The sequence below is a fragment of the Brevibacillus sp. genome, assembly GCF_003521185.1.
Classification (GTDB): domain Bacteria; phylum Bacillota; class Bacilli; order Brevibacillales; family Brevibacillaceae; genus Brevibacillus; species Brevibacillus parabrevis.
Window position 1 is genome coordinate 83,806 of the sequence record NZ_DOTK01000078.1, and the last position, 50,811, is coordinate 134,616.

A 50,811-nucleotide genomic window follows, 5' to 3' on the forward strand; every position below is an offset into this window, starting at 1 on the left:
TGCGAGTAAGAATGTCGCTGACCAATAAGCAGTTATTTTTCCCCAGGGCTGAATTTCTACACTCGCGATTGTTCTGGCACTGATCAGCTGGTCCATCTGTCTCCCCTCTCATCCATATTTCCAATGAGGCTTATTCAGGTTGTGAGCTTTGCAAATGGTTTTTTCTTATTGGACACCTTTTAGTGTCTGTTTTAATAATAAGACACCATTTAGTGTCCTGTCAACAGGAGCTTTTTTTCTGCATAAGTCTGAAAGTCAGTGCGTGGGGAGAATTTGTCCCCTGAACACATGCTAAAAAGCCTCGTCGCGTTAATGCCGAAGCTATCTATGTCCGCTAGCTCAAATCCTCGGGAAAATTGTATACTTGCTACCCAATCTATATACTTGAACGGATGTTAGGATGCTGACAAGGAGATAGGTGCATCTTGCGGGATTGTGGGTCTCCCCAACATAGGGAAATCGACAAATACACGCTCTCCCTTCGGCTGTGACTTATGACTCGCTATACGTTTGCTCTTTCGTCATTTGCTTCCCATATAGCAAATGCGCCATAACCTAAAAACTCGCGCACCTCAAGAAGTTAGCGCCTGTAACGCTCAGATCACTCATGAAAATCGCTCCTGTTCGTCTTTGTGTAAACTTCAGCCATTGGCAAACGCCAACTCAACACAGCTTCGGCAAACGCAAAACATCTGAGAAGATGAACAAGCCAACTGAGCCATCCCCGAAAATGAATGTCGCGTCTTAGCGCACGCGGCAATGCCCCCTTTATTTTTCCTTAGTGTGCGCATCTTCATGCAATGCTGTTCTCTCCCTCGTTAACAAATTGTCTGGTTTGTCGAACATAAACAATGTAAATTCAGACATATGAGTTGTACGATAATATTGCCCGTTGTTCATTTTCTTTCTGATCCGTTGATGAAACGCCGTGTGCGATGAAAGTCGCCCGCACGGTGTAGGCTCGCTATAAAACCAAGATAGATAGAGGAATAAAGCGAGAATAGCGGACCAGTATTAACAGCAAGTATTGCCTCCCCTCTTACCGGAATCGGTGGAAGTACTGTAACTGTCACTGCACTTGATCCAAATTCCAATCCTCTCCCAAATTATGCGTTTGTGATCGATATTCATGTGTTACGCAATAACTCGGCTACGCCTGAAAGCTATGCCATTGCCGGAGTGATCCGGACGTCTACTCAATCAAACGTTCCTCTTCCTCCAACAAATGCTAACGGAATAACTACATTTGACATTATTTTCATGTCCCAAATAGATAGTGGAGACGGAGTGAGCGTTCAGGTCAAGTCCGCTTTTAACCATAGATTCCTGCGGGCTGCCCTTGTTAACACGAGATGAGCTGCATGATTATTCCAAGCACAAATCCGAGTTTCTGTTTTCTGATGCAAAACAACTGACAGGCAGACTTTTATGCAGCGCCCCTGAACTGAACTTGCCATCAATCGCAAGAAAGAGAGTGCTTTTTAAGTGATTTCCTTACCTCGGAACGGAAATCCATTCGATGAAACCACATGTTATCGCTCGTATGAAAGACAGTGCAAAAAAAGTGGATAATCCGCATTCACTGTTGAATCGGATTATCCACCAATTGCTCCCCAAGCTTGGGTCTATTTTTCTATCTTAATCTACCTGTCCGCGATCGCCTCCACGCCATCCGCCTGCTTCATCGCTGTATGCGGCAGAACATCCGTATAACTCAGCGCAACAATACTATTCAAGACGTTGTACAAAAAATGCGGCTTGATTTGCGATTGCAAAAACGCAACCTCCAGATCGACCGCCTTGGCGAGCGACTCCTTCATCGCCAGCAGGCTGCCGATTCTTGCCTTCAGCTCCGCCAGTTCGAATGGCTTCGGCAGGAAGTCGTTCGCCCCCGCCTCGAACGCCGCTACCTTGTCTTGAGGTTGAATCGCAGCCGTCACCATCAGCACGGGAAGCTCCAGCAGCGTGTACGTTTTGCGAATCTCCTGGCACACTTCGTACCCCGACATGCCCGGCATCATCAGGTCGAGAATGACAAGATCTATCTTATGCCGCTGGCTGATTTGTTCCAGCGCCTCATAACCGTTTTTGACGGCAATGACATTATAGCCAAAAGGCTCCAGCGGCGCATCGAACAGATAGGGAATGTTTTGCGCTTCGATTCCTGTGCCTGTGTCCTGAACCGAAATTTCAATCATGCCGTCCGTCTGTCGCCGCTGCCGTTACGGCAATACTGCCGCCCTCGTATGCTTGACCGCGTTGTCGATCAGATTGCCGATGTTTTCAAACCGTAAACCGCTGCCGTATCGCCGACTTTGATCCGCAGACGGTATGTTGCCATGCCCAAAGTATTCATCTGATCCGACCACGAGCCCGGCACTTCGATCCGCCCCGGCAAACGATTGTTTTCATTCGCGGGGGAGGATGTGAAATCTTCATGGAAGAGGAGCTTGTCCGGGTAAAACTCCCATTCTCCGTCCAACGGAACGATGCCTTTGTCTGCAAACCGCCATGCGGTCAAATCCAGCAGCCCGTTCTCCACCCTTGGCGTCTGCTTCCCGTCCAGCGAGAACCAAACGAGAAACATGCCGTATGTTGCGGCCAATATGACCAGCGTGACCAGCGCCGCTGCAATCGTTTTTCTCATCGTCCGCTCATCCCTGGTGTCTCATTTGTTGATACAATCTTACCGTCTCCTCTTCCATCGCGACCCCCAGCTCATCGCGAATGACCCGCTCCAACTGCCAATAAACGCGCAGCGCCTCATTGCGGTTGCCCGCTTCCAGATGCAATTTGATGAGCTCGCGGCCATCCGTCTCCGACTCCGGTGCAATCGCCAAAATGCGCTGCAAGCTGCCCGCCGCGAGTACCGCATTGCCGCCCATTCGAAAGAGCCTGTACATGCGGCGAAGTGCACGGATGTATTGGCTACATTTCTGATTTCCTCGACACAAATGGTCCTACTCCTTGCTTTCGTCGGTTTCGCCTTCGTTCCCTGCAAATCGTTTCCGTCCCAACAAAAGCGGTAAAATGGGGCACGTCTCCTGCTTGGTAAACTCCCTCGCGCCACCCCATTCTTGCCGAGTTGCTTACTCCGCAATCGCTTTCTTATGCCGCATGCACCAAGCCACGACCATCTCGCGTAATTTCTTTTGACGGTAGAGCAGCATTTCTACTACCATTTCTTTTTCGAGTTTTGGCAATACGTTTTCCGGTACTGTCTCCACAATGTCTCGTATCATGTGTTCAGGGATTTTCTCAATTTTATCCACATGCGGCAAAAGCTGGCGAAAGGTGCGAATATAGGCGCGCAAGCCTCTTGGATAGTGGAAATTGTATTTGCTTACATTCAGCCAGTAATCCGCGCTCCAATGGATTTTTCTCCACGTAACTCCCCCTAAAACCGCGCTGCCGTGGTCGATCAAATAAAAATCATAGTGCTTCCCTTTGGGGAAAACAATCAGATTTCCCCCGTGCCGATCAATGTTGCAAATCCATATATCAAAAACAAATGTAAGTAACAGTTGTTCGGGATTGTGCAAATGTTTAACGGGCGAACCGCCTGTTTTTTTGGTTAGCTGGAACCAGTTGAAATGGGCGGCCATCGGCTTAGCAATGGAGACGATCCCTTGCTTTCCCTCAACAACCGTTAGTTCTACAGTCGCTACGTTTAGCTCCAGGAGCTTGGCTAGATGATAAGCAATCAGCTCGTTTGCAATCACATTGCCCCACTTCGCGTTTTTCTTGCAAGGAAATTTGAAGTATCCTCGTTGAATTTTGCCGTTCACAGATCGCCAGACGGACCAGACTGTGCCGAATCTGCGCGAAAATCTGCGGTGAGTCCTCCACTTGTTTGTGCTCATCCCTCCACCCCCTTGTACAATTTATGTAGGACAGGCAAGGCGAGGAACGGCATATATAATGACTGGCCGAACTCATTTATTTGTCAGTTTCTCGGTGTTTCGGATGAACTCTCATTTGTCGAGGAAGTCACGCTCCTGCTGCCTGTGCGCTAGTCTCCCCATCTGCTTCGCTCGTCATTTTAGGACAATCATTCATTATCCGTTTTCTCGTTATGGTATTTGTCACAATCCCAATTCCACAATCCTTGCCGTCCGTTCACCGGCACCGGAGCGATCGGCTTTACGTCAACCATCTGCCAGGCAAACCTTCCGCGAGCAAACCAACCGAAGCTGAGTTCATTGCCTTCTATCGGTATCGCCGCATCATCTGCGTCACGCCAGGCGGCAACTTCGCCTGTTCCAGGATCGATACTGATTTGCAGGCAATCTTCAAGCTTTGCGGTCGCAACCACCGCGCCTGTCGGCAAATTATCTGCCGAGTAGCCATGTTTGGAAAGGACCGACCGTATTGGCTCCCTGTAGCACGCCTCCTTGTCCACCTTTTTGGCCGCGTGAATCGCGAGAGGGCCGCGGTATTTCGTGGCCCACCCCCGGGTTTCAAAGCGTTTCTCGCCAAGAGCGATCAATGTTGCCCAAGGCTGGTGGATCGTGATTGTCTTCATGCCGTTTCCTCCTGTGAAATCCTCGAATCTTTCTACCGAAGTCCCTTCTTAATGTAAGGACAATTTGTCGCGACATTAAGGAGGAGATTATTCATGCTGAAAAAGGGGTATTGTTGCGTTCCATTCAAATTTATTTATCAGTATAAAACAAACAAACCGCCCTGTGGACGGTCTACATTATATGGCACTTTAGCAAATTGAAATTGGATAAATCGACTCACGAAGGATAACAGATCGCTCCAAAGATCGGAATCGAAAATGTGTTTATGCAGCAACGTAGTCTCGTTGAAGGCAAGGCGAATGGCTGTATCAACATACTAGCGATCTAGACTTGTTCGAATGAGATAAGATTAGCCCCCTTTTATGAAAAGAGGGCACTCATCCAGTCACACAAACCTATGCTCCATTCACTGCGACATTGAGATAACCAAGTCTAGCATCCTCTCCGTATCCATGCCACTATCGTTTTACAAGCACCCAGACGATTTCGCAATCTTCGCTCCCGTCGTTGTATGCCCAGTGGGCCTCGCCAGCAGGAATAAGAGACGCATCATTTGCTGACATCCGATATTCACCTTCTTCCGTACCGGCAAGAATCGTTCCTTTTACGACGATTGAATACTCGTCCTGCGCATGACTCCCCGAACCGCTTAAAGGAATACGCGCACCAGGCGGAACGACGACGACACCGAAAGTAGCTTTTCCGTTCTCTACCTGCTCTTCGGTAAACAATATTTTCAGGGTTACACCTGGGCGATCTTCCGGCTGAATCGCATTGGCATTTACAATGAGCATTGCTGTTCCCCCTGTTCAAAAGACTGACGCAGCGGTGTCACCCCTTCTACACGATACGTTGCCTTGTCCAGCTCTACTCCGTACAAGTCTCTTGCTTGTTCTACGGAAATATAGCCATTTTTGGCATCCAGGACGACCTTCTCTATCGGACGTTCCAGCGGATTGCCGTATCCTCCGCCTGTTGCGGTAACAAGGCGCACGACATCTCCTTTATTAAGCGGAAAGCGTGCATATTTGCCAAATGGACCAACCACTTCGCCATTGGCTTTGACGATCTCAAATTCATTGCGGGAGCCGTCATGCCCCCCGTTAAAGCCCCATGGCAAATATTTGTGACGGCCAAAGGTTGCCGTGATCGTCTGACCATCAGACATCGCGCGGTACGAGCGGATAGCTCCTGAACCGCCGCGATATTTACCGGCACCAGCCCCATCCGTACGCAGGCTGTACTCCTCAACCATGATGCCATAACGTGTCTCGGCTACTTCGACCGGCACGTTGTACGTTTCCCCATCGCCGATGCAAAACTGTCCGGCCATCCCGTCCAGTCCGTCTCCTGCGCCCCATCCTCCGACTGAAGGCTCAACCACAAGGAACGGTTCGTTCGTATCCGGATGGATGCCGGATAGCACCACCCCGCACACCGAAAGCAGATGCCCCGCATTCAACCGATGGGGAACGACCGGTGCCAGTGCCTTCCAGACGAGATCCGCTCCATACATCATGGTTTCCCAGTAGGTTGATACGGCTGCCGGGCGTTCCGCTGAGAAAATGGAACGGTCATCGATAAGAATGTGGAGCGGGCGGAAAACGCCATCGTTTACATCCTGAGACGGGTTGGTCACCGCAAGAAAAATGACGCGAACGGCGGAAACCAAGGCGGTATAGGAGCAATTGACTGGACCCAGCACTTGCGGATGACTACCGCGGAAATCGCAAATAAACTCGTCATCGGTAATCGTGACCTTCACCTGTACCTTGAATGGACCGTTTCCAACTCCGTCATCATCAATAAAATCTACGGCTTCATACGTGCCCTTAGGCAGCTTGGCAATTTCTTTTACCGCCAACTGTTCGCCATGTCTTAACAAATGGTCAATGGCATCCTTCACTACCGCTTTTCCATGCTTATCGCACAATTCGCGAAAGCGCTTCTCTCCTGTTCGCAATGCTGCTACCTGCGCCCACATATCACCAAGCGAGAGATCGGGAAAGCGGACATTTGCTGCAATGATATCAACCAACGGCTGATTCAGCTTGCCTGCTTCAAATAGTTTGACGCAAGGAAATTGCAAACCTTCCTGAAAAATCTCCGTGGAGTCGGTCGTCCAGGAACCCGGGTCTTTTCCGCCTACTTCGGTCCAGTGGGCTTTGTTGGCCGAAAAGGCAATCAGCTCGCCCTCGTAAAAGATTGGCAGCACAAGACCTACATCAGACAAGTGGGAACCTCCTCCACCGTAAGGATCATTTATGATGATGATATCCCCCGGCTTTAGCTCCCCATGCTCGGAAAACTTTTTCAAAGTTTCCTTCACCATAAAGGTCAGCATCCCGATAAATCCGGTCACACCGTTGCCTTGCGTCAGAAGTTGACCTTTTGCATCTGTCAAGCCGCTGGCGAAGTCGAGCACCTCGTAAATAATCGGACTCATCGACGTGCGCGCCAATGTATGAAACATTTCTTCCCCAATGGCGATCAGGGAATCTTTCACAATCTCAAGCGTAAACTGGTCATGTTTCAACGTTGTCTCACTCATCTGACTACACCCCCGTAGTAATGATTAGATTGCCATATTCATCAACAATGAGATGCTGTCCAGGATAAATGACCGTTGAAGAAGAAGGTTCCTCGACAATTGCCGGACCCTTCACCGCGCTTCCGGCATTCAGCAGCTCGCGGTCGTAGACTGTCGTGTCAATCCATCCATACTCTTCGAACAGAACCGGACGCACTTCTTTGCGCGCTTCCTCGCTATTGTCCCCTTGTCTTCCCAGACTGGCTATCCGTGGTTTTTGCACCGTGCCGAACGCCGTTAGATGGAGGTTTACAATCTCCGTCGGTGCATGCTCCAGTTTGAACGTGTAATGCTGCTCGTGCAGGTCATGGAAGCGATAAATCACTTCCTCAATCGCTTTTGCATCCATCAGTCCATTTGGCACGGGAACCTTGACAGCATGCTCCTGTCCGACGTAACGGATGTCCGCATAGCGTACGAACAGTACTTGATCCGCTGCAATTCCTTCGCGCTCGTATTGGTCGGTCGCTTCTTTTTCCAGTTGGCTCCATTCGCGATTCAGTTCTTCCTGATTCAGTCCGTTCATTCGGCGAATATACGTCTGGATGTAGTCGTGCCGCAAGTCAGTCATCAGCATGCCCCATGCGGAGAAGACCGAAGCCGCAATCGGGATGATGACTTTTTTCACACCCAATTCCTTGGCCAATGCCAGCGCATGCATCGGTCCTCCCCCTCCGAATGCAACCAGGGAAAACTCCCGCGGGTCGTAACCCTTGCGAATGGAAATGAGCTTCAGCGCATTCAGCATGTTGGAGTTGGCAATGCGGATAATTCCCAGTGCCGCCTCTTCCACGGAGATGCCGAAGTGCTTTGCGATCTTTTCGTCGATCGCTTGCTTGACCGCTTCCATATTTACCTCGTTTTGAAAATTGGCAGGCGATAACCGCCCTGTAACCAAATTGGCATCGGTTGTAGTCGGACTTTCACCGCCACGCCCATAGGCGACCGGCCCTGGCAACGCCCCGGCCGACTGTGGCCCCACCTTTAATGAGCCGGCACCGTCGATCCAGGCAATAGAACCTCCGCCATTCCCGATCTCCACGATATCAACCACTGGTACTTTAATCGGATATCCGGCATTTCGTTCATCTTTCTCAATCCGGTATTCGGTCGTAACCTTTACTTCCCCTTTGTCAATCAGGGAGCATTTGGCCGTCGTCCCTCCGATATCAAAAGCAATGATGTTTTCTTCCCCAAGAATTTGCCCTAAGATGGCTGAGCCAAAAATCCCGGCTACTGGCCCCGACTCGACCATGTTGATCGGCGTTTCTTTTGACTGCTCAAAAGTAGTCGTGCCAGAGTTGGACTGCATGATATATTTGTTGCCGTCAAGCCCGATGTCGTGAAGATGGTTACTCAACTTGTCGATGTAGGACTTGGCAATCGGCTTGACATAAGAGTTCAGCACTGCCGTACTGGTCCGCTCGTACTCGCGCCATTCCTTGGTCACCTCATGCGAAGCCGTCACGGCTACCTCCGGCCAAATTTCCCTGATCGCTTCCACCGCCAGCTTTTCATGAATGGGGTTGGCGTAGGCATGCAGGAATGAGACCGCAATAGCCTCGACTCCCTCCGCTCGCAGTTGCTCGACAGTGGCCTTCACCTCTTCCACCGCCAATTCGGCCATGACTTCCCCCTTATAGTTGATCCGCTCGCTGACCTCCTTCCTCAGAAAGCGCGCAACAAACGGAGTCGGCTTCTGATAACGAACATTGAACAAATCGGGACGGTTGCCTCGGGCAATTTCCAACACATCGCGGAACCCTTTTGTCGTGATTAACCCGGTCTTTACTCCCTTGCGCTCCGTCAATGCGTTGATAATTACCGTCGTTCCGTGGATAAAGGTCGCGATTTCCAAAGGATCAATCCCAGCCTTTTGAATCACTTGGATAACCCCTTGCTCAAAATGGGGCGGTGTTGTATCGCTTTTAGCGGTACCGATTTTACCGTGCTCATCTAGGTACACCAGGTCAGTAAACGTTCCTCCAATATCTGTAGCTACACGCATAGGAACCACCCTTCTAGGAGTAATGGAATGTTACAGCATTAATGCAAAATCTCGCCTTCCGTTTCCTTCAGGAAAAGCGAAGCCACAAATGTAACGACAAGAAAAGCGGAGATAAAGGAAACCGTAGTCAAAAAGCTGCTGTTGATCGCCAGCATGGCTCCGATTACACTTGGTGCAATCGCGTTGGCTACACGCTGGCCGGTCATCCCTACAGAATAGCTGACACCGCGGACCTCTGTCGGATACAGCTCAGCCATCCATGTATCCCATACTCCCCACGCCCCCAAGCTGAAGAACGAAAGGGCAAAATTCCAGATGTACATTTCCTGCAAAGTATTTGCGTTGGCAAATCCAAACCCGCTGATCGCTGCAAAAAAGACGAACAGCGCCATTACTTTTTTGCGCCCATATTTGCCCGTCAAATACGAGGAAACCATGTAACCGGGAAACATGAAGAGGGCGGATATAGCCATAAAGCCCATTCCTTCCGGCGCACTCAATCCTTTTTTCGCCAAAAGTGCCGGCATCCAGGAGGACAGTCCCCAATATCCCCAGGAAAAACTAAAGTTGATGACGAGCTGCAAAATTGTCGAACGCCGGAATTGCCCGCTAAAAATCTCCAGGAAAGAACCTGTTTTCACATTCTCCACAGCAAGCTCGACGCTGTTGATCTCTTTTTGCATCGTGCCTTTGGAAAGTTTGTCAATAACCTCCTTCGCCTCCGAATGGCGCCCTTTTCCGGCCAACCAGTACGGCGACTCAGGTACAAACGCAGCGATTGCCAGAAACCACAAACCGGCAAGCGAACTGACGCCAATAATCCAGCGCCAGCCCAGCTCCATAAAGAGGTAGGTCGTGCCAATGGCAAGCAAATAGCCTACTGGCCATCCAGAAGCCAGATACACCGCAGCCTTCCCACGCACCTTCATGGGGAGCAGCTCCTCGAAGTAGGGGAACGTTGCCACCAAAACCCCAGAGAGCGCCACACCGGACAAGAAGCGGGTCCACCACAGCATTTCGTAGGTGAGTGAGAATGCACTAATAAGCGAAATGATTCCATAGAGGCCAAAACTGATAATCATTGATTGCTTGCGGCCGATTTTATCAACGAGCTTTCCCCATAGCAGGCATCCCGGGATCATCCCGAGATAAATGGAGCCGATAAGCGATCCGATTTGAGTGCCGTCCAGTTGAAACTCGCCGCCAATTGAAGCGCTTGCCAGAATGACAATCATCATTTCCCACGATTCAATCACAAAGGAGAAAAAAAGCACCAATCCCGCTTGCCAATGCTGACTGGTAACCGGCATGTTTTCAAACAGCGCCCCAACGGGTACTGATCGCTTTTGCAGTACCTCCACTCCGCTTTCTGCTCTCATAAATGGCCCCCCTTATCTCTTCTCACAGCCGCTAACTTTGTTTTTAAAACAGCTTCCAGCAGGCCACTTCTTCATCAGGCGGCGACTGGTAGCCATCCAGCTTGCTGTGGCTCCAACCGAATTTTTGGTTGAGCTCTATCAAAAATTCGGCGTATTTAAAAGGTGCAAGGCTTGCGTCAATAACCGGAACCCCCAGCTCCTCCTGAATTTCCCGATAAAAGCCAAATTCAATCGTGCATCCCAGCACAAGCACATTGGCTCCATCCTTCTCGACAGCCTCTCGCGCCGCCTCACGCATCCGCTGCATCGTCACCTGATGATCTTTCTGAAAATCGTGCACGCCCATATCGAGTGACTTGAAAGAAGCCAATTTGTCGGCAAAGCCATATTTATGGACGTTCTCTCTCATCTCCGGTATCCACTTGCGCCGCCCGACAATGATCGAGATACTCTCGCCCAATGTCGACGCAATATGCAAGCTGGCTTCTGCCGGAGCCGTGACGACCATTTTTTTCGAAATCTCTCGGGCCGCCCTCAAGACAGGATCGTAGAAGCAGCCGATAATTGCCGCATCGTAGCCGTCTTCTTCGGCTTTTTTAATCACGCGGAGGATTTCCGGCATCAGCATCACTTCGTAGCAGTTGTACTCCAGATGAGTCGGTCCAGGACCCGGGGTCAAGGAAACCACATCCACAATCGTCCCCGCCTGCTTGATCCTGTCAAACTCGCTCTTGAAAATGGTGTTGAACAAATCAGTAGTGACCGGATTGATCCACAAAATTCTTTTCTCCATGCGAATGCCCCCTCATCGGTTTTGGTTTTTCCCAATCTTGTGTGTCCATCATGCAGCCCACAGCCCCCTATCCTGCATAGCTTTCAATCATACTGCTTGTTTCTGTTCACATTATTTCACACAAAAATAATAATCTTAATATTTAAAACAAACAAAAAACAGCCTGTATCTTTGTCTATCACAGACAAACCGAGCTGCTTCGCGCTTCTATTATGGCAATAGCTTCCTGGCCTTCAGCGCCAGATGGAAATTCAATCTTTCCTCAGGCTTTTTAAAAGGATCAAACCCGAGAATCTCCTTCACTTTTTCAATCCGGTATTTGACCGTATTGGGATGTACGAACAACCGCTTTGCGACATCTGTAAAGATTTCCTTTTCATCCAGATACGCTTCTACCGTCTTTACCAGATCCGTTTGATTTTTGGCATCATATTGATAGAGCTGATCGAGAAGCCCCGCTGTAAACTGGTCTAACAACTTGCCGGATAGTTCCCCCAGAATCCCGAATACCCCCAGCTCATTCACTGCTGTAATACTGCCCGTCCCAAACATTTTGCAGCCGAGCTCAAGGGCTTGCAGCGCTTCCCTGTAGCTTTGGTCCAAGTTCAACGGCGACGGATAAAAACCGCCGATTCCGGCAGATACGCGGGCTTTGCCGCTTCCCGCTTCGATAGCCTCTTTTAACAGGACCGCAAGATTTTTCGCTTCCTGTTGCGAATGTTGCTTGTCAAATTGTCTGTCAAAATGAATGAAAATGACCAACATATCCCCCTTTACCACAAAATTGCATTTGGGAGCATGCTGATTGATCGTTGACCGGACCGCCGCGTGAATGCGGCTTTCCAGTTTCCCCATCTCTTTTTCAAGCCCATCGCTGAAGTCAAAACGCATGACCAGCACCATATGTTTTTTCACCAGGTTAAGTCCGACCGCTCTCGCCCTCTCGTACAAATCCTCTTCTCTAACATATTTCCCTTCGAACATTTCCGTCAAAAAGTCGCTTCGCATGCGTCTTTTCGCCTCGGTAATCGCCCGCTGCTTGGCAATCTCCAGAGCGACCGCAGTAGAAGCGTGCGAGATGGCAATGAAATCAAGCTCTTGTAAGAAAGCCCCCATCTCTAAGGTAAAAATGTATCCCAGAGGATCGCTTATCACTCCGGCAGGCATAACGATCAGCCGTACAGACCGCCCCTCTATCTCAAACAAGCTGGAGTGAAACGCCATCTCCAGCGCAGAATCGTGGGTCCAGTTTCCAGCTTTATCAAACTGAATCCGCTCCGACATTTCTGTCATAAGCAAACACTTTTTTAAAAACGAATGTTCTTCCGCTTCTTTTGACCCTAAAGCCAAAATTTCGAACATATCGTCGGTAATCATGACTGGCTGCTTGATTAATCCGGTCAGCGTCTTGGCAATCGCATTCACATCGCCGCCATGCAGTATGACGCGGGTCATCTCCCGGTTAATCTCTTCCGATTGTTTCAACAACTGTGATTGCCGATTCAGGATCGTCCCTAACACGGCAGAAAAAACCGTAGCATAAGGCATCGCAGGAGGCAACAAAATGACAGGAAGGCCGGAAATATTCGCTGCCTCCACGATCGCCTTCTGCATGATCTTGTCAGCAATCATCGGATGAATCCCCAGAGCTGCTGCCCCGTTTTCAGCAAGCTTTTTAATCGTATTCACTTGCGCCTCCAGATCATCTTTCAAGCTGTGAAAGGTGGTCAGCACAAGCTCGCCTCCCAAAACCAAATGCTCCACTTCGGTTATGGGCATTTCCAAAACATTTACCTGATTGATGATCCTGTCCAAACCATCGAAACCGGCGATAACACGTAAACTTTGCAGCGCGTCCAACCGCAGCATCTCCTGCACCGTAATCCCCATTTTCGATCCTCCTCTCGGCCTAACCTTCCTAGAAGTAGATAAGACACGTTTCCTGATTCGTTGATTAGACGAGCTTTACAAGATCATACTGGTTCGTAAGAGAGAGTTGCGGATATTATTGTTTTTTCTAGCTCGTTCATTTTTGTTTGGCTTCGTTCATGTATTTGTAAGTCTGGTCGGGAAAGTCTTAATTGCGAATAGTCGCATTTATTATACCATTTTGTATTTGGATTGACTTTTGGTAGTGGTAGTGGCAGTGCCTTGGGCAGTCTGGGCATTTCGCTTGGGTTTCTGGATGAATATCCGAATACTACACTGGAAAACATCCGTACGATGATTAACTCGAGTTATGGAATGGCTTCTGTCCTTCTACGACCAACGAGGGCAACACAGCAGGGAGAACCGTACTCGCCTTTTTTGCAAATTGAACCTGCAATGGCTTATCAATACGGTTTACCATTGCTACTTGTGATTGAGGACGGGTTTCCGGCAGGCGGCATTTGGGGAGGGGCTGGTCAGCTCGCTCCATTTACTCCCATCGTTTGGTTGTTTCTGGTTCTGTATTGGTAGATGATTTTTTTAAAAGTCCCCAGTGGAAATCCGCTCTGAAAAACTGGGCCGGACAAGTTAGAAGCGGGTACTTTATACAGACAGGACCCGCATTTCAGTATCGCTGTGATGACTGAAAATTGAGTCAGTTCATGCATAACGAGACTTCGCTGTCAACGCAAAAAAGCCACCTCTGCAGGTGGCTTTTTTTATGTAGGTGGAGGCGGGTCGTGGCAGTTCAAATCCACAATTGGTCGTTCCGAAATAATCAGTATATACAAGAGGGTTGCATCATGAGCTCTTTATTTATTTCCTACACCAAGTTTTAAGATGTAAAATCTTTTCTTTACAATTATGCATGAACGCTACAATCCAATTTGATCGAAAAAATCACCTACGCCAATGCCTAGCGCAGTACAGATTTTATGCAACGATGTAACAGTTGCTGCCTTTTCTCCCCGCTCAATCTGCCCTATAAAGTTTGGATGCAGTGATGCCTCTTCAGCTAGTTGCGCTTGAGTTAGTCCGTTCCTATCTCTTTCCCGTCTGATTCCTTCTCCAACTTTTTTCAGAAGTTTAAGATCGTGGTTGTTCAAAAAAATCCCACCCAAAAAAGTTAATACACACTATAGTGTGTTGAATCCGCGATCACAATCATTTACATTCATGTTGTACCACTTACCATGGCTATCGCCGATCCAGCGATCAGCTTATGAAAAAACAATTGGAGGTTTTATTATGGAGAAAGTAAAGTTTAAGGTTGAGAGTTTACGTCGTATCCCAAATCCATACGGTGTTTACGATGAAGACACGCAAAAGAAGGCACCAGAGATGTACATTACTATTGTTGATGTCCAAAATGTGCCTGATGATATCCCAACTAAGACTAACCCACGTGAGCAGAACATGCGTACGAAAGTCGCTTCACGAATTCGCGAGGGACTTACATCAGATAACTCGGCATTTTACCTGCTTAATCGTGGTATGCTTATCTCAGCAAAAGATGTAAAATTTGACAACATCAATTCAGAAATAACAGTTGTCTTCGAAGATGAGATTGTCCACGGCATTGTTGATGGAGGACACACCTATAGAACTATCATTGATAATCGCGATAGTATGGATAAAAACAACAATCAGTATGTAAAACTTGAAATCCTTACAGGGATTGAAGACATCTTTGAAGACGTTGCTGCTGCTCGAAATACCTCTGTACAGGTTCAAGATAAAGCAATTGCTGAGTTGAAAAACAAGTTTGAAATGATCAAGCAAGCAATAATCAATGAACCTTTCAGCAACAATATCGCTTATAAGGAAAATGAAGATAAGGATATTGATGTTGCAGATATCTTGACCGTTTTATACATGTTTAACATTGAAAAGTACCCTGACCGTGACAAGATGCCTACCACTTCGTTTAGCGGGAAACAAGCCTGCATCAAGGCGTATACTGAAGCTTACGATAAAAACGAAGACAACGACCAAGAAAATAACCCTTACTACAAAATGCGAACCATCATGGTGGATTTGTTTAAGTTATACGATTTAATCGAAACAAGTATGGCAAAAAAGTATCGCCAAGTAAATGCCAGTGGAAAATACGGTAGTGTTAAGGGCGTTGAAACAACCGAGGCAAGTTCTAAGTTCTATGGAAACGATATGGACCATCGCTCTCCAAAGGGGTTCATCTATCCAATTCTCGGTGCTTTCCGTGCACTAGTTGGTGAAAAGAATAACGAATACTATTGGAAAGCTAGTCCGTTCGATTACTTTGATGAAATTGGTAAGGATTTGGTCTTTGAAACCGTTGAACGTAGTCGCACATTAGGTAACAATCCGGGTGCAGTAGGTAAAGATAACGGCCACTGGAAGCAACTGTACCAAAATGTACTGACACAATATCTTTTGAATAAGATTGATTGATCATTGATGAGTGCCCTTTGTGGGTACTCTTTTTTTGTAGGTTTTGCTCTTTTAAGCTTTAAATCTAAAAATCTTAAATTATCACATAATAGAAATTGCTTCATAAAAAAATTGATTAAATACAGTAGGTCTTCCCGATAACCTTTTGAAGTTTTTTTATCCAATGGAAGTGTTATACACTTCTCTTCAAATATTGTACTTTTCGACAAAGTGCTATATTATAGCATATGTGAATTACGTACGTAAACAGGGGTGATTACATGGAAGCAACCTTTAGTTACAGCTTTCCAGCACTAAGAGGAATACAAGCCGGAAAAGAATACTTTGTAGTTATGTGTCCACTTAGACTGATTCCAAAAATTTTCCTTTTTGATGAAGAGGAAATTTCACCAGAACATCGTGCTCAGAGAACTCTTAACAAATCGAGAATTCCTGACATTTCAAATTATATCCTAGATAACCCTAGCGATTATGTGTTCTCGTCCCTTACTGCTTCTGTGGATGGAAGCATGGAATTTAAACCTTATACACAAGAGCCACAGTTCCAAGATATAGGTAGACTCTTTATATCACTTGATGCACGCTTCCTAATTAATGATGGTCAACACAGGAGGGCGGCGATTGAAGAAGCACTAAAGACCTCCCCTGAGTTGGGACAAGAAACGATATCTGTTGTATTCTTTCATGATATTGGGCTTATAAAGAGCCAACAGATGTTCGCTGACCTTAATCGTCACGCAGTTAACACTACATCTTCACTCGGCATTCTTTACGAGCATAGAGATCAACTTGCCAATATTACTAAAGAGGTCATCTCGGCGGTCCCCTTAATGGACCGTTATACCGATAAAGAAAAACAATCACTTTCTAAGTTGTCCTCAAAGATATTCGCCCTAAGTAATATCTTCCAAACAAACTCACGTATTCTTAATAAAAAGAAAGGCGAATTTATATCAAATGCGGAGAAACAGTTTTTAGAAGAATTTTGGGCTGAACTGTGTAACTCCATGGTCGAATGGCAGCAAGTATTAAAAAAACAGCTTTCTCCCGCGGAACTTCGGTCGAATTACATAAACGCTCATGGTGTCTTTTTAGAAGCAATCGGAATTGTAGCCAATTATCTCTATAATAATCACCCAACCGACTGGACTGCATATATTTCAAAGCTCTCCTCTATCGATTGGAGCAGAAGTAATGTTGCCTGGTTGGGACGAGCCTTTGGATCAACAGGAAGAATTAATAAAAATAATGATACCATTCAACTGACCGCAAATTTGATCAAAAATTACCTAGGCCTCCCTCTTGGAGAGCAAGAACTACTAGTTGAAGAAAAACTAAAAGTAAGGTGACGAAGCTATGTTATTTGATCTAATAAACAGTAAAGACAGAATTTCAGATAGGATTAATCAAATTCAAGAAATATACCTGGAAGATGACCGCCCGTGGGTTGTTGGTTTTAGTGGTGGAAAAGATTCTTCCGTTGTGGTTCAGTTAGTGTTTCATGCGCTAGCGACCCTCCCATCGGAAAAACGGCATAAAAAAGTCTTCATCATCTCCTCTGATACGCTAGTGGAGACTCCTCTTATTATCTCGTCCATTAACTCTACCCTTTTAAAAATTCAGCAAAAGGCTGTAGAGTTGAATCTTCCCATTGAAACGCATAAGGTAAAACCGCTCATGGAGAAAACATTCTGGTCTTCTCTCATTGGAAAAGGCTATCCTTCTCCCCGCCAAAAATTCCGTTGGTGCACCGATCGGATGAAAATTGATCCAGCGAACAATTTCATCTTGGATAAGGTTTCTCAATTTGGTGAAGTGATAATGGTTTTGGGCGTTCGCGACTCTGAAAGTGCTACACGCGCACAAGTGATGGAATCCCATACGGTGGATGGGAAAATCTTGATGCGTCATTCGAGTCTATCCAACGCCTATGTGTATGCACCCATTCGTGACTTCACATTGGATGATGTATGGAACTTTTTGTTGAGTAACGATGGAAAAACACCCTGGGATACCGATAATTATGAGCTGCATGCACTTTATCAAAACTCTTCCGGTGGGGAATGCCCCCTCATTGTTGATAAAGAGATCAAAGAAAGTGCAGGTTCTTGCGGAAACAGTCGGTTCGGATGCTGGGTTTGCACCGTTGTGAAAGAAGATAAGGCGCTAAAAGGGTTTATCGAGAGTGGTGAGAGTTGGCTCACTCCCCTTTTAGAGTATAGAAATTGGCTATCTGATGTACGTGATAATCGAGAATATCGGGAAAAACATCGGATGAATGGTAGCATTTATTTCGTTGGCGAAGGAGAAGAAAAAGAGTTAGGCCTTGGCCCGTTTACGTTAGAAGCAAGAAAAGAGATATTAAAAAAACTATTAGAAACACAAAAAAGACTCCACAACCCCTACGATGCTGACTACAAACTGATTCAAGAAGAGGAATTAAAAGTGATTCAAAAATATTGGTTTGAAGACGGCGATTGGGATAATAGTGTTCAACAGATCTATCAAGAGGTTATGGGTGAAGACCTAGACTGGGAATCTGACGATCGGCCATTGTTCGAACGGGAACAACTCACAGATTTAGAATTGCTATGTGAAGCCAACGATGTCCCCTTCGACCTCATCAAAAAACTAATTGGGATCGAAAAAAGCTATGTTGGATATAAAGTTCGACGTGGTTTACTGCAAGATTTCGATAAAACGCTCAATCAAGACAAACTACACTATGGGAAAGTAGAAGGTTTTAAAGATGAAGTTTAACCGTTTGCGTTTAACGAATATCGGAGCATTTTATGGCAACTTTGATTTTGATTTGCGTACCTTTCACACAAATCAAAATGTCGTCTTATTTGGCGGAAAAAATGGCGCTGGGAAAACAACCATTCTTGAAAGTATTCGTCTCGCATTGTTTGGCCCCTTGGCCTATGGATATAAGACAGAAAACGCTCCCTATTTCGAGAAAATCTCATCGAAATTAAATTCATATGCGGTAAAAAACCGCGAAAATAAGTATCAAGTCATTCTTGATCTCGAACTGGTTGAAAATCTTCAACGAAATGTCTACGTCCTTCGGAGAAGCTGGCAACTCGAGCGTGACACCATTAAAGAGGATCTGGAAATTATTTGTAACCAAAGAATCCTCTCCAGTCAAGAAAAGGACATTTTCCAAACCAAATTACGCGAGGAAACCCCTCCTCAATTATTAGAACTTTGTTTGTTTGATGGCGAAAAAGTTGCACAAGCCGTTTCTGATGAAGTGTTGTCCAGTTATCTACAAGAAACGGCAAAAGTGATGTTTAATCTTGATCTCTTTGAAAACTTGGAGACAGATTTAAAAACCTATTTAAAACAAGACGCGATCCAAGAGAACTTGTCTAGCGATCAGCAAAAAATCTTAGAGTTAGAAAACACCCTGCAAACGTTACAGGAACAACGTGCACGGATCATGCAGGAACAAGTGGAAATTGAAACAAAAATCGAGGAAAATCAATCTTCACTCGAAAACAGTGAAAAGCAATTTGAGATTCATGGCGGATTACTTAAAGAGCAGCGAGATTCTTTAATCAATCAAATGAATGATATCGAGCAAGAAAGAAGAGCAATGATGGACAAAAATAGAGAATTGATCTCAACCCTTCTCCCCTTTGCTCTTGTGAAAGATATCCTCCACGATGTAAATCGCCAAATGGAAAATGAAACAAAGCTTGAGATCATTGAAGGTCTTAAACAAATGACTCAAGTAAGCGATTTCGAGCACATCATCCAGAATTTAACCCAGAAAGAGTTCATTCTGGCACAGAAGGAAACGGCTGCAGTATCCGAAGCTCTTTACACAGAGTTCCTCGGATTACTTTCTATGGAGTCGTCTGAACCCATTCATCGAGCTTCTTATCAACAAAAGGCCGAAATTGTATCAATCACCAATCAGATCAATCAGTTTGATCCGGAAGAAATTTCCAACAACATCCAAAAAAATGCGGAATTGATCAAAACGGTACAAGAGATTCGGCAGAAAATTAATGAGAATGATGTGACGAGCGAACTTCGTGACCTTCTGGAAAGTATTAATGAAGCAAAGAATCAAAACATCGCATTGCAACACAGAAAAGAACAATTAAACATAAGCCGCTCCGATCTGGAAGAACAGATTCAAGAGGTTTCGAACACCTATCTTAAGTTAAAAGAGAAATTGGTTCATTCCAGAAAAGCAGAAAATATCTTCGCCATCACCAAACGTGTTCTGGATGTGAGTAAAGAATTTCGTCGCCTTCAGATGCAGAAAAAGTTGCAAGACGTGGAGATTGAGGCAGCACGTATGTTGCAACTCTTGTTCCGCAAAGAACTATTTGTTGTCAGGGTATTTATTCATCCAGAAACGTTTCAGCTAAAGCTATTTAACTCAACCAATGAAGAAATTAACAAAGAGAATCTCTCTGCGGGTGAGAAACAATTACTACTCTTATCGACGATTTGGGCCATGGCCCATTGTTCAAGAAGGCGCCTTCCCTTCGTCTTTGATACGTTACTGGGTCGACTTGACCAAACGCATAAGAAAAGTATCATTGAACATTTGATTCCTCGTTGCGGTGACCAAGTCATTATTCTTGCGACTGACTCGGAAATTGATGAAGAGCATTACAAAATCATTCGACCTGCTGTTGTATCAACCTTTACGATTGAATACAACACCCAAAAATCATCCGTTGATGTGAGCAAACATTTCTTTACTTTCTCGAATGCTTTGGAGGACAATAGCCATGCAATTTCGTCTTAAAACATCGAAAGCAACAGCAGATCGGTTAAAAGATCTACAGAACGCTACAGGTTTAACGCCGAATATCTTGGCTAGGTTTGCCGTCGCATTATCGCTGAAAGAGCCCCAACCCGTTAGTCCTATCGTGAAGGATGTAAGCGGACTCGAATTCAATCGAAATACATTGACAGGAAGTTATGATTTTGTTTTTAAAGCGTTGATCGCCCAACGTGAAAAAAGAGAAATATCAGATGAAGAGTACTTTCCCGTTCTGTTTAATGCACATCTTGAGCGTGGATGTAAGCTACTTGAAAACGAATACCAATATGCTGGCAATAGTACGAAGCTGATTACAAACCTTCTTGACAAAATACCAGGGGGCAGCGAATAAATGATCTATTTTGATAATAGTGCAACCACCCCCGTTCATCCGGAAGTATTCGATGCAATGCTTCCGTTTTTTAAAGAAGAATACGGAAATCCCTCAAGTAAATATTACTCGTTAGCAGAAAATGCAAAAAAAGCGGTAGAAGAAGCGCGCTTTCACATTGCCCAGTTACTTCAATGCGATTCCGATGAGGTCGTTTTCACAAGTGGAGCAACGGAAAGTAACAACATGGTACTGAAAGGTTATCTAGACACGCGTACTAGCGTGCGTCTTATCACCACGAAAACGGAACACCCTTCCGTTCTCGATACGGCTCAATTTCTCGAATCTCATGGTGCCAAAGTCCATTACCTACATGTAGATTCCGATGGCTATTGTGATGTAGAACAGTTAGATCAAATATTACAATCTGATAATCACCTGAAAACATTGGTCAGTGTTGTTTGGGGAAATAACGAGATTGGAACGCTAAACGACCTTACGACCATTAGCCGTATTTGTGCAAGGCAAGGTGTATCTCTTCATACAGATGCTACCCAAGTGGCTGGTAAAGTAGAAATAAACCTATCGTCCCAAGCTATTTCGTTTTTATCTTTCTCTTCTCATAAAATACATGGTCCAAAAGGCATAGGAGCATGTATTATTAAGAAAGATGCACTGGGTATTCGAACAAAACTTACACCTCTGTTGCACGGTGGCGGACAAGAATCTGGGTATCGAAGTGGCACATTAAATGTTCATAACATCGTTGGGTTTGGAAAAGCGGCTGAAATAGCGAAACGCGATCTCCGAAACACGATGAAACATCTAGCCGATCTCGAACAATATCTCTTGCAAAAATTACATGCGAAATTAAGTGGATTGACTCATTTGAATTCTCGGGCAGCTGCAAAAATACCTGGAATCGTAAATCTTCGCTTCGAAGGTGTAAACAACGAACTCCTCGTGAAGAAACTAGCTGACCACTTTGCCATATCGACAGGATCTGCTTGCAGCTCGAGTAAACCATCTCATGTTCTTCAAAGCATTGGTTTAACCCTGGATCAAGTGCGTTCTTCTGTTCGGATCTCGCTATCTCGTTTTAATACGCGAGATGAAATCGATCTCTTTATTGACACATTGACCCGATAATACATTCAGGGGGACTCCCCTCCCCCTTCCCTTTCTATAACAGACTACTTACGATTTGGGGTGATCACAATGAATAAGTTTAAAGAGAAAGAGTTACAACTTCTTTCTACGCTTTGTAGTGAGAATAAGATACCAACAAAGTTAGCATATGAAATCATTAAATCGGCCGTAAAATTTTCATATGAAAATCTTTCCCCAAATGCAAGAAAAAAAGAGTACTTTGACTTAATCGATTTCTACTCCAAGAAAAACCAAGGTGATAAATAGTGTTATTAAAAAAGTTGCTATTTGATAACTATAAAACCTATTATGGCTGCCAAGAAATTGACTTTTATATCCCAAAACAAATACGAGAAGACCAAGGAAAAAACATTATTTTGCTTGGTGGATTAAACGGCGCAGGAAAAACAACGATTCTCAAAGCCATCCATTATTCGTTATTTGGTAAGAGAGGGATCTCCGAAGAAGAACATAAAAAGCTATTCTCAAACGTGATTAACAATGTATTCTTCGATGAGGGTGGTAGAAGCTGTTCCGTTACTCTCATTTTAGAAACAGATAATGGCGAAGAATGGGAACTAAAGACGCAATGGAGCTTTGATCACAATAAACGTTGCATTAACGAAAGTCGAGAAATTACGATTCGCAAACCCGGTGTAAAAATTGGGAAACAGGCTCATATTGACAATATAGAGGCATTCAATCGGTTCATTGATAAAATGATTCCTTTTCACGCAGCTCCTTTTTTTATCTTTGATGGTGAAGAGATCAAAGATATTATTATTCGACAAGATAGCAGTGAAATGAAAGAAGCGATTCATAAAATTACAGGGCTAGAAGCCTACAAGCAACTACTTAGCGATTTAAGCTCTATGAAAAGTTCCTTGGAACAAAATCTAGCCAAAGCAGTCAATCAAGAAAAGTTGAAGAATGTTCAAGAAGAACTGGCTGCTACGGAGCAAGAAATGCAGACACTTGAAAAGAGAAAATCAGAGTCCATCGTAGAGAAGAATAAACTGGAAGCTCTCATTCATGAAGCGAAAACAAGTCGTAATGAGAAAATTGCAAATAACTCTAAGTCGAGAGAAGTCATCATTAAGAAACAGGCTCAGCTCTCTACTCAATATCAGATCGAAACAGAAGAGTTCGTTACATTGTTTAAAGAAAATGTCTTATCGATTATCTTATCAGAGAAAATTGTTGCCCTGAAAAAACGCCTAAAAACGGAACATGATTCCAAACAAAGACGCATTATCCAAGACTCTGCCTTAGTTCCTTATCGAAATTTTATTAACCAATTGTTTGACACCCCTATTTCTCCTCCACTGTCAGATGTTCAATTATCGCAAATTAAAAGTATGGGAGAAGAAATTTGGGCGAAGGAAAACAATATTACTTTGGAAGTTAGTAACATTGAGGAAATTCATGATATTACACAATCCGAGTATACTTATCTGATGAATCTCCCCGTCCAAGATCAGCACAGAATCGTATCTTCCATAAATAAAATCGAAAAGCTTTCTACACAATTATCGGACATCGAACAAGAACTACGTAACGCTCCAGAGTCTGTCGATATCACGGAAGAAAACCAAAAAATTGATACGTTAACGAAGAAATTAGGAGAAATCGATTTAAAACTCCGAAACATTCAAGCAAAATTAAATCGATCCAAAGAAACAAAAACGAACCTTTTAAACCAGTTGACACGAGTCTCTGACCAAAATAATGATTACGTAGATCTTACGAGCCGATTAGAGTATGTTGATCGATTGATTAAAACGATCAATCAATATGTAAGCGAGATGACTCATTTAAAGGCTGTCTTTATTAAAGAAGAATTTGCTTCCATGCTGAATCAATTATTCCGAAAACAAGATGAGTTTGGCGTCATTGAATTTGACATTCAAACGTATAGCATTAAACTCTACAATGATAAGCTTCAAGAAATCAGTATCCAGGAACGTTCAGCTGGTGAAATGCAAATGATAGCTTCTTCGCTTATTTGGGCGTTAACCAAAGCGTCTGACCTTTCATTACCCATGGTGATTGACACGCCTCTTGGACGTCTTGATAGCTATCACCGGAATCACCTTATCAACTATTACTATAAAGAACTTAGTGAGCAAGTCATCATTCTATCAACTGACACAGAAATTAGCCAAGATTACGTTGATTTGATGAAAAACTCCTCACATCGTCAGTATCTGCTTGATTATGATCAAAATCGAAAATATACGATTATTCGTGACGGTTACTTTGATTTCGTAAAGGTGTGAAATAACGATGGCGACTAGAAGAATGTCTCTCTCTGGAACCGGCAAAGAAATTCTAGATAAACTGACAGAAGCATTGGAAACTGATCGTCCAACGGCCATAAAAATCGCGCTTGCAAAAGGCATTTCAAAAGCTTCCGGCCGGGTTAACGAAGATTTAAAGGATCATTTACCGAAGTGGACGATCCCCGATCATCTCATCAAAGAACGTGAGTTTTTATTATTTCGTCAGCTCATTGTAAACGAAGCGCAAAGTGGTCTTGATGAAGATCTCTTGCACCAATATATGCTCGAGTATATTGAATTTGGATTGCGTATGATTAAGAAGCAATTAGAAGAACAGACTTCGATGGAAGATTTCCGGCTTCTCATCCTCCAATAAAAAAGGTGTCCCCATGGGACACCTTTTTTAGATTCGTTCAGATAGGGATGTAATATCAACCATGGTGACAACAGGTTTGCTCAGTTCGCCATCATCTTTTCGAATCGGACCATGCACAATGCACTGACCTTTTTTCAAGGAAGAAAGTTTATTTTCCCATAGTTTGCGATCTGCCGGAGTATTGGATAAACCAGCCGCAACATAAGAGACTTCCTGTTCTGGCTGAGCAAAATACACTTTCTGGGATGCATTTTGTAAACGAGCGAGTTCGTCTGCTGATAATTGTGATTTAAGGAATTGCGTTGCATACCAAGCAGACAATCCAAATTTTCGCCCTTCGGTAAGAATCCTGGAGGAAGGCGATTTCTCCGAATGATCGAGGTTCTGCGCCTCATCCATAATGATAGGAATCGGTTTGTTTTTGTTCCCGAACCTTACCGCGTAATTCCATAGATCCCATAAGACGAATTCTGTAATAATCAGTTGCACATCTCTAGGATAACCTGTTAACTGAATGACAAACACTGTGCCCTTACTTTCAACAATATCTTGCCAATTTAGGGGATCCTTGTTACTAAACGGATTTCGATCGATCAAGGGTCGAATTTGCGATAGTGCCGTTTTTGCGTATGTGGATGCGTCTTCTTCGAGAATTTCACGAAGCAGAGGGAGACTCATTTCATCTTGATATCGATCAAGACCAGTGAGAATCGCATCATAGATGGCATTAAGCTGTTGAATTCCCAACGTCTTGTAAACAGCTGCAAAGACACTTTTTATTCTCTCTGCAACGTCTGTATTGGATTCAGGAAGCGTGATTCCTCCGATGTCCCGAACATTTTTCAAAAATGGATTAATCGGTAACTGTTCGGTAAAAACAATCTGTTGCTGCAATTGGGGACCTAGCGCTTGTACGAATTCTTCTTCTAACTGATTCGGTAAAAAGCCTTCCGTGTAGTCGATCACGATGCTGGAGATCCCCTGTTTCGCTTTTTCCAGGAGCAAGCATTGCATAAAGTATGTTTTCCCCTGACCAGAGCTACCTGAAATCAATAAATGGCGATTCGCAATCCCTTTGTTACCATACTCCCAGTAGATATTCTTATTGGAATTCTCTGCTCTTCCAATCAATATTCTGGTATCCTCGAGAGCGCCCATTCCCGCTTCTACTAGGGGCGTAACAGGGGAATACGTTAAAGGCAGACTTTCCACCTCATCCTCTTTCTCCTCCATTACCTCCGCTGCACCATCATTACCGGGTTCTGTCACCTCAGGTATATGCCGCTCCCTGTCTTTATCCGTCTCCCCTGCCCCCTGATCGGGTTCCATTTGACTTACCGGATCTTCAACTTCAAGTAAAATGGTTTTCTCTATTACAGACGTGTCGATAGGGTTTTCTGCGACCATTTCTTCTTCAGATCCTTGCTCATGATCAACCGGCAGTACCAACATCGATTCCTGATGAATAACATTCTTACCATTGTATCTGTTGGAGAGGAGTTGCTCTTTAACAAGATCGCCTTCTTTGTTCTGAATCCACTCCCTCATATCCTCCATGGACTGAATCAAGCCACTATAACCGTCATATTCAGTCAGATTCAGATTAGTGACCCCATCCTCAAGGTGAGAACTGCGGTGAAAGGCATCTCTCTGGAAAGAGAGGATCGCACCATCACCGATAAATGGATGGAGATGGGTACCAAGAGTAAACTGATCTTTTAATAACTTTTCGAAAACAACTTCTGTGAGCTCATAATTTTTCGATTCCCAAAATTGACTTTGCTTGAGTTTATTCGCATTCGAAATAAACAACTGGGCAAAGAAATTCCGATAGAATCTTCTTGTAAAGGCCTTTTCATTGGGGTCTCCCAATGCATTCATGATTAACTTTTTGGTACTACTCACTTGTTTCTTTGCTTTATCCAATATTTCGTTTCGATTAAAACCGATTTTCACTTCGACGGGGTAAAAGTGCATAAATAATTGTTGATCGCGTTGCTCTAAGCCAATAAGTAATAAGTCATCACTGTGACTTCCTTTTACTCCAAGATTCTTGGCAGTAAACACACCCTCTGATTTATTTAAGCTAACAGCCCCCGCTACTCGTAAAATCTCTTCTAACGAAATTGGTACCCACAAAATTTTCGGATGATCAAAATAAGCCAAACTAAATTTAATGGCCGAGATGATGCTTAATTTTTCTTTCGAATAATGTCCTTTACTGCCAATAATCCGAAGCAGCCATTCACCATTAAAGGTATTAAATGCTTTGATGGTGTTTTTGACTTTTCCCTCATCACTGCTTACCTCTTTCTTTTTGAGGAACTCTTTAATGACAGAGAAGTATTGCTGCGATTTATCGGTGACCGTAATTGCGTCGTATCGACTCGATGAAGAATATTGATCATTATAATGAATAACGACCAAATTCTTCCCGTATTCATTAAAGAATTCAAGGTCGATACTTGGATCCACAAAGGTGACCCAGTATGAAGAGGAGAAAATGGACTCCAGGACTTTCTCATCCGCCGTTGTTGTTCGAGAGAAGATCGCCTCTCCTTTTCGGTACGTATCATTCCCTTCATTCCGGAGGTTTGCACTCAACTCATTAAAGTAATACGCCATCTGTACCAACAAATTCTTTTCATCCAGCGAATAGGCTTTGATTCCAAAACCACTCCGATAATTTTCTTTTCCTTTCATCGAAGGGACATTAGAGAATAGGCCATCAAGTGAAATCCCCGTAACCATGTCTGCCATCGGTTGTACAGCAAATTGTTCCTGAGCATGCATCTTATAAAACGAAATGTGGGCGTACTTATAATTATCTTGTGTCTGTTGTTTATAGTAAGAAAGATGGGCCCGAATCGTTCTCAGAAGATCTTGCGGCTCATAGTATTTGGATGACAATTTGATATTAAACTTCGATTGGAAATCCTCGATCGAATCGGTTCTGGAAAACAAATCGAAAGCACTATCATAATTGTTTTCCCGATACAACGTGATCTCCACAGTCTTTACAGAATCAATGCCTTTGTTCTCGATTTTATTGAGAATCCAGTTCACGATTCCTCGTAAGACTTCATAATCATTTTCAATGTTAATTAAATTGATTTGTAATGGCGCTTTGGACTGCTCACTGAACAAATAGCCAAAATGCTCTTCAAACTGGGCAATTTTATCCTCAATGAGTTTGGCCAAATATCGATTGGCATCCGAAACGGTTACTAGATTGACAGGCTTGAAAATCAACCATTCTGTAACAGCACTTTGATTGTCTGGTTTATAGAGTTGTTCCTTGCCCAGATTAATCAAAGGAATTAAACTATCCGGTTTTAAGCGATTCAGGATATTATTATCGATCTCTTCATTTGACAATAGCGTATATAATTGAATCTGAAATGCCACAAGAAGCGGATGGAAGGGACTAAAGTAAATGATCTGGTTGGCAGAGACAACGCCCAACTTAAAGAGATCGCGGCCCCGTTTTCCCGCTGCTTCATTTTCATCAAATGATTTTATCTCGTTCATATAGGAACTAACGTATTCCTTCGCTCGTTGCATCAAATCTTCATTGTAATGACAGAGGCTTGGAATATTTCTCTTTATGCGAAAGTAATTCATAAAACGACTGTAAGCATCCTTCAGCTCACTACTTAAATCAAGATCCACCTCGACTAACATCTCAGACTCGACTTCAGCACACTTCATGCCTTTCTCGATCCAGTCCTGCTCCCAATCAAAAAACTGTTTGTCTTCCGCGTTCAAATAAAACTCTCGATTACCGAAAATCAATCGATTGTGTACACGTTCAAAATCTAAGCCATTCTCTCTTTTTAATTTCGAGATCCTCTGACTTGTAATAGGAATAGACTCCGGAGTTTCGTTTTTTAGTAAAACGGGGATGATGGCTTTCGTCTCTTCCACTTGAAAATTAATTAACAACTCTTCCTCGTCGTTAAAGGCATCTGGTTGAGGTTTGGCAATGATTTTTTCCTGCATACCAAATCGAACAAACTGACCGTACTCAATTACATCCATGCTTTTCTCGTTCAAGCCGGATCCGATTGTGATTTCATTTTGGTCAGTTTGTAGCCCGATATATCGATCACTTGGTTCAACGACATAGCTCGTCTTATAGGAATCTAAAACATGCTCTTCAATTGGTACCACCGCAATATGATATTCCGCACCAAGACCCGATTTCTTTTCATGTCTGTAAGAGAACTTCACAAAGGTCGTTTCATTTGCTCTGGCTGTAATTTTCGCAGTGAGATTAATACGTCCGACGTCAACAGCCACGTCTTTCTTGCATGCATTGGGTACGGTCACGTATTGGTCCGATAAACTTTTAATCCCACCTTGAAACGTGAATGCAATCGTCAATTCGATTTCACTCTTGTGGTCTGGATTAAAAATAATCAAATGTCGTTTTCGATGCCCCGCCGCTGTTTCTTTATGCGGTTTATCCCAATATTTCATCCCACCCTTGATAACGAGTTCTTTGACATCTACGGATGTTTTTTTATTGATTTCCTGTCTTTCTTCGTAATACTTATTGACTTCAGAGAAGCTTAGATCCGACCAGTCTTCTCCTTTTAATTTTGACGTTCCCGTGGAAGAAAACTTTCTGTCCAGCTCGTCATCTTCATAGCCAAAATCATGGACCTTCCGAACATAGTCAAACAACTCCCGATTTAACTCCATTCGCTTCTTCAGGCTACTCCCCGAAAACGTTGCTAAATCGGGATCTTTAAACAAACCAAATTTTTTAAAGTCTTTATCCTCAATATATCCTCTTGACAGAGTCGTAAATATTTCCTCAAAATCAAAGAACGTAATCTGTTGAAACATTTGTTCTTGCAGAATCATTTGCATGTTGTCGAGAAGGATAATTTGATCGACTTTATCCAACGCGCTATCTTCAATTTCTTGTTTTAATTTCTTAACGATGGAATGCGGATGTAGAGGCATACCATCTTTTTGCAAGTCGCTACTTCCACCTTGGATTGAATCCAGTTGTTCGGAAACCACAGTAAACAATGCTGTATTTCGCCAAACATTCTGTTGTTCCCCCACTTGGTTTCGGAGAGTCACCAGAAAGTCTGGTTTCACGGTTTCAGAGGTATTCGCAATAATGAGCTGCACATCGTTGATTTCAATAGAAAACGTGATATAGGGATCGCCAAACTCGTGTTTGTAAATAAACTGTTTGACATTTTCTTGGTTCTGCAAGGACTCGACGAGGCTTTGAACATCTTCAGGTTTATCCAATTGCAGATAATACCGGTCTCCCGGCTTAATTTGCGTGCCTTTGAAAAAAGACAGTAACGATTCTGTAATATAATCATAGAATTGGTTTGACATACTGTGCATCACCACTATCACTTTTTTTATCCAAGATGTTTAAAGAGTCGAAGAGCTCAATAATCGCTTTTTTGGAATGGCGGTCGAAAGCCACACCCCGTACAGACATTTCATCGAACAGTTTATTTAGTGGAATTCTTTTATCTTTTACACAGACTGCAGTAAGTAAGAGAAGCAGATCATGATTCATATTGAATACCGTTCCCAAATTCCCGCGATTTTTCAGAAAGACTTGTCCGCCTAAATCCTCAATGTTTTTCCCATATTTTTCCCATGCATCAGGATGCATCCCCTGTTTAATGCTATCAAATAACGTCCGAAATGCTGCAGATAAAGTATCGGGCTCCTCTTTTTCCGTAACTCTTTTCGGAAAGAGTTCTCGATATTTCTGAATCCATTCCTTTAATTCACGTAGATACTGTTGTTCGCTTTCTTCACCCTGCTTTTCTAAAAGCACCAATAAATCATGGTAGGTATGAAATCTGATGTTTTTGTTTTCGCCATCCTCGATATGACTTAATTGTGACATGGTATGCACATGAACAAAGAGGTCACTTGCTTTTTCTTTGATCCATCGAAACGAATCAAAGTCTTCTGCTGCTTTCCTTCTTTTGCTCATCGATTCCCATTCAAGAGCGAAGTAAAACGGAGAGGCTGTTTGATAATTTGCTTTTGTAAACGCATCGAATTTTGCTATTACCTGGCAAACATACATAAAAATATAAAAGTGCGTAAGCAACGGAAAGTTCGATAAGAAATACTCTTTATGTTTACTCATGTACAAGAGGTCGTCTTGGTACAGTTTCGTAAACCCAACAAACAACGGCTGATATTCCTTATCTTGGCCCCCTTCTCTTCTGGGTAGCTCCAATTTGCTCAGAATCAGTTCGGTTAAGATATCATTCGTTTCTTTCGTTTGAAACAAGGCTTCAATCTCTTCATTATCTTGAATTAAGATATTGTGAATAAAGTGACCATACTTCTTTAAAACATCCTTCTCCGGTACGGAGATCAGATTGTACAAATAGGGATGCGTGATTTTGATTTGATTATCCTGCCCGAACAAATGTTGATTTAAAAATCGCACTAAATCATATTCATCACCCGGTGAATATTCAATTTCACGCAAGATTTGATCGATAACCGGATTCGACGTATAGGAAAGTTCATCCTCAGATTTTTTCTTCTTCCGCTTAAATTCGAGTCCACAAATATTCCTAGTTAACTCGCCTAATACCTCAAAAAATTGATCTCGAACTTCTTTTGAGGGTTTCGTTGAAAATGGTAAAACTGCAATGACATCTCCAGTGTCATGCTTTCCCTTGCCCAAGTGACGGATCAGTTTGTCGATCTGCAAAATTGTACCCATCATGAATTCTCCCTTTCAAAAACAAAAGAAGCAAAATCATCTCGCCGTAAGTGATAAAAACGAGCATCGGACGGGAAATGGACCAACAATTCATTGTTTTTGTCACCGAAATGCATCATTTTGTCGATAAACTCAACAAACTTGGTCGCATCTTCTTCGTCCTTTTTGTTTGGACAATACCCTTGTCGCACCCGCTCCAATAGTTGAAACAATGGATAGTCAATATCTAAATACGCTTTGCTCTCCCCATCACCCTTGGTATAACAGACCTGAAGCGTTGACTTAAATGATTGGAGCACATCTTTCTGAACGGATTTCAAGTGATCAATGACAGGCTTTACACTTAGCTTCTGGGCTATTCTGTACGTCTCATTTGGTTTATTAAGGTAAACGTAGTCTCTTTTGGGGCTGCCTTTCCATTTAAACACAGCATCTTTTACATTGTCATAGACATCCCGAATGGAACTTCTGTTTCCCGTATTGAACCCATACAAATGCTTCATATATGTTGTAAAAGAATAATCTTCTACATAGCTAGCGAAAGTGGGGTTCGTTAAAAAAGCGAGCCGAATGATGCTCTCCGATAATTGGGTGACCGTAAAATCTGATAATTCGTCCTCTTGAAGAAATGGCGCAAGCCACTCTTTTCCTTTTGGAGAGGATACATATTCATCAATGTTTTTAAACCCTTCATTCATCGTATTTAGATGAATAATAATATTGTCGATGTATTGGGAACGAATGTGAATGGGATCCAAATCGAAAATCGATTTTAGGATCGGAGACCGTTCCTTCTTTGTAAAAAGGAGGCTAGGAACAGAACATTGGATCTGTTCCATGTTTGTAAGTTCATCACTTTTACTATTCTGATCGGGCATTACAATATCTGCGATAAAGTTCAGGAATGCTCTTGTGGAAATCACATTTTTCGCCTTGATGATGGCTTGTATAATCAGATTGACGACTTGCTCTTGAACAAAATCTGCTTGCATAAATTCGTAGTTATCGTGCGCCATTGTACGGTTGTTGGATGCAAGATCCTTCGTGTAGGCAAGATAAAACGGATTTTCTTCCGTTTTACCAAAGATTTTATTCAGCAGGGATAAGTAAAAGTGGGATGTAGCCCCTTCGTTCGTAAGTTCGTATTCATGATAGTCCCCAAAACTAATGAGATCAAAATACTCTGAACTGAAGGATATAGTCACGTTTTGGCTAAACAGCATGCTATCATCAATAAACTTACGAAACGTGTCAAAAGTGGCATTCTGATGCTCGGTTGTAATGAAATTATGCAAGACACCCATATTAATCGCGAGGATAACTTTTTTGGGGGTTTGACCGATACCCTGATCAGAGAAGTCATGTAGTACTTCCGCCAATGTCTCCATTGCATTTTTACTTGGAGAAAAACTCTCAGTTGCATCATTGAAAATTTGATAACCTTCTAACAATTCAGGTTTATGTTCTTTTAAATAAGCAAGTAAGTGCGATTTCCCGTCCCCTACACTTCCACAGAGTAAGATCAAATTCGGTTTTGAAATCCCTTTGTTTTTCTGTAATATTCTCTCAAAATCCAGCTGAATTTTTCTTTCTACATGCAAATACTTTTTAAAATTACTGAAAGTATTCGCATTTTCGATCGCTTCTTTCGAAGAATCTTGAAGTCTTCTGAGCTGTCTTGCTAAATAACTCTCGCCCGGTGAGAGGTCCTGTGGGAGCTCATTTAGGAGTGATTTTGGCACTATTTGATCTTCATTCTCATACCCTTTTGCTACCTCTTCCCGATTTACTAAATCGTTCATGATCTGTTTTTTAATTTCCTCGATGTCAATAGTCGCGTTTTTGGCGGGTTTCGGGTGTTCGTACAAAGGAATACGTAATTGTTCCTTCGAGTACACTTCATAAAACCAAATCGCGATGTTGTACATCGTTTTATGTAGTTTAAATGCCTCTGTTATATCATTGAAGGCTCCATTGTGAGCGGCTTTATTACCAGTGATTCGAATGGTATCAAACGCCAATTGAATCTCCGGCTTAATAAAACCCTCCTTTGACAGAAAGGAAATCTTGTCATAGAAGGTAGAACCATAGGGTACAGCAATATTTTCTTGTTTGAATACCTCACTGAGGATCTCTTCTGCAAAAAGCCTTGATTTTATGATGGCACTACTCGGGTCTTCATAGATGAGCTCTTCCATCTTCTTTGCAGATTGTGCTGCCACAACACTGATATGCTCAATAAAGCTCAAAAAGTATTTGTCAGGCATTTTATCATCTCCGACTTTCGAACTATTATTCCTGATTTTATCATAATTTTTCATTCATTTGGACCTTACTTGTTTTTGTTCCTGATATCATACCTCCCCCCCCCCCNNTACTCTTTCTCGAGTAAGAGTTTTTTATTTTCGAAACAACCCAGTTTTTGGGCCTATATTATATTCATGAATAATTGAAAGGAGTTGAATCCATGTTGTTACCAAATCTGCCAATTAAGACAATGGGAGGAAAAATGTTCTGGGAAACCCTTGACAGGAGGAATGGATGGAAATTGCAGCAAAACCTTCTCACTGGGCATTTCCGTATTCTCGATCAGGAAAATGTGAGACAAGCGTGGGGACTTGAGGAGAGTAGGATTAAGCATGCGTTTCGTAAATTCACTGAATATCATTGTTAGTAGACCTAATATTAGGAGTTCCCCAAACATCTTAAGCTTAACAATGAAGGTTTTACCCTCAAGTACCCAAGCGTTTTTAGGTGATTCTTGTTCTCCATCCTACTTTAATCACAGGAACAAGTTTGGTCCAAGACAATTCTTCTCGGCAACTTCCTCAATTCAAAAACAAGCGGAAGTGAGTAAAAAAATTGACTCACTTCCGCTTTTCTACTTCCCAAGCAAAAACCATTTTTATGAATGACAAGACAAGAGCACGGTCAGTAACTGGGCGTTCTGACAGTATCGCCACAATTTGTCCAAGTTCCGAATGAGCGTATAACGGGTCTATCGAATGGAACAACTGCTCCAAGGGAATCTGCAAGCTACGCGAGATTTTTTGTAGGCTTTCAATCGTTAAGTTCTTTTCGCCACGCTCAATCTGTCCAATGTAGTTGGGGTGCAGACCGGAACGCTCTCCAAGCTGCTCCTGACTCAATCCCTTGTCCAAACGAAGAACACGAATCCGATCTCCTAATTCTTTCGCCAACTGTTTGGTACTCGCTTCCATTCAGCCCACCTCCACTCAAGCGTACAAGAGGTGGTTTTTGTTTTACACACACTATAAATGCTAATTGACTACTATATAACATTCACAGATAATATAGGAAGAATTTACTTATCCCGATGATATCTTCTATGATTCGACAGTCATAATCTGAGTGCTGACCTAGTAGGAAAGGATGAAAGAGGCAATGAAATTAGGAAAGACCATAACGAGTGGATTCAATAAGCTCTTCGCCGTCTTGTCTGCCGTAGGGTTGTTTATCGCTGCTCTATGGATGATCTCTGCCTGGTTAGGATTTGATATTGAAAGTGCCATAGACAAAAAACTCAGGCCAGAAAACGTCTACATTGAATCGGTCAAAGGTGGCTCACTTCAGCAATACACGCAAGAGCCTTTAGGGAAAGTGCTCGATACAGTATTTACAGATACCAAATGGTCGTACCACGAGGCAGATGGAAAACACTTTGTCCAATTTGACGGGTTGCACTACACGGCAGAGGGCAATAACGTGGCAAAAATTACATTTGAGGTCAAAGAGGGTGACAACTTTGAGGTGTCTTCCATAGCAGTGGACGGTAGAGAATTCTTTGAATTTGAATTCGTTCCATTCATGAATATCGTCTTCAATGAGTACCAGGGTATAGGCATATAATACAATCATTGAAAAACGCAACCCACTGAAGATAGTGAATATCAACTTATCAAAAAAGGAGTGTACTATGCGAAAGATATTCAACGGTTTGTTGGGTTTGCTCGTTCTGTTAGCGCTTGGAATATACCAATTTGGGATCGTGGGAATCGCCCAGCACGACTACGAGGAAAAAGCCTTGTATGTCGCCAAATACAATAGTGAAACCCCCAACCCTGAGGATGAAGTCGAAACCGCGTTTTGGTTAGCAGAACGTGACATCCGTTATCATTTGAGGGTGAACAATGATACGTTTTTGGCGGAAGAGCTGAGCGCAACGGCTAATTTCTCGTACAATTTGTCCTACATTTTGAATCTTCCAGCGAAACTCATTCACAATATTCGCTTTGACGTTCAACTCGCGAATGAAATAAATCAATCCACGCTGGGTACGATTACGATGGCTACGGCAATTCTGTTTGACTTTGTATATGCCATTGTAGGCTTTGTCGGAGCATGGCTCATGCTGCTAGTAGGAACGGTAGTTGGGCTTGTTTGTCATCCTATCAATACGATTCTGGACATACCCGCTTGCATTTGGGGGCTCTTGAAGACGGTTTTCTATGCCATCTATCACCTTTTGGCATGGTAGTCACTTTCGTTTTATTAGTTTTTGTCAATCACTACTAACCAATAAAATTCATGAAGGCACCTTCCTTGAAACCGATGGGGAAGGTGCCTTTTACTTTTGAGGAGGAAACAGAGCATGAGAACAATTAAGACGATACAGGACATACGCATCCTGCGGGAAGCAAGCGTATTTTCAAACGGCTTTATGAACTTCCTGGAAGAAGAGTTTCTTGGGCTGAAGGAAGCGTTTGACTTTGACGGTTTGGATGAAGCTTTCACTCTAGAATACGGCTATTTGGTGATTTTGCAACGTGGAGACAACCTGCGAGACTTGAGTATGGTCGGACTGAAATGGGCACAGAATGGATTGCTAGGCTGCATGCCAGAGTATATCGAAAAAAATGAAAGAGAAGGAGAGGTTTGGTACAAGGTAGTGGTCGTTTTCTCCAATGATGACGGGATGATCTTCTATGTTCCTGAGGAAACCGTTGCGAATGACGATGAAATAAAGACGTGGTTAGAGGAGAATGTAGAATGAAAACTGTCAAAGAAAAAGCGAAACGGGTCAACATTGTTCGAATCAAAATGGTTAAGGAGTCCAGTCTCCTATACCCTCAACGTAGAATCCGAATGGCAGTGGATGCTGTAGGGCTGTTCCAAAAGTTTCTGCAAGAGACAGATCGGGAGCAGTTCTTTTTGCTTTGCCTCAACACCAAGAATGAACCAACAGCCATTCACACTGTTTCGGTAGGTTCCCTGGACGCAAGCATCGTCCACCCACGGGAAGTGTACAAAACTGCCATACTCGCGAATAGTGCAGCAGTGATAGTTGCACATAACCATCCGAGTGGTGACCCTACTCCCAGCAACCAAGACCTGAAAGTTACAAGGAGGCTACAAGAAGCCGGAGAGATACTGGGGATCACCATACTTGATCACATCATTGTTGGTACGGAGGGTGCGTGCGTTAGCTTGAAAGAAGGAGGGTACATGTAAGGATGGAAACGCGGAAACCGTTTTGCTCAGATCGATACGTGACACGTAGAGTCAATGAAGTTTTACCGTTTGAACTGCAGCTCCTCCTGTGGGGCATCCTTGAGAAAAGGCAGGAGCGTGGAGATCAGTTTCACTACCTACAAGTGTTCGAGCTTTCAGCAGAGTGGGTGGACGAAGAGCCAGTGCAGAAGATATTGAATCGGCAGGAGCAGCCATTCCATCAGGAAGAGTTCTACGTCAACCACATCGAGAATTTGACCATTGGAGTCACCGTTTGGGTCATAGATTCGGGGGAGTACGCAACTATGCTCCTGCCTGAAGAGTATTGAGAGGAGAGATAGAATGGGTCGACTAGTCTTAGAGTTAGCCATTGTCGTTCTGGCTGTCGTACTGAAATACAAAAAGTAAGAGAAATGGCGAGGATTACTTGATCAGAGGTTATGCAATGGATAGATGGAATCCGTAGGAAAGAAGCCATTGTCTACATTGCGATTCCTAGGTAATTTGCATACATGATAACCATCTGGCTGTGCATCACTTTGCCTAGCGTTAGTTCATTTTAACTGGCTTGTCTAGTATAATTTTTATTTTACACTTTATACTTTACAGAGTATCGATGACATGTTATATTATTTCTCAACAATTAAATTGGCCGGCACGATGAAAGAACATTATGTTCAAAAAGTGACGACAAAAAGCGAATCGACGATTTGCGCCAGTAAGTTTCCTAATGAGTCCTTAGATTCATTAGGTTTCTTGCTGGCGCTTTTATTTTTTCATTCGCTGCCAACACATTCGAAAGGAGCAGGAAAATGGAAAAACTTCAATACGAGTTTCAAACTCTACGTGTACAGTCACTGGATTCTGTTCTGTATCTTAAAACACTTATTTCACAAGGAGCGCTTGGTATTTCCGGTTATTCTATATTCTCCGGAGATGCAATAAGCCATGAAATTTGCTTACCAACTTTGCTGCAAGTCTATTCAGAAGGAGAGATCATCAGTTATTTCAAGCAACTAAGTGAAACACATCTGGTAACGCCTAATGAAATTACATTGACTGCTGAAGTCTTACCAAATATTAAACATCTTGAATATCCAGAAGTGGAAAATTCCATTGTTATTACCATCTCAGAAGAACAACATTTCTTAGCACCAAGCTATTTACCCGAACATAGAGAAACCCTTATAAAGGGTATTGCTAGATTGGGAAAAGCAGAGTTGGAAAAATATATAGGAGAATTTATTGACCAACGATTTAGTTTGATGCTCAGAGTTGATGAAGGAGAAGAATTTTATATTTCCGACTTTAAAATTCACATCAATTGTGACATCAAACAAATTGAGGAGATAAAATTGCATTTCAATAATCATTTTGAATATATTCACAATCAATGCAAAAACGGGTTCATCGAGTTCTACTATCATTCTAAAGAAGGACCCTTTGTATATACCATTTGTGATATTATCTGGGTCACAATGGAGTTTTTTGGACCTAGAATTACTTCCATTCTGTCTAATCTAGGTATTCGCGATTACAATATCGTCTTTACTGTTGACGAATTTAATTAGTACTTTTTCTTTTACATTACCAGGACAAGCAAATTAATTCCGACAATGCAGAACAGTCTGAATGCCGTACCGTGTGGGGAAGGAATGGTGACGGTCCTTCCTCCCTCCAAAAGCGTCACTACAGTCAACAGCATCATTCCTGTACTGACACTTTTGACGCTTTTATTCGCTCAAAAAGTGTGGCAAGCCCGAGAGGAGAAAAAAATGTCAAATTCCAAGCCTACACCTTACGTTTTTCAAGAAGGCGGCGAATCAATAAAAGAAGAAACTCAAGCAGATTTGCTCATTCGGATTGGACATGATTACTCCTATCTTTTCCATGACCCTTCAAACGAAGCCTATGCCGAAGTTTGTTTAGATGGAAGAACCCGAACAATGAAGGTGAAAAGCAAGGATTATTCCCGTTTTCTGCTGTCACATTATTACAAAAGGAACGGGAAATCCCCGTCTCCTGACTCCGTGAATCAAGCTCAAAGTCAACTTGAAGCTGAAGCTATCTTCGACGGAAATCAACATGAACTTTGCCTTCGGATAGGAGAGCACAACAATAATTTTTACTACAATTTAAACGATGAAAAATCGAGAGTAATAGAGATTTCCCCCGGAGATTGTAAAGTAATTGATGCTCCTCCGCTCTTTTTCATCAGCAAACGAAACATGAAAGCCCAAGCCATGCCCGACTTTAGCGGTGATGTACGGCGAATTCTAAAACACATTCGACTAAAGAGAAATACAGATAAGTTATTGTATCTGGTTTATTTAATCTCCTGTTTAATTCCAGATATTCCACATCCAGTACTTGTTTTCTTCGGTGAAAAGGGAGCGGCAAAGTCTACGTCCATGAGAATGACAAAAGAAATAATTGATCCAGCGATCTCAAATTTGCTTTCTATGCCACGTAGTACAAGTGATTTGGCCCTGTCACTCCATAATAACTACATGACATCATTTGATAACCTGACTAGCATTTCCACAGAACAGAGTAACCTGCTCTGTACAGCCGTCACTGGTGGAACCATTACCAAAAGAAAATTATATTCAGACGATGAAGAAGCTATTTTGTCATTTAAAGGTTGCGTGACGCTTAACGGCATCAATGTGGTAGCTACGAAAGCCGACTTAATAGACCGATCCATCATTCTAGAATTGGATCGAGTTGACGAAAACGAGCGTAAGGAAGAGCGACTTCTTTGGGAACAATTTGAAAGAGATAAACCATTTATTCTTGGTGGTGCAATGAAAGTACTTTCAAAAGCAATTGAAATTTACCCTAACGTGCATCCGGAGTGGCTTCCTAGAATGGCAGACTTCACTCGATGGGGATATGCCATTACTGAAGCTATGGGATTCAAAGGAGAATATTTTCTGAAAGCCTACAAGGTAAACCAGATTAAAGCAAACGAAGAGGCTATTTCTACAAGTCCTGTAGCCGAAGCCATCGTAGCGCTAATGTCTCGCACCGATCTTTGGCATGGGACCGTTACTGATCTTCTACACGAATTGGAGAAGATTGCAAAAATTGAAAGGATCGATACCCACTCCAAAGAGTGGCCTGGAGCTCCCCATTCCTTAAGCCGTAGAGTCAAAGAAATTCGATCCAATTTACAAGAAAAAGACATTTTCATTGACATTCGTCATGGAGGAAAAGCAAAAATGGCGACGATCACAAGAAACCGTGAAACTGAATTAGATGCTGATGGTAATTCTTCTAAGGAATCCGAACCCTCTAATATTTGAGGTCACATAGCTAAGAAAAGCCAAACGTATTCCCTTCTAGAAGCATTTCCTCCTGACGACGGCAACGAATTGATTGTGTCATCGATTTACAACAACTTGTTGCGTCAGTAGCGTCAAAAGCGACAATAGTGATCCGACTGAATCTTTCGACACTCTTTTTCGAATCAACTGATTTTCAAGTTGATCTTATATCTATGACCCTTTTAGTTACATGCGGTGATTGAAAGTGAAAGGACTTGGTTTGAATGAAACAAGAATTTGTTCCAAGATGTACTTCTAAAACCATCAATAAGATTCTTTCTGACGAATTGAAACTCCTTTTATATAGTTTCATCGACCAACTAGTCGCTAACGATTTGGAAATGGATTGGGCACAAATATTCGAACTAAAGTCAAAAGCAATCAATGAAAAATATGTTCTACACATCACACACAGACAGGAGCACCCTTTTCGTTGCCAAGAATATGAGGTTGAGAGTAATTATCCCCATTTCAATTTGACAGTATGGATTCTTGATTTCGGAGACTACTCTTTGATGTTACTACCTGAAGATATACCACATATAAGCTTTGATCCATTTGACGAAGATCAATACTTTGATGATTTGTACTTTGACGATCTCTTCAAGTACGAGCCAAACAATTTCAGACCAGACAATTAGGATTCATTTGATATGGATTTCATAGACTAACTAATCCATAAAGGTGTGAAAAGCAAAATGATCCAATCATACAAAGCAACGATTTTACGTAAAAACTTAAAGATCGGTCACTACATTCCTGAGAAGCTAACCTTGATAAGAGAAGAACCGTCTGATTTCGATGCTGATCGACATTATTTCTCTCCTGCAGTTAGTCTACTCGGTAGGATATATGAAGATTTGACTCGATAGCATTTCACTCCCTCTCTCTTAAATCGGAGGGCAAACCTATTTTTAAAGAGGGGAAACTAGACATGAACAAAAAAGCAGCCATCTACGCTCGCTTCTCCAGCGACAACCAACGCGACGAGTCAATCGACGCACAAATCAGAGCTATCGAGGAGTACGCCAAGCGCAATTACTACGACATTGTAAAAGTCTACGCTGACCGTGCCAAAAGCGCAACATCGGACAAGCGCCCCGAATTTCAAAAGATGATTCAGGACAGCTCGCTCGAATTGTTTGAAGTGGTCATCGTCCACAAGCTGGACCGCTTCAGCCGTGACAAATACGACAGCGCCACCTATAAACGCAAGCTGAAACAGAACGGTGTCAAGCTTGTCAGCGTCACCGAGAACCTGGATGGCTCACCGGAAAGCGTCATTCTCGAATCTCTGCTGGAAGGAATGGCCGAATACTACAGCAAAAACCTCGCCCGCGAAGTAATGAAGGGCATGAAGGAGAACGCCTACCAGTGCAAACACACTGGGGGCCTCCCTCCCCTCGGCTACGACGTAGACCCGATTACCAAACAGTATGTAATCAACGAAACCGAAGCCGCTCCTGTCAAGATGATCTTTTCTATGTACCTGGATGGTTATGGTTACAATAAGATTATCGACGCTTTAAACGCCAAAGGATACAAAACCAAGCTGGGAAAGCCGTTCGGCAAGAACAGCATTCACGACATACTGCGTAATGAAAAGTACAGCGGTGTGTACGTCTTCAACAAGACGGCAAGCAAAAACGCTTTCGGCAAACGCAACGGACACTCTGTTAAAGGTGATGATGACGTAATTCGCGTTCCCGATGGCATGCCAGCGCTTGTCTCCCCCGAGGACTACCAAAAGGTCGTAGAAAAAATGAAAGCAAATAAGCGCTCCCCCGCTGCTTACAAAGCGAAAGAATCCTACCTGATAAGCGGCCTGATTTTCTGTGGCGAGTGCCTGGAAAAACACGGTCAAGAATTCGCCATGATGGGAAACTGCCGTCCCATTGGCAGAAACAAAATGAAGTACGTCACCTACCGCTGCGGGAATCGAGACAACAAGAAGAACTGCGACAACAAGGAGCTGCGCCGGGAACATATCGAGAACTTCGTCATCTCCGAGCTGCACAGCAAGATTTTCAATGACGATGTGATTCCCCAGCTTGTCGAACAGCTGAACGAACACCAGAATTCATTGAATACCGAAAGACAGGCAGAAATGTCAGCACTAAAAGCAAAACTGCAAGACGTCAGCAAGCAACTCGACAACATCGTTTCGGCAGTCGCCCAAGGCTTTACCCAAGCGTCTTTCCTGGAGAAAATGACAGAATTGGAGGAACAGAAAAACAATCTTACATTCAGCATCACAGAGCTGGGAATGGACAACAAAAAAACAGTCATCACAGAGGACATCCTGCGACAACTGTTTGGCATGTTCAAGGCTTATGTAGCTGAGAAAAACATTCCAGAAATCAAGAAGTTTATCGGTAGTTATGTAGAAAAGGTGATTGTCTACAAAGAGCATGTAGATGTTATCTTCAAGATCAAAATTGTGGATTTGTTAGGTGGAGGCGGGGGGATTCGAACCCCCGTCCGAAAACAGCGATACATGAGCATCTCCGAGCGCAGTCACTCATTTAAATTTCGGCGACGGATTCGCGGAGTGACGCGCTGACCCGTTACCTAGCCTGATTGATCTTCTTCCTTTGGCTCCAGGCGGAAGCCTCCGGCGTATCCCACTAAAGTTGAGCGCTAGTCATGCCACATGGGCGATGGAATGGTAGCGCCTCACTGGTTATTAAGCAGCGAGAGAAAGTTGTTTGTTGCCAGTTAATGGCGTTTGCGTTGGTGACGAGGTCCGCAACCCCCCGGCTCGCTTCTCATGCTCTACCATCCCCGTCGAATCCAGAACGCCCCCGAGGTATAAGGTGAGAAAAAGTCCAGATGACGAGCCATTATCGACATCCAGACTGTTGTTTACAAGTCAGTCCATGCAAGCTTGTACCGCTTGCTGTTGTTCCACTACTATAGCACAAGCGATGGCGGAAACTCAACGTTGATTGCTGCCAGGCTTGCCATAGCCATCCATTATGCCTTTTGGCGGTCGCGCAAGGCGCGCTCGACTTCGCGGGCTGCGTCCTTTTTCTTGAGGTCTTCGCGCTTGTCGTAGTTCTTCTTCCCTTTGACGAGAGCAAGCTCAACTTTGGCCCAGCCGCCTTTCAAATAAATGCTCAGCGGAACCAGCGAGTAGCCTCTTTCGCGGATCAGACCGTTCAACTTGAGGATTTCCAGCCGTCTCATCAGCAGCTTGCGGGTGCGCTCCGGTTCATGGTTGAAACGGTTGCCCTGCTCGTACGGGCTGATGTGCACGTTGTACAGCAGCAATTCGCCATTTTGCACGCGGGCAAAGCTGTCTTTGAGCTGGACGCGCGCTGCACGCACGGCCTTGATCTCCGTTCCGGTCAGGGCAATGCCTGCTTCGAATACTTGCTCGATGTGGTAATCGTGGCGTGCTTTTCGGTTTTGGGCGACTGTCTTGGTCCCGGTTTTATCTTTTGACATGGAGATCACCTCACTCGTACGTACTGCGTATCGTAACAGTTAGTCTAGCAAATTTTGCCGATGGTGGCAAGCGATTTTCCCGGAAGCTTCGGGGGCTTTCCTGGCCGATTGGCACTCAAATCAAGCCCCCTTGGCTCTTATACAATCGTTTAACGGCGTTTCCGTTTGACCTGGCTGGCTACATTCTTGCGGTTTTTCTTTTTGGAGCGGACAAAATCTTCCCAGAAGCCTTTCTGGTTCTGTGATTGATTTTCCTCTCCGCCCGTCCCGATTGGCAGTACCTCTTCCTTGGCACCTGCTGATCCGGAAGCTGGTGGACGAGAAGCTTTGGTTCCTTCGCTTCTGCGGCGATCCTTGTATTTTTGCCGGATTTCAGCCGGGTGCTTTTTGTCCTTTTGGCGATCTGGCCGTTCTGGGCGGCCTCCGCGGGAACGATCCTGCTTGCCGCGAGTCGGCTTGCGCTCTCCTCCGCGTCCGTCGATGACGCGCGGTGTACGTTCGCGGCTGCCGCGGAAACCTGCCGCTTTGGTCATGCCGACGATTTCAAAATCGATGGTGCGTTCATCCACGTTGACACTCGCCACGCGAACCTGCACAACATCCCCGATGCGGTACTGCTTGCCAGTTCGCTCCCCTACCAGCGCATACATCTTCTCATGGTAGTGATAGTAATCGTCGGTCAGGAAGCTGATGTGCACCAGCCCCTCGATCGTATTGGGCAGCTCCACGAAAATTCCGAACGAGGTAACACTGGAGATCACGCCTTCAAATTCTTCTCCGATGTGCTCTTTCATGAACTCCGCTTTTTTCAGGTCGTCCGTCTCACGCTCGGCGTCCACAGCCAGTCGCTCGCGCTGGGAAGCGTGCTCGGCGATAACCGGCATTTGCTCCGCCCAATACGCCAAACGCTTCTCTGACAGGTTGTTGCCCTGCTCGATCCAATCCCGAATGCGGCGATGGACAATCAGGTCCGGGTAGCGGCGAATCGGCGATGTAAAATGCGTGTAAAACTCGGTGGACAGCCCGTAGTGACCGAGGCTTTCCGCGTCGTAGCGCGCTTGCTTCATGGAACGCAGCATGACCGTGCTGATGATGATTTCTTCCGGCGTGCCTTTGACTTCCTCCAAGAGCTGTTGCAGCGCACGAGGATGTACAGAGTTGCCTTTTCCCCGGATCGAATAGCCGAAGTTCGTGATAAACTCCATGAAAGACATGAGCTTCTCCGCGTTCGGGTCTTCGTGAATGCGGTACATGAACGGCTGCTTCATCCAGTGGAAATGCTCTGCCACTGTCTCGTTGGCTGCCAGCATAAATTCTTCAATAATCTGCTCGGCAATCGAGCGCGTGCGGAAGCCGATCTCTGTCGGTGCGCCTTCTTCGTTGACAAAAATTTTCGCTTCGCGGAAATCGAAGTCGATGGCTCCGCGCTGCATCCGCTTGGAACGCAGCTTCAGTGCCAGCTTCTTCATTTCCTCGAACATCGGGACAAGCTCGCTGTACTTCTCAAGCAAAGCTTCGTCCTTGTCTTCCAGGATGCTGCGCACATCGGCGTACGTCATGCGCTCGTTGGTACGGATAACGCTGAGGAAAATATCGTACTTCACCAGCTGCGCATTTTGGTCCATCTCCATATCGCAGGAGATCGTCAGCCGATCCACTTTTGGATTCAAGCTGCATATCCCGTTCGACAAGCGGTGCGGCAGCATCGGGATGACACGGTCGACCAAATAGACGCTCGTACCCCGGCGATACGCTTCATTGTCCAGCGCAGACTTTTCACGGACATAATAGCTGACGTCGGCAATATGCACGCCAAGCCTTACATTTCCGTTCGGCAACACTTCAAGCGACACGGCATCGTCCAAATCCTTCGCGTCCGCTCCGTCGATTGTGACCATCATCCGGTCGCGCAGATCGCGGCGTTCCTTGATTTCGTCTTCGGAAATTTCGTCCGGCGAAGCCTCTGCTTCCGCCAGCACCTCATCCGGGAACGCTTCCGGCAGATTGAACTTGCGGATAATCGACAGGATATCGACTCCCGGGTCGTTTTTGTGCCCCAGAATCTCGACGATTTCTCCTTCTGGATTCACCCGTCCTTCCGGGTAGCGGACGATATTGACGACTACTTTGTGGCCGTCTACCGCTCCGTTGTACGCCGTTTTCGGGATGAAAATGTCTTTGCCAATCCGCTTTTCATCCGGGATGACAAACGCGTAGTACGTCTCGTCCTTGAACGTCCCGACAACTTGGGTCATTCCCCGCTCGACGATGCGAACGATCCGTCCTTCCAGGCGATTGCCGCCCGCTTCCTTTTCCACACGAACCAGCACGGTATCACCGTGAATCGCTCCGTTCATGTCGTTGGCGTGTACGTATACATCTTCCATGTCAGGTGTTTCCGGGATGATAAACCCAAAGCCTTTTGGATGGCTTTGCAGACGTCCGCGCACCAAATTCATTTTTTCAGGTACACCATATCGATTCGCACGAGTGCGGATAATCTCTCCGCCGGCTTCCAGTGCGTTCAGCGTCTTCACCAGTTCCTTGAAGGAAGCTGAGTCCTTGATTTCAAACGCTTCCTCCAGTTCCTTCACTGTCATCGGGTGATAGGCCTGCTCGCGCATGAACGCGAGTATTTTTTCTTGATCTGTCATTCACAAACCTCCTTTTTTCGCGTGGCTCTACCGCGCTGTTCCATTTCTCCATTACTATGTAGTATTCACCGTTCATCCACATCGCAATCGGAATAGCGAAAAAGACAGCAAGTCGCACTCGCTGTCTTTCGGCTATTCGTCTATTACGCTCCTGTTTTCAAGAAATACCCGAGCAAAATCGCAAAAATCATGAAAGCAACCGCAAATACAACGGTCAGTTTCCCTAAAAGTGCGTCAATCCCACGGGCTTTTTGTTTGCCCATCAGTTGCTCTGCACCGCCACCAATCGCTCCCGAAAGGCCGGCACTCTTTCCAGATTGCAGCAACACGACGATAATTAAGCCAATACTTGCGATCACAAGTAAAATTTTCGCAGCCAATGCCATCTACATTCACCTCAAAACGGATTTCCAAGGCGGTAAAAAACCAATATAACCACTTTATCATACTTGTCTGGTTACAGCAACCCGCTATCCTTTCCATTATATGTGGAGCAATCATCCGCAAAATAATCTCCGACTTTTTAGGCACAATAGATAGAGATAGTGAAAGATTGTTTACACAAAATTGGCAAATTGTGTACTTTCTTTGTCTGTTTGGCAGTCGCCTTGCAACTGTCAAGATTTTGCCGTAAAATTGCAGTTGAACCTTTATTATTTGCATCGGGAGGTCTTTGTCAAATGGCTGGGTCCAACAAAAAAGACATGAATCAAAACGACGTAATTGATTCCGCGAAGGCCTTTTTCACTTCGTTTGGTATCTTGTTTCTAGTTTTTCTCATTGCACTCGTAGGATCGATTATTTTCCCGCCAAAACATGGGGAAGAAGCTCAAGGTGGCGGCGCACCTACTGCCAACATTGACGCTGCAGCTATTTTCAAACAAAACTGTGCTTCCTGTCACGGGCAAAACCTTGAAGGAATCGCAGGTCCAAACCTGACCAAAGTCGGGGCAACTTACAGCGCTGAAGACATCGCCAAAATTATCAAAGAAGGTAAAGGCGGCATGCCTCCAGGAATGCTGAAAAAGCAACCAGAAATTCAAGCGGTTGCACAATGGCTGTCGGAGCACAAATAAGTACATAGATAGCCGTAAGGAGAAACACCGAAGACTCGTCCTCTTCGGTGTTTTGCCGTTGATGGGGGGATTTGCATGAGCACCGTCATGGAGATTGAATCGTTGGGCAAAAAAGTTTTCGCTTCTGCCGATTCCTGGCTTTTTCGCGACTTGAACGCAACCATCTCAGAACCTGCTATTATTGGAATCCTCGGAAAATCCGGTCAGGGCAAAAGCACGCTGCTCCGCATTTTAGGCCGACTGTTGGCTCCCGATCACGGAACCGTCCGAATGGAGCAAAAAGCAATGGAGCAATGGCCGAGCGCCTTGTGGCGAATGAAAATGAGCTACGTCGCCCAGCAGGCGACCATGCTGCCCGGTACGGTAGAAGACAATTTGCGAACCGCAAGCATGCTGCACCAGCGCCCTTTTGACCAACAGCTCGCCCGCGCCCTGTTTGAACAGCTTCATCTGGAACAGGTCGAATGGACGAAGCCAGCGCAGCAACTGTCTGGCGGCGAAAAACAGCGTGTAGCCCTCGTGCGGACACTGCTCCTGCGTCCGGCTGTTCTGCTATTGGATGAAGTCACAGCCTCGCTGGATACGAGAAGCAAACTGGCAACCGAGCAATTGCTCGTCGATTTGCACAAACAAACAGGCACGACCATCCTCTGGGTCACGCACGATCTGGAAGAGGCGAAAAACAACTGCGAACGCATCTGGTTCATGGCAGATCATCAGCTGCAGGCAGACATGCCCAGCCACGCGTTTTTTCAGGCGCCGCCCACCGAACAGGCGCGGGACTTTTTGCAGACATCACTAGCACAAGCTCATCCAGGCGCGAAAGAGGTACACCCTATATGACGTATACATCGATCTGGATCGCATTTGCCTTCGTACTGATTGCCCTCCTCCTCTCCTTGTGGCAGCGGCTTGGGCTGGAAAAGGAAATTGCCGTCGGCACGATCCGCTCGACGCTGCAACTTTTGGCGATTGGCTACGTGTTGCATTTCGTCTTTCATTCGGACAGCATCTTGTTCATTTTGCTGCTCATCGCCATGATGATTGCCGTCGCCTCCTGGAACGCGGCGAGCAAAGCGAAAAAGCTGCGCGGCATTTTTGGGCGCATCGCTCTTTCGCTTGCGCTCACGGAGCTGGTCACCATGGGGCTGTTGGTGACGCTCGGACTGGTTTCGCCGACACCTCAGTACTTGATTCCGATGAGCGGCATGATTATCGGCAGCTCCATGATCGTTTGCAGCCTGTTTCTTACCCATATGAACAGGGAAGTGGAAACCTCGCGCGGCGAGATCGAGGCGCTTTTGTGCCTGGGAGCGACTACCCGGCAAGCGGTGCAAATCGTCCTCAAGCGCGCCGTGAAAGCAAGCATGATTCCTACTTTTGATACGATGAAAACGATTGGGCTTGTCCAGTTGCCCGGCATGATGACGGGGATGATTATTGCTGGCGCCAGTCCCATCGAAGCTGTTCGTTACCAGATTCTCATCATGCTCAGCTTCAGCTCGTCTGCTGCTGTCTCCGCCGTTCTGATCAGCATGCTGAGTTATCGGCTCTGGTTTACACGCGATTCCATGTTGCACTCATAACGTTCTTTCCAAAAACTGTCGGTCATGTTTCCGGCAGTTTTTTTTCGTCTTTTGTAATGAAAGCACGCCTTGGTCGTCAAATTACAAGTAGAAAGCATAAAAGGTGGTTCAGCTATGGACAAAAACAGCATCATCGAGCAATGGTTTCTGCGCTATAGCGACGACATCTACAAGTTCCTCGTCTACTACACCGGAAACAAGGACGTGGAGGATCTTGTCCAGGATGTGTTCCTCAAGGCGCTGCGGTCACTGGAGTCATTCGAAGGCCGATCGCAACCGAAAACATGGCTGCTCACCATCGCCAGACATACAGCGATCGACTTTGCCCGCAAAAATCGGCTGCGCAACTGGCTGCCGGACAAATGGCTTGCCGGGGTTCAATCGGAAGCAAAAACGCCGGAGGAAATTTTGCATCTGCACGCCGAACAGCAAGCCCTGTACCAGGCCGTCAGAAAAATGAAGCCCGCTTATCGCGAAGTCTTGATCTTGCGCGGGATAAAGGGGCTATCCCCCAAAGAAACGGCCGAAATTCTCGACTGGTCGGAAAACAAAGTAAACGTGACCATGCACCGGGCCATGAAGGCGGTAAAAGAGCATTTGATGCAAGACAGAAAGGAGATGGTAGGCGATGCCATCTAAAACAGACGACCAGCTTCTAAACGACATGAAAGGACTACCTGACATGAAAATGAACCAGGATAAAAAACAGGAAATCATCTCCACGATCCGCTCGACTGACACTCATTCCTTGCCTAAACGAACAGCCGCTTCCCCCGGCCGCTTCTCTGCTCTGGGTAAAGGCTTGGCCGTATGCTCTGTTCTGGCGGCGACGATCTGGATGGGAGCGACCCTCATCAGCAACAACCAGCAAAGCACCATGCCGGAATCAATCACAAGCAACACGCCCGGCTCGACTTCTGCTTCCCCTGGCCCAGCGGCTGGAAAAGGAAATGCCGTAACCCCTGCGCCTGTTCAGCCGCAATCGGAGCAATTGCTGCCGCTCATCCGCAAAGACGCCGAAAAAGGCAAAGTGATTGAGGTTCCTTACAGCGTGGAGCAGACTGTTTTTGATCAAGTCGAAAAAGATTGGGGCAAGCCGGATCATACCGATCAGGCAAACGGCCTGACCTACTCCACCTATGCCAAACGCGGTGTCGTGTTCGGTTACAACAAAGGCATGCAGGTGGTCGATATCCGCACGAACGATCCCCGCTTGGCGAAACTCAATGCGGACATGGTGGAAAAGGCGATGGGAAAACCCGGCCGTATTTCCGAGTTCGCCGGTAAAACGATTTACACATACGACGTAACAGACAAATACCAAATCAAGTTTATCTTCCAAGGCAAGAAAACCGCCAGTGCCAAGGATCTCGTCCTGGTTCGCTACAACGTCTACTACCCGCAAGGCAACAAAAACCTGATGCTGTACGGAAGCAATGCCGATATTTTGCAAAGCATCCGCGATCTGGCCAAAAACGGGCAAACTTTCGGCAGCGAATATCGCGTCGAAAAAGACTTATTTGATGACATCGAAAAACAGATCGGCAAACCAGATATCGTCGCGACCTTCAATGGAATTACCTACAATACCTACATGGACAAAGGATTGGTCTTCGCCTTCAACAAAGGCATGCAAGTCGTGGATATTCGCTCCTACGATGCACGCCTGCAAGCAATCAGCCAAGCGGAAGTTCTGCAAACGTTGGGCAAGCCGAACAGTGCCACGACCGCAGCAGGTGAAACCATCTACACGTACAAAGTTACGCCTGACTACGAGTTGAAAATCATCTTTAGCGGAACGGGCGGCAAGCCGGAGAAACTCTACATCGATCACGTCAACATTTACTATCCGCGCGGCACGATCAACAACATGGCAGGCTGATCAGCACCATTTTGTACGATCGGGTAGGAGGCTACCCA

The 50,811-nt window shown here is 44.7% G+C and carries 41 protein-coding genes, 1 other RNA gene and 1 pseudogene; 23 read left to right on the forward strand and 20 right to left on the reverse strand.

What is annotated here, in order from left to right:
* Positions 1–1,643: 1,643 nt before the first annotated feature.
* The 12 genes from DEP07_RS23070 to DEP07_RS23125 all read right to left on the reverse strand — a co-directional run bounded on the left by DEP07_RS23070 (position 1,644) and on the right by DEP07_RS23125 (position 14,331).
* Positions 1,644–2,198 (reverse strand): response regulator, encoded by a 555-nt coding sequence (locus tag DEP07_RS23070; RefSeq protein WP_287103069.1) that lies wholly within the window; start codon positions 2,196–2,198, stop codon positions 1,644–1,646.
* 68 nt (positions 2,199–2,266) lie between these two features.
* Positions 2,267–2,647, reverse strand: coding sequence for a hypothetical protein (locus DEP07_RS23075; protein ID WP_173597694.1), 381 nt, complete (start codon positions 2,645–2,647; stop codon positions 2,267–2,269).
* 7 nt (positions 2,648–2,654) lie between these two features.
* Complete coding sequence (locus tag DEP07_RS23080) at positions 2,655–2,954, reverse strand: bacterial transcriptional activator domain-containing protein (protein ID WP_256436909.1); 300 nt, start codon at positions 2,952–2,954, stop codon at positions 2,655–2,657.
* Between the two features lie 135 nt (positions 2,955–3,089).
* Complete coding sequence (locus tag DEP07_RS23085) at positions 3,090–3,863, reverse strand: HipA family kinase (protein ID WP_122963701.1); 774 nt, start codon at positions 3,861–3,863, stop codon at positions 3,090–3,092.
* Positions 3,864–4,051: 188 nt separating this feature from the next.
* Positions 4,052–4,525 carry an ASCH domain-containing protein gene (locus DEP07_RS23090; RefSeq protein ID WP_173597696.1) on the reverse strand — a complete coding sequence of 158 codons (474 nt, stop codon included), beginning with the start codon at positions 4,523–4,525 and terminating at the stop codon, positions 4,052–4,054.
* Between the two features lie 459 nt (positions 4,526–4,984).
* On the reverse strand, positions 4,985–5,320 hold the full coding sequence (locus DEP07_RS23095) for a cupin domain-containing protein (protein ID WP_173599421.1): 336 nt from the start codon (positions 5,318–5,320) through the stop codon (positions 4,985–4,987).
* Positions 5,308–7,077 (reverse strand): hydantoinase B/oxoprolinase family protein, encoded by a 1,770-nt coding sequence (locus tag DEP07_RS23100; protein WP_281869386.1) that lies wholly within the window; start codon positions 7,075–7,077, stop codon positions 5,308–5,310. The genes DEP07_RS23095 and DEP07_RS23100 overlap by 13 nt, the downstream gene beginning before the upstream one ends.
* A gap of 4 nt (positions 7,078–7,081) precedes the next feature.
* A complete protein-coding gene (locus DEP07_RS23105) occupies positions 7,082–9,124 on the reverse strand; it encodes a hydantoinase/oxoprolinase family protein (protein ID WP_280649105.1) in 2,043 nt (680 codons plus the stop codon).
* A 38-nt stretch (positions 9,125–9,162) separates the two neighbouring features.
* Positions 9,163–10,503 carry an MFS transporter gene (locus DEP07_RS23110; RefSeq protein ID WP_122963696.1) on the reverse strand — a complete coding sequence of 447 codons (1,341 nt, stop codon included), beginning with the start codon at positions 10,501–10,503 and terminating at the stop codon, positions 9,163–9,165.
* Between the two features lie 43 nt (positions 10,504–10,546).
* On the reverse strand, positions 10,547–11,296 hold the full coding sequence (locus tag DEP07_RS23115) for an aspartate/glutamate racemase family protein (protein ID WP_287103071.1): 750 nt from the start codon (positions 11,294–11,296) through the stop codon (positions 10,547–10,549).
* A 210-nt stretch (positions 11,297–11,506) separates the two neighbouring features.
* Entirely contained in the window at positions 11,507–13,186 is a 1,680-nt protein-coding gene (locus DEP07_RS23120) for a PucR family transcriptional regulator (protein WP_287103073.1), read from the reverse strand.
* 914 nt (positions 13,187–14,100) lie between these two features.
* Positions 14,101–14,331 carry a helix-turn-helix domain-containing protein gene (locus tag DEP07_RS23125; protein ID WP_287103074.1) on the reverse strand — a complete coding sequence of 77 codons (231 nt, stop codon included), beginning with the start codon at positions 14,329–14,331 and terminating at the stop codon, positions 14,101–14,103.
* Between the two features lie 142 nt (positions 14,332–14,473).
* On the opposite strand from DEP07_RS23125, the gene DEP07_RS23130 reads away from it, so the two are divergent.
* The 9 genes from DEP07_RS23130 (at position 14,474) to DEP07_RS23170 (ending at position 24,588) form a co-directional block, all read left to right on the forward strand.
* A complete protein-coding gene (locus DEP07_RS23130) occupies positions 14,474–15,658 on the forward strand; it encodes an AIPR family protein (protein WP_287103075.1) in 1,185 nt (394 codons plus the stop codon).
* A gap of 260 nt (positions 15,659–15,918) precedes the next feature.
* Positions 15,919–17,007: a DNA sulfur modification protein DndB gene (gene dndB / locus DEP07_RS23135; RefSeq protein ID WP_287103076.1), complete on the forward strand. Its 1,089-nt coding sequence runs from the start codon at positions 15,919–15,921 to the stop codon at positions 17,005–17,007.
* Positions 17,008–17,014: 7 nt separating this feature from the next.
* Positions 17,015–18,418, forward strand: coding sequence for a DNA phosphorothioation system sulfurtransferase DndC (gene dndC, locus DEP07_RS23140; protein ID WP_287103078.1), 1,404 nt, complete (start codon positions 17,015–17,017; stop codon positions 18,416–18,418).
* Positions 18,408–20,432, forward strand: coding sequence for a DNA sulfur modification protein DndD (gene dndD / locus DEP07_RS23145; protein WP_287103080.1), 2,025 nt, complete (start codon positions 18,408–18,410; stop codon positions 20,430–20,432). The genes dndC and dndD (DEP07_RS23145) overlap by 11 nt, the downstream gene beginning before the upstream one ends.
* Positions 20,416–20,802, forward strand: a complete 387-nt coding sequence (dndE, locus tag DEP07_RS23150) for a DNA sulfur modification protein DndE (RefSeq protein WP_287103081.1) — start codon at positions 20,416–20,418, stop codon at positions 20,800–20,802. The genes dndD (DEP07_RS23145) and dndE overlap by 17 nt, the downstream gene beginning before the upstream one ends.
* Positions 20,803–21,930 (forward strand): cysteine desulfurase family protein, encoded by a 1,128-nt coding sequence (locus DEP07_RS23155; protein ID WP_287103082.1) that lies wholly within the window; start codon positions 20,803–20,805, stop codon positions 21,928–21,930.
* Between the two features lie 69 nt (positions 21,931–21,999).
* Positions 22,000–22,197, forward strand: coding sequence for a hypothetical protein (locus DEP07_RS23160; protein ID WP_287103083.1), 198 nt, complete (start codon positions 22,000–22,002; stop codon positions 22,195–22,197).
* The gene (gene dndD, locus DEP07_RS23165) at positions 22,197–24,209 is read left to right on the forward strand and encodes a DNA sulfur modification protein DndD (RefSeq protein WP_287103085.1); all 2,013 of its coding nucleotides are present in this window, start codon (positions 22,197–22,199) and stop codon (positions 24,207–24,209) included. Before DEP07_RS23160 ends, dndD (DEP07_RS23165) begins: the two co-directional genes overlap by 1 nt.
* A gap of 7 nt (positions 24,210–24,216) precedes the next feature.
* Positions 24,217–24,588, forward strand: a complete 372-nt coding sequence (locus DEP07_RS23170) for a hypothetical protein (RefSeq protein ID WP_287103087.1) — start codon at positions 24,217–24,219, stop codon at positions 24,586–24,588.
* A gap of 27 nt (positions 24,589–24,615) precedes the next feature.
* On the opposite strand, the gene dptH is transcribed toward DEP07_RS23170, so the two are convergent.
* The 4 genes from dptH to DEP07_RS23190 form a co-directional block, all read right to left on the reverse strand.
* Positions 24,616–29,955 carry a DNA phosphorothioation-dependent restriction protein DptH gene (dptH, locus tag DEP07_RS23175; RefSeq protein ID WP_287103089.1) on the reverse strand — a complete coding sequence of 1,780 codons (5,340 nt, stop codon included), beginning with the start codon at positions 29,953–29,955 and terminating at the stop codon, positions 24,616–24,618.
* A complete protein-coding gene (gene dptG / locus DEP07_RS23180; protein ID WP_287103090.1) occupies positions 29,936–31,324 on the reverse strand; it encodes a DNA phosphorothioation-dependent restriction protein DptG in 1,389 nt (462 codons plus the stop codon). The genes dptH and dptG overlap by 20 nt, the downstream gene beginning before the upstream one ends.
* The gene (dptF, locus tag DEP07_RS23185) at positions 31,324–33,591 is read right to left on the reverse strand and encodes a DNA phosphorothioation-dependent restriction protein DptF (RefSeq protein WP_287103091.1); all 2,268 of its coding nucleotides are present in this window, start codon (positions 33,589–33,591) and stop codon (positions 31,324–31,326) included. The genes dptG and dptF overlap by 1 nt, the downstream gene beginning before the upstream one ends.
* Before the next feature lie 600 nt (positions 33,592–34,191).
* Positions 34,192–34,545 carry a helix-turn-helix domain-containing protein gene (locus DEP07_RS23190; protein ID WP_287103092.1) on the reverse strand — a complete coding sequence of 118 codons (354 nt, stop codon included), beginning with the start codon at positions 34,543–34,545 and terminating at the stop codon, positions 34,192–34,194.
* 184 nt (positions 34,546–34,729) lie between these two features.
* Here DEP07_RS23190 and DEP07_RS23195 point away from each other — a divergent pair, with 184 nt between their 5' ends.
* The 9 genes and pseudogenes from DEP07_RS23195 to DEP07_RS23235 all read left to right on the forward strand — a co-directional run.
* Positions 34,730–35,194, forward strand: a complete 465-nt coding sequence (locus DEP07_RS23195) for a hypothetical protein (RefSeq protein WP_287103093.1) — start codon at positions 34,730–34,732, stop codon at positions 35,192–35,194.
* Between the two features lie 67 nt (positions 35,195–35,261).
* Positions 35,262–35,822 carry a hypothetical protein gene (locus DEP07_RS23200; RefSeq protein ID WP_287103094.1) on the forward strand — a complete coding sequence of 187 codons (561 nt, stop codon included), beginning with the start codon at positions 35,262–35,264 and terminating at the stop codon, positions 35,820–35,822.
* Positions 35,823–35,936: 114 nt separating this feature from the next.
* Positions 35,937–36,338, forward strand: coding sequence for a hypothetical protein (locus tag DEP07_RS23205; RefSeq protein WP_287103095.1), 402 nt, complete (start codon positions 35,937–35,939; stop codon positions 36,336–36,338).
* Positions 36,335–36,796 carry a JAB domain-containing protein gene (locus tag DEP07_RS23210; RefSeq protein WP_287103096.1) on the forward strand — a complete coding sequence of 154 codons (462 nt, stop codon included), beginning with the start codon at positions 36,335–36,337 and terminating at the stop codon, positions 36,794–36,796. The genes DEP07_RS23205 and DEP07_RS23210 overlap by 4 nt, the downstream gene beginning before the upstream one ends.
* 2 nt (positions 36,797–36,798) lie before the next feature.
* Positions 36,799–37,125: a DUF960 family protein gene (locus DEP07_RS23215; RefSeq protein WP_287103097.1), complete on the forward strand. Its 327-nt coding sequence runs from the start codon at positions 36,799–36,801 to the stop codon at positions 37,123–37,125.
* A 483-nt stretch (positions 37,126–37,608) separates the two neighbouring features.
* Positions 37,609–38,367 carry a hypothetical protein gene (locus DEP07_RS23220; RefSeq protein WP_287103098.1) on the forward strand — a complete coding sequence of 253 codons (759 nt, stop codon included), beginning with the start codon at positions 37,609–37,611 and terminating at the stop codon, positions 38,365–38,367.
* Positions 38,368–38,451: 84 nt separating this feature from the next.
* Positions 38,452–40,104, forward strand: a complete 1,653-nt coding sequence (locus DEP07_RS23225; protein WP_287103099.1) for a hypothetical protein — start codon at positions 38,452–38,454, stop codon at positions 40,102–40,104.
* A 245-nt stretch (positions 40,105–40,349) separates the two neighbouring features.
* A complete protein-coding gene (locus tag DEP07_RS23230; RefSeq protein WP_287103100.1) occupies positions 40,350–40,766 on the forward strand; it encodes a DUF960 family protein in 417 nt (138 codons plus the stop codon).
* Between the two features lie 293 nt (positions 40,767–41,059).
* Positions 41,060–42,079: pseudogene (locus DEP07_RS23235) on the forward strand (recombinase family protein); the annotation flags it as partial.
* Between the two features lie 497 nt (positions 42,080–42,576).
* Here the strand turns inward: DEP07_RS23235 and ssrA are convergent.
* The 4 genes from ssrA to secG form a co-directional block, all read right to left on the reverse strand.
* Positions 42,577–42,931, reverse strand: a transfer-messenger RNA (tmRNA) gene (ssrA, locus tag DEP07_RS23240).
* A 170-nt stretch (positions 42,932–43,101) separates the two neighbouring features.
* Positions 43,102–43,575, reverse strand: coding sequence for an SsrA-binding protein SmpB (gene smpB / locus DEP07_RS23245; RefSeq protein WP_122963688.1), 474 nt, complete (start codon positions 43,573–43,575; stop codon positions 43,102–43,104).
* 149 nt (positions 43,576–43,724) lie between these two features.
* Positions 43,725–46,229 carry a ribonuclease R gene (gene rnr, locus DEP07_RS23250; RefSeq protein ID WP_122963687.1) on the reverse strand — a complete coding sequence of 835 codons (2,505 nt, stop codon included), beginning with the start codon at positions 46,227–46,229 and terminating at the stop codon, positions 43,725–43,727.
* Between the two features lie 143 nt (positions 46,230–46,372).
* A complete protein-coding gene (secG, locus tag DEP07_RS23255; protein WP_003843341.1) occupies positions 46,373–46,615 on the reverse strand; it encodes a preprotein translocase subunit SecG in 243 nt (80 codons plus the stop codon).
* 294 nt (positions 46,616–46,909) lie between these two features.
* Here secG and DEP07_RS23260 point away from each other — a divergent pair, with 294 nt between their 5' ends.
* From DEP07_RS23260 to DEP07_RS23280, 5 genes are all read left to right on the forward strand, one after another.
* Positions 46,910–47,305 carry a YqzM family protein gene (locus tag DEP07_RS23260; protein WP_173597700.1) on the forward strand — a complete coding sequence of 132 codons (396 nt, stop codon included), beginning with the start codon at positions 46,910–46,912 and terminating at the stop codon, positions 47,303–47,305.
* Between the two features lie 75 nt (positions 47,306–47,380).
* Positions 47,381–48,148, forward strand: a complete 768-nt coding sequence (locus tag DEP07_RS23265; RefSeq protein ID WP_173599425.1) for an ABC transporter ATP-binding protein — start codon at positions 47,381–47,383, stop codon at positions 48,146–48,148.
* On the forward strand, positions 48,145–48,891 hold the full coding sequence (locus tag DEP07_RS23270) for an ABC transporter permease (RefSeq protein ID WP_122963684.1): 747 nt from the start codon (positions 48,145–48,147) through the stop codon (positions 48,889–48,891). Before DEP07_RS23265 ends, DEP07_RS23270 begins: the two co-directional genes overlap by 4 nt.
* A 114-nt stretch (positions 48,892–49,005) precedes the next feature.
* Positions 49,006–49,530, forward strand: coding sequence for an RNA polymerase sigma factor (locus tag DEP07_RS23275; protein ID WP_122963683.1), 525 nt, complete (start codon positions 49,006–49,008; stop codon positions 49,528–49,530).
* Positions 49,520–50,773 (forward strand): YjgB family protein, encoded by a 1,254-nt coding sequence (locus tag DEP07_RS23280; protein ID WP_242774074.1) that lies wholly within the window; start codon positions 49,520–49,522, stop codon positions 50,771–50,773. The genes DEP07_RS23275 and DEP07_RS23280 overlap by 11 nt, the downstream gene beginning before the upstream one ends.
* Positions 50,774–50,811: the final 38 nt, after the last annotated feature.

Excerpts from the sequence above, each read along its gene's own strand:
- DEP07_RS23070 (WP_287103069.1), bottom strand. The coding sequence starts at position 2,198 with ATGATTGAAATTTCGGTTCAGGACACAGGCACAGGAATCGAAGCGCAA.
- DEP07_RS23075 (WP_173597694.1), bottom strand. The coding sequence starts at position 2,647 with ATGAGAAAAACGATTGCAGCGGCGCTGGTCACGCTGGTCATATTGGCC.
- DEP07_RS23085 (WP_122963701.1), bottom strand. The coding sequence starts at position 3,863 with ATGAGCACAAACAAGTGGAGGACTCACCGCAGATTTTCGCGCAGATTC.
- DEP07_RS23090 (WP_173597696.1), bottom strand. The coding sequence starts at position 4,525 with ATGAAGACAATCACGATCCACCAGCCTTGGGCAACATTGATCGCTCTT.
- DEP07_RS23095 (WP_173599421.1), bottom strand. The coding sequence starts at position 5,320 with ATGCTCATTGTAAATGCCAATGCGATTCAGCCGGAAGATCGCCCAGGT.
- DEP07_RS23100 (WP_281869386.1), bottom strand. The coding sequence starts at position 7,077 with ATGAGTGAGACAACGTTGAAACATGACCAGTTTACGCTTGAGATTGTG.
- DEP07_RS23105 (WP_280649105.1), bottom strand. The coding sequence starts at position 9,124 with ATGCGTGTAGCTACAGATATTGGAGGAACGTTTACTGACCTGGTGTAC.
- DEP07_RS23110 (WP_122963696.1), bottom strand. The coding sequence starts at position 10,503 with ATGAGAGCAGAAAGCGGAGTGGAGGTACTGCAAAAGCGATCAGTACCC.
- DEP07_RS23115 (WP_287103071.1), bottom strand. The coding sequence starts at position 11,296 with ATGGAGAAAAGAATTTTGTGGATCAATCCGGTCACTACTGATTTGTTC.
- DEP07_RS23120 (WP_287103073.1), bottom strand. The coding sequence starts at position 13,186 with ATGGGGATTACGGTGCAGGAGATGCTGCGGTTGGACGCGCTGCAAAGT.
- DEP07_RS23130 (WP_287103075.1), top strand. The coding sequence starts at position 14,474 with ATGGAGAAAGTAAAGTTTAAGGTTGAGAGTTTACGTCGTATCCCAAAT.
- dndB (WP_287103076.1), top strand. The coding sequence starts at position 15,919 with ATGGAAGCAACCTTTAGTTACAGCTTTCCAGCACTAAGAGGAATACAA.
- dndC (WP_287103078.1), top strand. The coding sequence starts at position 17,015 with ATGTTATTTGATCTAATAAACAGTAAAGACAGAATTTCAGATAGGATT.
- dndD (WP_287103080.1), top strand. The coding sequence starts at position 18,408 with ATGAAGTTTAACCGTTTGCGTTTAACGAATATCGGAGCATTTTATGGC.
- dndE (WP_287103081.1), top strand. The coding sequence starts at position 20,416 with ATGCAATTTCGTCTTAAAACATCGAAAGCAACAGCAGATCGGTTAAAA.
- DEP07_RS23155 (WP_287103082.1), top strand. The coding sequence starts at position 20,803 with ATGATCTATTTTGATAATAGTGCAACCACCCCCGTTCATCCGGAAGTA.
- DEP07_RS23160 (WP_287103083.1), top strand. The coding sequence starts at position 22,000 with ATGAATAAGTTTAAAGAGAAAGAGTTACAACTTCTTTCTACGCTTTGT.
- DEP07_RS23170 (WP_287103087.1), top strand. The coding sequence starts at position 24,217 with ATGGCGACTAGAAGAATGTCTCTCTCTGGAACCGGCAAAGAAATTCTA.
- dptH (WP_287103089.1), bottom strand. The coding sequence starts at position 29,955 with ATGTCAAACCAATTCTATGATTATATTACAGAATCGTTACTGTCTTTT.
- dptG (WP_287103090.1), bottom strand. The coding sequence starts at position 31,324 with ATGGGTACAATTTTGCAGATCGACAAACTGATCCGTCACTTGGGCAAG.
- dptF (WP_287103091.1), bottom strand. The coding sequence starts at position 33,591 with ATGCCTGACAAATACTTTTTGAGCTTTATTGAGCATATCAGTGTTGTG.
- DEP07_RS23190 (WP_287103092.1), bottom strand. The coding sequence starts at position 34,545 with ATGGAAGCGAGTACCAAACAGTTGGCGAAAGAATTAGGAGATCGGATT.
- DEP07_RS23195 (WP_287103093.1), top strand. The coding sequence starts at position 34,730 with ATGAAATTAGGAAAGACCATAACGAGTGGATTCAATAAGCTCTTCGCC.
- DEP07_RS23200 (WP_287103094.1), top strand. The coding sequence starts at position 35,262 with ATGCGAAAGATATTCAACGGTTTGTTGGGTTTGCTCGTTCTGTTAGCG.
- DEP07_RS23205 (WP_287103095.1), top strand. The coding sequence starts at position 35,937 with ATGAGAACAATTAAGACGATACAGGACATACGCATCCTGCGGGAAGCA.
- DEP07_RS23210 (WP_287103096.1), top strand. The coding sequence starts at position 36,335 with ATGAAAACTGTCAAAGAAAAAGCGAAACGGGTCAACATTGTTCGAATC.
- DEP07_RS23215 (WP_287103097.1), top strand. The coding sequence starts at position 36,799 with ATGGAAACGCGGAAACCGTTTTGCTCAGATCGATACGTGACACGTAGA.
- DEP07_RS23220 (WP_287103098.1), top strand. The coding sequence starts at position 37,609 with ATGGAAAAACTTCAATACGAGTTTCAAACTCTACGTGTACAGTCACTG.
- DEP07_RS23225 (WP_287103099.1), top strand. The coding sequence starts at position 38,452 with ATGGTGACGGTCCTTCCTCCCTCCAAAAGCGTCACTACAGTCAACAGC.
- DEP07_RS23230 (WP_287103100.1), top strand. The coding sequence starts at position 40,350 with ATGAAACAAGAATTTGTTCCAAGATGTACTTCTAAAACCATCAATAAG.
- smpB (WP_122963688.1), bottom strand. The coding sequence starts at position 43,575 with ATGTCAAAAGATAAAACCGGGACCAAGACAGTCGCCCAAAACCGAAAA.
- rnr (WP_122963687.1), bottom strand. The coding sequence starts at position 46,229 with ATGACAGATCAAGAAAAAATACTCGCGTTCATGCGCGAGCAGGCCTAT.
- secG (WP_003843341.1), bottom strand. The coding sequence starts at position 46,615 with ATGGCATTGGCTGCGAAAATTTTACTTGTGATCGCAAGTATTGGCTTA.
- DEP07_RS23260 (WP_173597700.1), top strand. The coding sequence starts at position 46,910 with ATGGCTGGGTCCAACAAAAAAGACATGAATCAAAACGACGTAATTGAT.
- DEP07_RS23265 (WP_173599425.1), top strand. The coding sequence starts at position 47,381 with ATGAGCACCGTCATGGAGATTGAATCGTTGGGCAAAAAAGTTTTCGCT.
- DEP07_RS23270 (WP_122963684.1), top strand. The coding sequence starts at position 48,145 with ATGACGTATACATCGATCTGGATCGCATTTGCCTTCGTACTGATTGCC.
- DEP07_RS23275 (WP_122963683.1), top strand. The coding sequence starts at position 49,006 with ATGGACAAAAACAGCATCATCGAGCAATGGTTTCTGCGCTATAGCGAC.
- DEP07_RS23280 (WP_242774074.1), top strand. The coding sequence starts at position 49,520 with ATGCCATCTAAAACAGACGACCAGCTTCTAAACGACATGAAAGGACTA.